We start from the raw sequence: 55,143 nt of genomic DNA on the forward strand, positions 1-55,143 counted from the left end.
CGCTATCGGCCGTGGCGGCGTACTTGATCGCGGCATTCACCAATGCTGCGATCGGGAAGCTGATGCCCCACCAGGCCGGGCCAAATGGTACCGAGCGGCGGAATACACGCGGGGCCAGCACCAGGAACATGAACAGGCCAAAGTAGAACAGCATGGCGGCGAACATGTCGACGTGCTGCGTGACGTTGACGTAGGCCAGGAAGCCGACTTCGAACGGTGCAATCATCACCATCAGCGAAGGCAGCATGCCGGTCGGCAGCGGGTCGCCATGCACCAGGCGGCTGAAGATCATCACATAAAACACGATGGCGATGGCCGTGCCGATGCCGAGGGCCAGCATATTCATTTCATGGCCCCAGGTGCCGCCGGTCACCGCGATATCAAGCGAGGCCACGCCGGGAATCAGCCAGGCCGGCACGACGTTGGCTGGCGTCATATTCCCTTGCAGGACGCGTGACACTACGACATAACCCAGCACCAGCGTGGCGACCGCGCCGGCCGTCCACACCAGTTTTTGCAAGGCGGCGCTCCACGGTGCGACGACGCTTGATAACAGCAGCACGGCGATGCTGATCGTGCCGAAGAAGTTGCCGGCAACAGGGTGCGAGAACTCGGCCTTCACAGCTTCAGGGAACGCGGCCCATTTCGACAGGTAGGCCACGGCCAGCACCGCAAACACCAGCAGCGACAGGAGCCCGACGCCATCGGCGATCAGCGTGCTGCTGCCGAACAGGTGGGCCGCGCCGCGCCAGGCCAGTGCCAGGCCGGCAATGCCCATGACGGAGCCAAACAGGTTGACGGGCAGGTTTTTGACCGAGGCGCTGCTGGTGGGCAGGGCAGTGGCAATGGTGGTTTGCATGATGTTTGTCCGATGGATTAGCGATGAAATCATTATCGGACGCCGAGCATTTGGCCGATAGTGCGCATATGCGTCAATTTCAGCCAACCCTGAGCCACCCTCGGCCAGTCAGGGCGCCAGCTCGGCCAGCTGGTTGTTATAGGCGACCGGGATCCAGCGGAAGGAATCGCCGTCCTTGCGCAGGTGCCCCACGCCGGGGAAGGAAAAATGCGGCGACGCTACCACCACGCCGCTGGCGGCCACTTCGTCGAACAGTTTGCGGCGCGCGGCGGCGGCTTGCGGCTGGCTGTCGTCGTAAGAGATGGTGATGCCGGGGTGCGCCAGCTGGACTTCCGCCACATGCACCGTATCGTCCCAGAACAGCATGCGGTGACCTTTGCTCTCCACCAGGTAGGCGCTATGGCCCGGCGTGTGCCCCGGCACGGCGCGCGCTGTGATGCCAGGCAGGACTTCGCCGCTCGCCGGCAGGTACTTGATGCGCCCCGCGTCGTAGTAGGGGCCGACGGTCGCTTTCGGCGCGGGCTCATTGATCCAGCGCGCCACTTCGCGCCGGTCCACATACACCTGGGCGTTCGGGAACAGCATCTTGCCGCCGTTGGAAAGCCCGCCGGAGTGGTCGCCATGGATGTGCGTCAGCAGGATGGCCTCGATCTGTTCGGGCTTGAATCCTGCCGCGGCGAGGTTGGCCAGCAGGTGGCCGCTGGTGGCGCCAAACAGTTCGCCCGCGCCGGTATCGATCAGCACGCGGTGTTTGCCGGTATCCACCAGGTAGACGTTGATCGACAAGGCCAGGGTGTCGTGCAGGTGGCTGGCGCGCAGTTCGGCGCGGGCGGTGGCCGCGTCGCTCAGGATCGTCGTGACATCGCGCGGGGCGACACCGTCCGATATGGCGGTGACCTCGAAATCACCCAGCAGGGCGCGGTAAAAACCTGGCGCCTGGTCGGCAGCCAAGGCCAGGGTGGGGGCTTGTGCGGCAAGGGCCATCAAGGCGGTGGCGATCATTCGTTTCATGGCAATCTCCGTTTGTCGGTTGGTGGATGATTGCCATTGTGGCTAGCCTTGACATATACTTGAAATCGATCGTTGATATTCGACCTATAATTCATATGGATATAAGGCCTTCCGACCTCGCCTTGCTGGTATCGCTCAACGCCCTGCTGGAGGAGAACAATGTGACGCGCGCCGCAGCGCGGCTGCATATCAGCCAGCCCGCCTTGTCGGCCCAGCTGGCGCGTCTGCGGGACCTGTTCGGCGATCCGCTGCTGGTCCCGTCCGAAAGCGGAAGGGGCATGGTGCCGACGGCGCGGGCGCTGGCGCTGCGTGACGGCTTGCGCGATTCGTTGCGCCTTCTTGAAGCCGCTGTGCGCGATCCGGAATCCTTCGATCCGGCGCGCGCCGAACGCACCTTCATGATTGCCGCCAACGACAATGTGGTGACGATGTTCGGCATTGAACTGGTGCGGCGCATTGCGGCGAGCGGCGGCGACGGCCTGCGCGCCGGTTTTGTTGAACCAAACGCGGATGGCATCGTGGCGCGCATGGAGCGCGGAGAGCTTGACCTGCTGCTTGGTGCAGCGCAGACCATTCCGCAGGCATTGAAAGCCGTGCCCTTATCGAGCGAGCGTTATGTCATGGCGCAGCGGAGTGGCCATCCGCGCGGCATGCGTGCGCCGTCGCTGAAGCAGTTTTGCGCGTTGAAACATGTGCTGGTGTCGGGCAGGGGAGAATTCCACAGCTTCCTGGACCAGCGGTTGAAAGACCTGGGCCAGCAGCGGCAGGTGGCTGTGGTTGTGCCGCATTACAGCCTGGTGCCGACGATCCTGGCCAATACCGATTATGTCTGCACCTTGCCGGTACGCTTCCTGCAGCGCTTCAGCGGCCAACTGGATATCTTCAAGCTGCCCTTCGACCTGCCGGAATTTGCGATTGCCATGGCCTGGCATCCGCGCAGCGAGCACGATGCCGGGCACCGCTGGCTGCGCGAGCAATTGAAGTCGGTCCAGCTTTAGGCTTCCTGCGCGCCGAAACTGGCCATGATGCGGTCTGCCTGCTCGCGCTGGGCGTCGTCGTCCACGTCCACCGACAGCAGGGCGGCGGGGCGATCCGGTTTGTCGGTGTTGTCGACATCGTCCGGCGTAAGGGAATCCATGATGTTTTTCACGGCAGACGCGGTGGTGCTCAGCGCGCGCGCTTCATGCAGGTTCAGTTGTACAGCCGAATTGGCAAAGCCTTCGGCCAGCAGGGCGCTGCGCGCGCCTTCGGCATCGGCGATCTGGCGGAAATTTCGGTAAATAGTGCTTGGCATGATAAGTCTCCTGTTTGGCGGGATTGTCGCGTAAGGCGCTGCAACGTGGCGCGCGCTTACTTGGCCTGGGCTTTGCGTGATGACCAGTGCAGGTGCACGATCTGCCAGCCGTCGCCAACCTTTTCCAGCACGGCAGTTTCGAGCCCGAACACGTGGACCTCGGCGTCCTTGTAGCTGCCAGTGGTTTCCGTTTCGCGCATCACGATTGCGGTCGCGCCATCGCGGCGTTCTTCGTGACGCAGCAGGTGCGACCTGGTCGTGCGCAGGAAGTCGATATCGCTGTCGAGATGGTGCGCGGCATATTCGTCGCGGCTATTCTCGGTATAGCCGGATTCGAATATCCTGACCTTGGGGCTCAGCAGGGCCAATGCCGCGTCGCGCTTGCCCTCGGCCAGCGCGCGCTGGAACGCGTCCATGGTTTCCGCCGGGGTGGCAGCAAAAGCAGGCAGGCTGGCCGCGGCCAGCAGCAGGCAGGCGAGGATTCGCATCAGAATCCGGCGACAACGTTGGTGGTGTGCTCGACGCGCGGGGTGTTGGCGAAGTATTGGCCAACCATGCCGCGCCATGTCTGGAAGTCTTCGCTGCCGCGGAAATCGACGGTGTGGTTTTCCAGCGTCTCCCACACGATGACCAGCATATAGGTATTGGCGCGCTCGATGACGCGCTCCAGCCGCATCGACTTGCAGCCCTTCGCGCGCTGGAACAACGGTACGGCTTTCTGCACCGCTGCTTCAAACTCGCCGCCCTGGCCATCCTTGATCTCAAATTCCGCCAGCTCATAAATCATCGGGACATTCCTTTCGCAAAGTAATGTCCCGATTGTGCCTCAGTTGGATCAGAAGCGGTAGCGGGCCGTTACGCGGAAATTGCGCGGCGCGCCCGGCAGGTTAAGCAGCTTGCTTGACCCGTGACCGGAAACAATGTAGTCGCGATCGAGCAGGTTGTTCACGTTCAGCTGAACGTCGAAGGACGCGGTGCGGTAGGCCAGCATGGCGTCGACCACGGTGTAGCCAGGCAGGGTGGCGGTGTTGCCCGGGTTGGCAAAGCGGTCGCCCTGGTAGTTCACGCCGGCGCCGGTGAACCAGCCGCCGCCCAGCGCCTTGTTCAGCCACAGGTTCGCGCTGCGCTTAGGCGTGAGCGTCGGTTGCTTGCCTTGTACATCCTGGCCGTCGTCGCGTGCGATGGATTTGATGATTTCCGCATCCATCAACGCCAAGCCGGAAGCTACTTGCCAGCCTTGGCCCAGTTCACCGGTGAAGGTCAGTTCCAGGCCGTCGGTGCGCTGGGTGCCGACTGGCATGACGATGCTGGTGATTGGATCGGTCGCCTTGATGCCGGTGCGCTGCAGGCGGAACAGCGATGCGCCAACGGTGGCCTGGCCGCCCAACAGGTCGATCTTCGCGCCCACTTCCTTGTTGGTGGTTTCCTCCGGCTCGATGGCGGCGTTGGTGGCGGCCAGCGCGAAAGTTTCACCCGAAGGCTGGAAGGATTTGCTGAACGAGGCGTAATAAGAAACGGTGCCGCTTGGCTGGTATACCAGGCCTGCGCGCGGGCTCCAGGCGCGGTCGGTGCGTTCCAGGTTTTTCTGGCCTACGCGGCGCTCGCGCGTCTCCTGGCTGAAGTCATCGTAGCGCACGCCGGCCAGCAGCTTCCACTGCGGCGTCAGCGTCGCCAGGTCCTGCACGTAGACGCTCTTGTTCTTCATGATGCCCAGGTTGTCGGTGCCTGGCGCGACGTTGGCCGCCAGTTGCAGCACCGGCAGCACTGGATTGAACAGGTTGACCGTCGCCACATTGGTCTTCGAGCGGTTGACCTGGTCCTTGTCCTGCTTGCCGATCTCCACGCCGTACAACAGCTGGTGCTGCATGCCGAAGAATTCTGCGCGCTGGGTCAACTCGGTCTGGTTGAAGTAGCCGTCTTCCTCGCGGCGTACATTGCCGTGGGTGAGGGACGCGGTTTGCGCCGTTTCGTTGACGCTGCCCACCAGGGTGTTGTTGCGGTTCAGCGAGTAGTCGTAGCGGCGGAAGGCGTTGCGCAGCGACCAGTTGGCGTTGATGCGGTGATCCAGCACCACGGCCAGCGATTTCACGCGCGCCTGGCTGAAGTCCACATCGCGCGCATTGGCGGCGCCGAAGTAGGTGCCTGGATCCACGTCGACCGGCGCGCCCTTATACGAAGGGATGCCGAAGTCGGTCAGGCGGCGGTCGGACAGGTATTCGCCCTGCACCAGCAGGGAGGTGTCGGCATTGATCTTCCACAGCACGGATGGCGACAGTGCCTCGCGCTTGAGGAATTGCTGGTCGCGGTAGCTGTCCGAATCTTCCTTGGCGCCGGTGACGCGGAAGGCTACGCCGCTATCCTTCAGGTTGCGCGCCAAGTCGAATTCGCCGCGCTTTTTGCTCCAGCTGCCGAAGGTCACGCTGGCTTCCGTGCGGTCGATGCCGGGCTTCTTGGTGATGCGGTTGATCATGCCGCCCGAAGAACCGCGGCCATACAGCACCGAGGCCGGGCCCTTGATGACTTCAATCTGTTCGATGTTGGACAGGTCGCGAAAATACAGCGCATCGTCGCGCATGCCATCGATGAACTGGTCGGCAATCGCGGTAAAGCCGCGGATGGTCACCTGGTCGCGCTGGCCGTCGCCGTGCGACAGGCCGACGCCTGGAATGCCCTTCATCACGTCTTCCATCGAGCTCGCGCCCTGGTCGCGCAGCAATTCCTGCGGCACCACGTTCACGGTCTGCGGGATGTCGCGCAGCGGCGCATCGATCTTGGTCGCGCTGGTGGCGGTGCTCGGGTTGTAAGCGGCTTCGCGGGCGGCGGAGACGGTAACGGAGGGGAGGGTAGCGTCTTCGGCGAAAACGGCGAAATGCGGCATTGCCAGCGCAACGGCAAGCGCCAGCGGGGACTTGTTCAACGACATGCTATTTCCTAAGTGGCTGCGTAATGAGAATTGTTATCATTCTCAATTATGCGCCACCCGGGAAATTTGTTCAACCGTAAATCTTGTACTGGGTTAAGAAACTAGCGTTCGCTGCGCCGCACGGTATCGGGGCCCGTTTCGTGCGATTCACCTTGGCGATATTGCGTGCCGGTCTGGAAACCATGCTCGCGTTTATCCTCATCGACGCAGCCGGACAGCAGGTCGTCGGTGCGGCCGGCAGAATCTTCCGATTGCTGGTTGCCTTCCTGGGAACGGGACAGGTTGCGGCGGCCAGTGCATCCGGCGCCCATGGTCGCGATGCTGCTGGTGCCATCGTGGGTTTGCTGCTCCAGGCTGCGTCCCTTGTTGAGTGTGGACATGATTGCCTCCTTGTAGCTACGGCCAATAGTCCATTCTAGGCCTGTAGGGAGGAATATCCTAGTTCTCGGTGTATTTGCGAAGCAGCAGGTTGAAGCGCTTGTTGCCATTGGTGCCGAGCCAGTTCCAGAGGGTATCGACTTGGTGGCGGTGCGCCTCGTAATAGGCGGTGCTGGTCGCGATCCAGTTATGGGATTTCAGCACAGGCTTTTCCAGCCGCACCAGTTGGCCCTTGTAGCGGTCAGCCACGTACTTGTCCAGGTCTGTAGCGGCGATCATCGGCACGACGAAGGCATCGATGCGGCCAAGCTGGAGCTTTTCGAAATTGCTCGGCACGGTAGGCGCGCCCTGGTCGAGGATGGCGCCGGACTTCTCCAGTTGCACGCCGTAGGATGAGCCATACATCACGCCAACCCGTTTTCCGCGCACCATTTCCCCCGGATCGAGGTCGCGCGGGTAGCCGTCCTTGGCGCGCACAAAAGCCATCACGACCAGGCTGGTGGCGCGCCTGGTGTCCGGTTTGCCTTGCGCATCGCGCGGGATCACGATGCCGGGCTGCCCATCGGCCGTGATGTCGACCGGGACAAAGTCCACCGCACCGCTGACCAGCGCACTGCGCAAGCGCATCACCGGCAGCCGCGCCAGTTCAATTGCGCAGCCACCGCTGGCGGCGAATTCGCGAATCCACTCCACGCTGGCGCCAGCAGGTTCGGGCACGGTCGCGCCATTGCCCATCCAATACGGCGGGCGGTGCTGGTCGGGGTAGGCGAAGCGGATCGTGCCGCAGGCGGCCAGCACATTGTTGGCAGCGAAAGCGAGGAGGATAGTCGCAGTGAAAGGTTTCCATTTCATTCTGTCGCTATTCTAAGTCAACAGTAATGCGCCTGGCTGCACGGTAGTAGAATCAAAGGACAGGAGGCGACTATGGAAAATACTATGCGCCCGATCCATCCGGGCGAAGTCTTGCTGGAAGAGTTCATGGACCCAATGGGGCTGACTGCGAACACGCTGGCCGGCGTGCTGCACCTCGAACCTGGATACCTGACTGGCATTGTGCGGCAGGAGCGCAGCATCTCGCCCGCCACCGCCCAGCAGCTCGCCAGCTATTTCGACACCACGCCGGAGTTCTGGCTCACCCTGCAGACCACCTACGACACCCGCCGGGCCTTGATGAAAAGACGGCGCGCGCTAAAACGCACGCTGCATTGAATCGCTGCGGCGGTCGCTGGAGTGCCAGGGCAGGGAAGCCACCGACCTGACTTGCGTCGGGAAACGTTCCGCGAAAGAGCGGATCAGCATGTGCTCCACACCGCAGATGGCGAGGTAGGAATAAGCCGCGCCCTGGTCGAAGGCCAGGGCGGTGCGCACTGCCATGTCGAAACGCTCGGCAGTACCGCTGTCGTGACGCCGTTCCTTGTGACTTCGTTGATCCACGCTGCCTCCTTGAGCCAGCGGATAGGCTACGTCGCGCGCGGGAGCGCGGTCTGTGCGTCAGTCCACATCGTGCATCCACATAGGCCCACGCAACAGTTCCGGATGCGAGCGTGATGCGATGGCGCTTGTACGCGGCCACCTCGTACCGGTCCGCCTGCTGCAGTTCCGCTGGCGTGACCAGAAGAACCGAGCCGGCTACGGCATCCATCGCACTGCTGCTCCGCGCGATGATCGGATGATGCGTCTTGCCGCTGGTCGCAACTACTTCGGGATCATCGATCTCCAGCAGCCCAAGCTTATAGCCATTCAACTGGTCTGCCATGCCTTCGAGCTTGCGCCCGAACGTCGCAAGCTGCACGCCTTGCTGTTGCAGCGTCCCATATGAAAACAGCTTTTCGAATTTCTCCATTTCGCCTCCCATGCGATCGATTAATTGTTTTAATGATAATGTGCTTCGGCTGTCTACCATTCAAACACCACTACCGGAGCAAAGAATGCGACAAAACATCCTGCCACGTTCCCGATCATTCCTGCGCCTGCTCAGCGGCCTGCTGCTGGTCGGCGCCGCAGGCTTTGCTGCAGCAGAGCCTTGCCGCAAAATCAGCACAGAAGCCGAGCTTTCCAGCTATACCAAAACTCAAGGAACCCAGGCCACGGTAGCCAGGGATATCTGCTATGCAGAGGGCACCGAGTGGAAGGAGAAGTCGCCGGCCGGCGCTTACGATGTGACGCTGGACCAGCGCTTCGACTTCTACCGCCCCGCCTCGCTGCCCGCATCGCAACGGCTGCCGCTGATCATCTGGGCACATCCGAATGGCGCCACCGATAACTTGCCCCAGCAGGGCGACTTGTATCCGAAACTCGTAACACCCGCGCTGGCGCTGGGCTTCGCCTTGATGTCGATCGAATTCCGCCACCCGGTCGCGAGCCAGGAGTATGGCAAGTCGCCTAATCTCGATATCCCAAACACGGACATCGCACGCGCCGTGCAGTGGGCACGCCACAGGTCCGGCATGCTCGGCATCGATGGCAGCAATATTTTCATCGTCGGCCAATCACGCGGCACGCTTGGCCTGATGAATGCGCTGTCGAAGAACCTGGCCGATGACCAAGCCCCGTTCCCTTACCAGACCAAGTCGTCGCGTGTCAGGGCGGTGTATGCGGTGCAAGCGCAAACCACGTATGAAAAGGAGCAGGTCAAGCAGACCTTCATTCATCCGGACAGTTGGCCTGCGTTTGAGGCGCTCTATGCGAACTTCCATCAGCCAGGCAGCTCGATCAACGAAATCACCACCGACGACCCACCCGTCGCGATGCGATATGAGCGGGCGCCGACTGATCAATCGCTGCAAACAGTCGTGCCGCTTCATTTGCCAGCGCAAAACGGCAACTGCGCCTATCCGGAGGGATGCTTCGACTTTCATCATCCGAACTTCGGCTTGAAACTGCATCTCGCGTTTAAGTCCCTCTCACCAACACAGCCGGCTTCGAAGTTCGACATTGCGTACAACGTGCCGACCGACTACCTCTACGTCGACCAGGTCACTAGCCGGCCCTATGCCTGCTTCTTCGCTAAGAACCTGACGCCGGAAGGGCGTGCGAATCTAAGTGCATACGCAGTTGAGGTTTGCGGGCTGTAATTCGAAAACTGCGAGGGAAAACGACCTTGGTGGTAAGTTGTCGTGATTCAGATCTGATCGCCCAGCAAGTTCTTGTCACGGGGGCGATCAAGTCTACCGGTGCGACAAACCAAATTCGTGCGTGTCATACTTCTAAGTAGCAAGGAGGTGACCATGTCCGAAAAACTCACCAACTATCGCCGATTGGATCGCGTAACTGCTGATCGAGTCCAATACGGCCTGTCCCTGCTATATCTTGCAGGTGCCGCAGAAGCCCGTCAGTTCATGGCTCTTAATGGAATTCCAGATCCGATTATTGAAAGAGTACTCTCTGCTCAATACGTTCGAGGAGCTAAAAGTCCTGTTCGTATCGTCGTTAATTCACGACGTGCAGCAAAATTGCGTGAGAGTTGATCGAGGTCCCACTGGCATCGATCAGTGCCAGGGACTACCGATCCCTTTTTCGACGGTCTTTGCGGACTGATAAGACCAAGCCAATCCGCGTTTGTGCGCTAGGGCGTCGGAAGACTGTTTGCAATGGTGCGAGACCAAATCCTGAGCGCGTCACGCAGACGCGAAATGACTGCGAACACTGCCGGGCTCTACCCATTGCCTGGCAAAGCGGTCGCCTGCCTATGTTGAATCGTGAAAGCAAAAAAAATAGCCGCAAAATGCGGCTATTTTAGGGTTGTCATTTTGTTGTCATTTCGGTGCCAAATCAGCCTCCAAATACCCCAATCAATGACAGCATTAAAATCATAACTTCATGATTTTAAATGAAATAGTGGTGGAGACGGCGGGAATCGAACCCGCGTCCGCAAGCACTCTACAGACAGTTCTACATACTTAGCACTATCATTTAATTTAACCTGTACGGCACGGATGTGCACGTTCCGGACAGGCGATTCACCTTAGATTTAGGACTTCTCGAAGTGAACCCTCGAAGTCCGATCCCTTATAAATGACCCAACACGACCTTGCGGTCACACCCTAAGGGCGAGGTGTTGTCGGGCAGGTCAGCGATTAAGCTGCCAGTGCGTACGAGTTATCGTTTGCAGTTAGTTTGTTTCTGGGTGTATTTACGAGGTAACCAGCCCTCGGTATGCCCTGTTCTGCTTTGCAACCCACGTCGAAACCAGGTCGTCCCCACAGAAGGAAGTTGTATTTTACCTGAATCTTTTCGAGAGCGTTACTCTTCGAGCGAAATCAGCGGGCGGGCGTCGTCGGGAAGTCGGTTGGCGCGGATTTCGCCGCCGGGGCCGAAGGTGAATTCGACCAGGTGGCGGCGCGAGACCGGGGCAGTGGCGGACTTGAGGTCGTGGAAGCTGTCGGCTTCCTTGAAGCCGAGGTCGATGGTCAGCCCCTGGAGCTGGTAAGTCTCGACCAGCTGCTCCACGCGGTTGCGCCGGGTGTTGGTTTCGATGGTGCCATGGTGGGCCGGCTTTTCGCCTTCGAAGTAGCGGATCAGTGCGCCTTCCATGACTTCCACATGCGAGCGGGTGGAGGCTTCACCGAGTGCGTCCTGCACTGCGGATTCAACTTTCACATCCATGCGCTTGACCAGCAGGAAGGTGTCGAGCGTGCCGTCGTTCTCTTCCATGATGCGGTTGACGGCAGGGAGGCGGCCTTTGGCCAGGCGGGATTGCGTGTCGCGCGTGATGCCGACGTACTCCACCATGCTTTCGTACTTCAGGTCGTTCGGGAATTTCTGCAGCAGGTCGTGCGCGGAATAGCACTCCGTCAGCGCGCCCCAGTTCAGCGTGATGTACTTGTCGTGCAGGGTGACGATCGGCTTCTTGAAAGTGGCTTCGAACGGCACTTCCAGTTCGAGCGTGATCGATTCCTTGCGGTTGTCGGTGCCGGCCAGCAGCGGCACGGTCAGCTTCAGGCCGAAGAAGCCCCAGCTGGTGCCTTTCTTGATGTCGAAGCGCAGGCGCTGGCGCGAGATGACGAAGAACAGCAGCTGCTTTTCCATGGTCGCGTCGAGCGCGAACTGCATGCGGCGCTGGTAGCGGCCGATCGGGTCGCGGAAGTCGGGCACCAGCGGGTCGTTCACCAGCAGGTCGTACCAGTAGAAGCGGCTCTCGGCAACGGAGGCATCCCAAACCTGCGGCGCACTGCTGCGTGGTGGGAGCGCCGCCTCGATGTTGTCGTCCCCGTCCATAAAGTCTCCAGGTGCCTTTTTCAGTATTCGCTACTGACTATAGTATAGAAACTTATTGCTGTTGGGCAAGTTATAACGCAGTTTCTACGCTGCCAACGGTGTCGGCGATGGTACGGTTGCGCGAATCAGGGCCAGCAGGTCGGCTGGCGAGGCCAGCAAGTGGTCGGCGCCCCAGGCGGCGGGTTCGACTGGTCCGCAATAGCCCCATTGGCAGGCTATGGTGCGCATGCCGGCGGCGTGGCCGGCCTGGATGTCGCGCAGGTCGTCGCCGACGTACCAGCATTCTTCCGGCGCCAGGCCAAGGCGGGCCGCGGCTTCCAGCAGCGGGGCAGGGTGGGGCTTGGCGTGCGCGGTGGTGTCGCCGGAGACGACGCAGCTCGCCAGTTCCAGGCCGATCTGCGTTACCAGCGGGTCGGTGAAGCGGGCTGGTTTGTTGGTGACGATGCCCCAGCGCAGGCCTGCTTCGGTAATGCCGGCCAGCAGTTCATGCACGCCGTCGAACAGGCTGCTGTGCACCGCCATGGCGGCTTCGTAGTTGGTGAAGAAGCCATCGCGCAATTCCTCAAAGCCTTCATCCTGCGGCTTGAGGCCGAAGGACACACCGATCATGCCGCGTGCGCCGTGCGATGCCTGCGGGCGCAGCACCTCGTATGGCGTCGGCTCCAGCCCGCGCACGGTGCGCAGCAGGTTGATGGCGGCGGCCAGGTCGGGGGCGGTGTCGGCCAGGGTGCCATCGAGGTCAAACAGGATGGCGCGCGGGGCTGGAAACAGGCTCATGATAGGGAAAGACTTTCGAAGCAGGCGGCGCGCGGGCCGCCTGGCTTTATGCTGGGCGGGTGCAAGCCACCAGGTAATTAACGCTGGTGTCGTTGTTCAGGGAGTAGACCTTGGTGAGCGGATTGTAGCCCATGCCCTTCAAGGCATCCACTTGCAGACCAGCAGTGCGGACATATTGCGACAGTTCGGCTGGAGTGATGAACTTTTCATAATCGTGCGTGCCCTTGGGCAGCATGCGCAGCAGGTATTCGGCGCCGATCACCGCGAACAGGTAAGCCTTGGGGTTGCGATTCAGGGTTGAGAAGAAGACATGGCCGCCCGGCTTTACCAGGGTGGCTGCCGCGCGCACGATGGCGCCTGGGTCGGGGACGTGTTCCAGCATTTCCATGCAGGTCACAACATCGTACTGGCCGGCCTCCTGGGCTGCCATTGCCTCGGCGGCGATCAGTTTGTAGCGCACCGGCACGCCGGATTCCAGGCTATGCAGGTCGGCAACTTTCAGGGCTTTTTCCGACAGGTCGATGCCGGTGACCTTGGCGCCTTTGCGGGCCATGGATTCGGACAGGATGCCCCCGCCGCAGCCGATATCGATCACGTTCTTGCCGGCCAGCGGGGCGCGGGCGTTGATCCATTCCAGGCGCAGCGGATTGATTTCGTGCAGGGGTTTGAATTCGGACGTGGGATCCCACCAGTGATGGGCCAGTTCGCTGAATTTTTGCAGTTCTAATGGGTCGGCGTTCATGCCGGGATGATACTGGAAAAATGTCCACCCTGGGGTGGACAAAAAAAGCCCCGCACAGGGCGGGGCTCCAATAGCGCTGAGGCGCCGGGAATTACTTCTTGGTGCCTACAACTTCGATTTCCACGCGGCGGTTCTGGGCGCGGCCTTCGGCGGTCTTGTTGTCCGCTACTGGCTGCTTCTCGCCCTTGCCTTCGGAGTACACGCGGTTGGCTTCCACGCCTTTGCTCTGCAGGTACGCTTTGACAGCATCAGCACGACGCAGCGACAGCTTGTCGTTGTACTGGTCGGTGCCCATGGAGTCGGTGTGGCCGACGCCGATGATTACTTCCAGGTTGATGCCGCTCAGCTTGCTGACCAGGTCGTCCAGCTTTTCTTTCGCTTCTGGCTTCAGCACGGCCTTGTCGTAGTCGAAGAATGCGTCGGATGCGAACGAAACCTTCTCAGCAGTCGGTGCCGCGGTCGGTGCTGCCGGGGTTGCTACTGGCGGTACGGCGACTGGCGGCTGCTCTGGCGCGACCGGTGGTGGAGGTGGCAGCACGCATTTGCCATCTTTCAGCTCTTCCGGTGGGGTGCAGATCGGCAGGTCGCAACCTGGCACGGCATCGGCCGGGGTCCAGTAGCCGGTGCGCCAGCACAGGCCGAATGGATTGCGGGCGATGACGCCACGGGCATCCTGCACATAGGCGCTCTTAGGCGTCGCGGCCTTGATGTCCTGGGTTACTGGTGCGAACGGAGGAGCGGTTGGCTTGTCTTGTGCTAGCACAGGGCCGGCCAGAACGGAAGACGCAGCAAACATGGTGGCGAGGATTTTCTTCATATTGGTCTTTTCCTTAAACGGGGGTAACGCTGTTAAAACTATCTTTTAAAACTATCTTTTTCATTAGTTTCTCGTCCATTTTGCCATATTTCGCAAAACTGCATCAAAAGTAGAGGAAAAAGCCAGTTTCGCGCATCTGACCAAAATGTTGTTTTGTTGCAACGCAGGGGCCATAATACGGTGCATTTGTGTCAACCCAATGACTTTCATCCGGCCGCCTTGGCGCCATGCTAAAATCGCAGGCTTGTACGCCTAGACAAAAGATCGACCCGCCAATGGATCAATTCGCAAAAGAAACAATCCCAATTTCCCTCGAAGAAGAGATGCGCAAGAGCTACCTCGATTACGCCATGAGCGTGATCGTAGGCCGAGCTCTGCCGGACGCTCGCGACGGCCTTAAGCCAGTACACCGCCGCGTCCTGTTCGGGATGCACGAACTGAACAACGTGTGGAACCGCCCTTACGTGAAGTGCGCCCGTGTTGTGGGCGAAGTCATGGGTAAGTACCACCCGCACGGCGACGCGTCGATTTACGACACGCTGGTGCGTATGGCGCAGGATTTCTCCCTGCGCTACATGCTGGTCGACGGCCAGGGTAACTTCGGTTCCATCGACGGCGACAACGCCGCGGCGATGCGTTACACCGAGTGCCGCCTGGACAAGATTTCGGCAGAGCTGCTGGCCGACATCGACAAGGAAACCGTCGATTTCGCGCCCAACTACGACGGCAAGGAGAAAGAGCCTACCGTCCTGCCGACCAAGATTCCTAACCTGCTGATCAACGGCTCGTCCGGTATTGCAGTGGGTATGGCCACCAACATCCCGCCGCACAACCTGACGGAAGTGATCAACGGCGCGCTGCACGTGCTGAACAACCCGGATTGCTCGATCGACGAACTGATCGAGATCATTCCGGCGCCGGACTTCCCGACCGGCGGCACCATTTATGGTGTGTCCGGCGTGCGCGATGGCTACCGCACCGGCCGTGGCCGCGTGGTGATGCGCGCCAAGACCCACTTCGAGGAATACGGCAAGGAAGGCGGCCGTACCGCGATCATCGTGGACGAGCTGCCATACCAGGTCAACAAGAAGTCCCTGCTGGAGCGCATCGCCGAGAACGTGCGCGACAAGAAGCTGGAAGGCATTTCCGACATCCGCGACGAGTCCGACAAGTCGGGCATGCGCGTGGTGATCGAGCTGAAACGCGGTGAAGTGCCGGAAGTGGTGCTGAACAACCTGTACAAGCAGACCCAGCTGCAGGACACCTTCGGCATGAACATGGTCGCCCTGGTGGACGGCCAGCCGAAGCTGATGAACCTGAAGGACCTGCTGGCGACCTTCCTGTCGCACCGCCGCGAAGTCGTCACGCGCCGTACCGTGTACGAACTGCGCAAGGCGCGCGAACGCGGCCACGTGCTGGAAGGCCTGGCGGTTGCACTGGCCAACATCGACGATTTCATCGCCATCATCAAGGCAGCGCCAACGCCGCCGATCGCGAAACAGGAACTGATGGCGCGCGGCTGGGATTCGTCCATCGTGCGCGAAATGCTGAAACGCACCGGCGAAGAAGGCCAGGGCGGTATCGAAGCCTTCCGTCCTGAGCACCTGCCGAAGCACTACGGCCTGCAGTCCGATGGCCTGTACAAGCTGTCCGACGAACAGGCAGGCGAGATCCTGCAAATGCGCCTGCAGCGCCTGACCGGCCTGGAACAGGACAAGATCGTCAACGAGTACAAGGACGTGATGTCCCTGATCGCCGACCTGCTGGACATCCTGTCCAAGCCGGCCCGCGTGACCGCCATCATTACCGAAGAACTGAATGCCTCGATGCTGGAATTCGGCGACAAGGATCCGCGCCGCTCGAATATCGAGAACAACGCGACCGACCTCGAAACCGAAGACCTGATCACGCCGCAGGACATGGTGGTGACCCTGTCGCACATGGGCTATATGAAGGCCCAGCCGCTGTCCGAATACCGCGCCCAGAAGCGCGGCGGCCGCGGCAAGCAGGCGGCAGCGACCAAGGATGAAGACTGGATCGACCAGCTGTTCATCGCCAACACCCACGATTACATCCTGTGCTTCTCCAACCGCGGCCGCCTGTACTGGCTGAAGGTGTGGGAAGTGCCGCAAGGCTCGCGCACTTCGCGCGGCAAGCCGATCGTGAACATGTTCCCGCTGCAGGACAACGAGAAGATCACCGTGGTGCTGCCGCTGTCGGGCGTAAACCGCACCTTCCCGGAAGACCATTACGTCTTCATGTCGACCAGCCTGGGTACCGTGAAAAAGACCCCGCTGAAGGACTTCTCCAATCCGCGTAAGGCCGGCATCATCGCGGTCGACCTGGACGAAGGCGACTTCCTGATCGGTGCCGCGCTGACCGACGGCAAGCACGACGTGATGCTGTTCTCCGACAACGGCAAGGCGGTGCGCTTCGATGAGAACGACGTGCGTCCGATGGGCCGTACCGCGCGCGGCGTGCGCGGCATGAACCTGGAAGAAGGCCAGAACGTGATCGCGCTGCTGGTGGCGGAAAACGAAGAGCAGTCGGTGCTGACCGCAACCGAGAACGGTTTCGGCAAGCGTACCCCGATCGCCGAGTACACCCGCCACGGCCGCGGCACCAAGGGCATGATCGCGATCCAGACCTCCGAGCGTAACGGCAAGGTGGTGGCGGCGACCCTGGTGACCAAGACCGACGAGATCATGCTGATCACGACCGGCGGTGTGCTGATCCGCACCCGCGTCTCGGAGATCCGTGAGATGGGCCGGGCCACCCAGGGCGTGACCCTGATTGCGGTGGAGGACGGCACCAAGCTCTCGGGCTTGCAGCGCATCGTCGAAGCAGACGCGGACGAGCCGGAGGCGGAAGCAGAAGGCGGCGAAGCAGCCGAATAAGGCTGACCCGCAACGGGCCCCGTCTGAGTGATCAGGCCGGGCCCGTTAGTTTTTATAGCTGCCAAATTCGAAAAACAAATAAGCAATGAAGAAAATAGTTGTGGAGCAGTCCCGTAAAAATTAAGGAGCCCGCATGAAAAAGTTCGCCTTTGCCGCCGCAATATTTGCTTTCGCCGCCGCCGCCCATGCAGCCCCGCCGAGCGAAGCATCGATCCGCGAGTTGATGGATACCACCGGAGCGCGCGCCAATATGGCTGCCTCGCTGCAGAACCTGGCGAAGGCGCTGCCGCAGATCCTGCGCATGCGCGCGGAAGCGGTGGTGCGCAATAACCCCAAGTTCAACGACGAGCAGCGCAAGGCCGAACTGGCGACTGTGGAGCGCCGCATGCCGGTCATCACCGCCGCCCTGCAAAAGGATTTGAACGATCCGAAAATGGTCGATGAGCTGTACAACCAGGTGGTGCCGCTGTATGCGAAGCATTTCACGCAGGAAGACGTCAAGGCCCTGACGGCTTTCTACCGCAGTCCGGTCGGCAAGAAGTCGCTGGAAGTGATGCCGGTGCTGATGGGCGAAAGCGCCCAGGCCGCACAAAAGCTGATGCAGGAGCGCGCGAAGCGCATTGTCGAACAAACGAAGTAAGGAGTCTCGAAGTGGCGAACATCTACAATTTCTCCGCCGGCCCGGCCGTGCTGCCAAAGGAAGTGCTGCAACAGGCGGCCGCTGAAATGCTGGATTGGCACGGCAGCGGGATGTCGGTCATGGAGATGAGCCACCGCGGTCCTGAATTCATTGCGATCTATAAGGCGGCCGAGCGCGACCTGCGCGAGCTGCTGGCTGTGCCGGACAATTACAAGATCCTGTTCATGCAGGGCGGCGGGCTGTCGCAGAATGCGGTGCTGCCGATGAACCTGTGCGGCGGCGCCGACAGCACCATCGATTTCGTGCAGACTGGTTCCTGGTCCGGCAAGTCGATCAAGGAAGCGGCGCGTTATGCCCGCGTCAACGTGGCCGCTTCGTCGCAAGCCACCGGCTTCGACCGCGTGCCGGACCAGGCGGAGTGGAAGCTGACTCCCGGCGCATCCTACCTGCATATCTGCACCAATGAAACCATCGACGGTGTCGAGTTCAATTTCGTGCCGACCGCGCAGGGCGAGACCGATATCGTGGCCGATATGTCGTCGCATATCCTGTCGCGCCCGGTGGACGTGAGCAAGTACGGCGTGATTTTCGGGGGCGCACAAAAGAATATCGGCCCGGCCGGCGTCACCGTGGTCATCGTGCGCGATGACCTGATCGGCAAGGCGCTGCCATTCTGCCCGTCCGCCTTCGACTTCAGGAACGTGGCGGAAAACGAATCGATGTACAACACGCCACCCACCTACGGCATCTATATTGCCGGCCTGGTGTTCCAGTGGCTGAAGAAGCAGGGCGGCGTGGCCGCCATGGAAAAGCGTAATATTGAGAAAGCCGAGCTGCTGTACCAGGCACTCGATGCCGACGACTTCTACCAGAACCGCGTCGCAAAAGAATACCGCTCGCGCATGAACATCCCGTTCTACCTGCGCGACGAATCGAAAAATGAAGCATTCCTGGCCGGTGCGAAAGCGCGCGGGCTATTGCAGCTGAAGGGCCACAAGTCCGTCGGTGGTATGCGGGCATCGATCTATAACGCGATGCCGATCGAGGGCGTGCAAACGCTGGTCGACTACCTCAACGAATTTGCAGGCAGATAATGAGCGATAAACTGAAACCCTTGCGCGAGAAGATCGATTCGATCGACGCGCAGATCCTGGCGTTGCTGAATGACCGCGCCAAAGTGGCGCAGGAAGTAGGGCACGTCAAGGCCGAAACCAACGCGCCCGTGTTCCGTCCCGAGCGCGAAGCCCAGGTGCTGCGCGGCGTGGCCGACCGCAATCCGGGCCCGCTGGGCGCGCGCGAAGTGCAAACCATCTTCCGCGAAATCATGTCGGCCTGCCGCGCGCTCGAGCGCCGCGTGACCGTGGCCTATCTTGGCCCGGCCGGCACCTTCAGCGAACAGGCGGTGTACGCCCAATTCGGCACCGCTGTGGATGGCATTCCTTGCGTCTCCATCGACGAGGTGTTCCGCGCCACTGAAGCCGGTACCGCCGATTTCGGCGTGGTGCCGGTCGAAAATTCCTCCGAAGGTGCGGTCAACCGCACGCTGGACCTGATGCTGGCCACGCCCTGCCTGATCTCGGGTGAGATCGCGATTGCCGTCCATCACAGCCTGATGACCAGGACCGGCACCATGGAAGGGGTACAGGTGATTTGCGCCCACTCGCAGGCGCTGGCCCAATGCCAGGTGTGGCTGAACCAGAACTACCCGCATATCGAGCGCCGCGCCGTGGCCTCGAATGCCGAAGCGGCACGCATGGCCGGCGACGACCCGACCATCGCCGCCATCGCCAGCGAGCACGCCGGCGCACAGTATGGCCTGGGCGTGGTCAATGCCCACATCCAGGACGATCCGCACAACCGCACCCGCTTCGTGGTGATCGGCAGCCTGCTCACCAACCCGTCCGGCCGCGACCACACTTCCGTGATCCTGGCAGTGCCGAACAAGGCTGGCGCCGTGTACCAGCTGCTGGCGCCCCTGGCCAAGCATGGCGTGTCGATGACGCGCTTCGAATCGCGCCCGGCCCGCATCGGCACCTGGGAATACTATTTCTATGTAGACGTTGAAGGGCACGTTCAAGACCCGTCCGTGACAAAGGCATTGGCTGAACTCAAGGACAATGCTGCCTTCTTCAAAGTGCTGGGCTCCTACCCGACCAGCCTCACCTGACCTTTATAAGTGATTAGATCCATGTCCAAGACTTACGGCCCTGAATACGTTCGCGCAATCGCCCCTTACCAGGCTGGCAAGCCTATCTCCGAAGTGGCACGTGAATTTGGCCTGAAGGAAGAATCCATCGTTAAACTGGCATCGAACGAAAACCCGTTCGGCGTGCCGGAATCGGCGCAGAAGGCGATGGCCGCTGCCGCCGCTGAACTGGGCCGCTACCCTGATGCCAATGCCTTCGACCTGAAAATGGCGCTGTCCAAGCGCTACGACGTGCCGATGGATTGGATCACCCTGGGCAACGGCTCCAACGACATCCTGGAAATCGCCGCCCACGCTTTCGTCGAGCGCGGCCAGTCCGTGGTGTACTCGCAGTACTCCTTCGCCGTGTACGCCCTGGCGACCCAGGGTATCGGCGCGCGCCATATCGTGGTGCCGGCCAGGAACCACGGCCACGACCTGGATGCGATGGCTGCCGCCATTGAAGCGGATACCAAATTGGTGTTCATCGCCAACCCGAACAACCCGACCGGCACGTTCGTCACCGGCGCCGAGATTGAAGCTTTCCTGCAGAAGGTGCCGGCGAACGTGGTGGTCGTGCTGGACGAGGCTTACAACGAATTCCTGAAGAAGGAAGACCAGTACGAGTCGGCAGCCTGGGTCAAGAAGTACCCCAACCTGCTGGTGTCGCGCACCTTCTCCAAGGCGTACGGCCTGGCCGGCCTGCGCGTAGGCTTCGCGCTGGCGCAGCCGGAAGTGACTGACCTGATGAACCGTATTCGCCAGCCGTTCAATGTGAATTCGCTGGCGCAGGCTGCTGCGATTGCGGCGCTGAACGACAAGGAATTCCTGTCCAAGTCGGCTGCCAACAATACCGCGGGCTACGAGCAGTTCGTGGAAGCGTTCAAGGATATGGGGCTGGAGTTTGTGCCGTCGTACGGCAACTTCGTCCTGGTGCGCGTTGGTTCGGATGACGCGGCCGGTGCGCGTATCAACCTGGCGCTGCTGAAGCAGGGCGTGATCGTGCGCCCGGTGGGCAACTACGGCCTGCCGCAGTGGCTGCGTATTTCCATCGGCCTGCCGCAGGAGAATGCGGTGCTGATTACTGCGCTGCGCAAGGCGCTGGCGGAGGATCGTGCTTAATAAGGTTGTTATCTTCGGCGTTGGCCTGATCGGCGGCTCGTTTGCGCGGGCGCTGAAGGCGGCTGGCGCTGTTAAGCATGTCGTTGGCGTTGATCGCTCGGAGGCGTTCCTGTCGCGGGCGCTCGAGTTGGGCATCATCGACTCGGCCGCCGAAACCGGTAAAGCGGTGTCTGACCCGCAGGGTCAGACACCGGCCGGCTACCGGTTTGAGGAAGCAATTGCCGGCGCGGACCTGATCCTGCTCGCCGCGCCAGTGGCGCAAACCGCCCGCATCCTGGCCTCGATCCTGCCCCACCTCGACGCCAGCACCATCGTCACCGACGCCGGCAGCACCAAATCCGACGTGGTGGCCGCCGCCCGCGCCGTCATGGGCGATAAAGTGCGCCAATTCATTCCCGGACACCCCATCGCCGGCCGCGAAACCAACGGCCCCGACGCCGCCATCATCGACCTGTACCAAGGCAAGAAAACCGTCCTCACGCCCCTGGCCGAGAACGACCCCGCCGCAGTCGAGCGCGTGGCCAGCGCCTGGAAAGCCTGCGGCGCCATCATCCATACCCTGACCCCGGAAGAGCACGACAAAGTGTTCGCCGCCGTCAGCCATCTTCCCCACCTGCTGGCCTACGCGCTGGTAGACGACATCGAACGCAAGCCCCACTCGGATTTGCTGTTCCAATATGCTGCCAGCGGATTCCGCGACTTCACCCGCATCGCCGGCAGCTCGCCTGAAATGTGGCGCGACATCAGCCTCGCCAACCAGGCCGCACTCCTGACTGAGCTGGATGCTTATCTGGCACAATTAACCCGCTTGCGCGCCAGCCTCGCCGCTGGCGACGCCGCCGCCCTGGAAGCCACCTACGTCAACGCGCAGCGCGCGCGCCGGCAATGGATCGAGACCATCGAGGCGGCTGAGCCGCCGCAGCCGAAAGATGCGGCGGCAGAATAAGGAACACGCATGACTGATTATCCGCATTACCTCGACCTGCTGCCGGTCGCGCGAGCCGAAGGCGCGGTGCGCCTGCCAGGCTCGAAATCCATCTCCAACCGCATCCTGCTGCTGGCCGCGTTGGCCGAAGGCGAGACGCGCGTTATCGACCTGCTGGCTTCCGACGATACCGCCGTGATGCTGGCTGCACTGCGCTCGCTGGGCGTCGAGTGGACCGAGCATCGCGAGGGCGAAAGCACGGTGCACGTAGTGCAGGGCGTGAAAGGCCGCTGGCCGCTGCGCACCGCCGACCTGTTCATGGGTAACGCCGGCACCGCGATCCGTCCGCTGACCGCGGCGCTGGCCGTGATCGGCGGCGACTACAAGGTGCACGGCGTGCCGCGCATGCACGAGCGCCCGATCGGCGACCTGGTCGACGCGCTGAATGCCGCCGGCGCCGACATCGAATATACGATGAACAAGGGTTACCCGCCGCTGCACATCCGCAGCGGCGAGTTCAAGTCGCAGCGCCTGTCGGTGCGCGGCGATGTGTCGAGCCAGTTCCTGACCGCGCTGCTGATGGTGGCGCCGCTGATGGCGCGCGAGCATGCCGTGACCATCGAGGTGGAAGGCGAGCTGATTTCCAAGCCTTATATTGAAATCACCCTGAACCTGATGCGCCGCTTTGGCGCCGTGGTGGAGCAGGATGGCTGGGCGTCGTTCACCATCCCTGCCGGGCAGACCTATAAGAGCCCGGGCGCCATCCACGTCGAAGGCGATGCCTCAAGCGCTTCCTATTTCCTGGCTGCCGGCGCGATTGGCCGCGGCCCGGTGCGGGTGCAGGGCGTGGGCAACAACTCGATCCAGGGCGACGTGCGCTTTGCGCAGGCGCTGGAGCAGATGGGGGCGACCATCGTGATGGGCGACAACTGGATTGAAGCCAGCGCAAATGGCCCGCTGAAGGCGGTGGATATGGACTTCAACCATATTCCGGATGCGGCGATGACGATTGCCGTGGCGGCGCTGTATGCGGAAGGTACTACGACTTTGCGCAATATCGCTTCCTGGCGCGTGAAGGAAACCGACCGCCTGTCGGCGATGGCGACCGAGTTGCGCAAGCTGGGCGCGAAGGTGGAGGAGGGGGCTGACTGGCTGTCCGTCACCCCGCCGGCGGTGCTGCTGCCGGCCGCGATTGATACCTATGACGACCACCGCATGGCGATGTGCTTCTCGCTGGCTTCGCTGGATGGGTTCATCCGCAAGGGCGCCAAGGTTCGCATCAATGATCCAAAATGCGTCGCCAAGACCTTCCCCGAGTATTTCACCGCGTTCGCGTCGATCGCGAAGCGTGGTAGCGTTTAACTTTTAGCCAAAACCGGTAAACCTGGGTCTGACCCAAGGGTCAGACTCCTCCGAAGCCGCAGACTGCGGATACGGCGGGTCCGACCCTTGGGTCGTACCCGGGTTTACCGGTTTAATAATTAACCATATGCCAACATCGAACATCCCAGTCATCACCATCGACGGCCCGACCGCTAGCGGCAAGGGCACCGTGGCCCACAAGGTCGCGGACAAGCTTGGCTTCCACCTCCTCGATTCCGGCGCCCTGTACCGCCTGACCGCGCTGCAGGCCCTGCGCCGCGAAACCAACCTGAACGACGAGCATGCCCTGGCCAAGCTGGCCGAGCACCTGAACATCCATTTCGCCGGCGACGCCGTCTACCTGTCGCAAGAAAACGTCACCGACGCCATCCGCGCCGAGGAAGTTGGCAATACGGCATCGAAAATCGCTGCCCTGCCGGCCGTGCGCCAGGCCCTGTACGGCCTGCAGCTGAGCTTTCGCAAGACCCCCGGCCTGGTCGCCGACGGCCGCGACATGGGCTCCGTCATCTTCCCGCACGCCCCCCTCAAGGTGTTTTTGACCGCCTCCGTCGAAGCGCGCGCCGATCGCCGCTATAAGCAATTGATCGGAAAGGGAATTTCTGCTAGTATGCAAGACCTGCTGATGGATTTGAAAGCGCGCGACGACCGGGATATGAACCGGGCCATTGCGCCGCTGGCGCCGGCAGAGGGTGCTTTCCTCCTCGATACGTCTGCCATGAACGCTGATGAAGCGACCGAGCAGGTGTTGAAATGGTGGACCGCCACCCATAAATAAATAGCTGTTCTTGTTCAACCCTCAACCCAGTTGAAGCCGCATCGTGCGGGTCTTACTGGCTAACCTGGAAATAAATAATGGAAAGTTTTGCAGCCCTCTTCGAAGAGTCCCTGTCGCGTCAAGACATGCGCTCTGGCGAAGTGATCTCCGCTGAAGTCGTGCGTCTGGACCACAATTTTGTGATCGTTAACGCCGGCCTGAAATCGGAAGCTTTCATTCCTGTTGAAGAATTCAAGAATGACCAAGGCGAACTGGAAGTCAAAGTAGGCGACTTCGTTTCCGTGGCCATCGAATCGCTGGAAAATGGTTTCGGCGATACCATCCTGTCGCGTGACAAGGCCAAGCGCCTGGCATCGTGGCTGGCACTGGAAAAAGCAATGGAATCCGGCGAGATCGTCGTTGGTACCGTCAATGGCAAAGTCAAGGGCGGCCTGACCGTTCTGACCAACGGCATCCGTGCTTTCCTGCCAGGTTCGCTGGTAGACACCCGTCCAGTTAAAGACACCACCCCGTTCGAAGGCAAGACCCTCGAATTCAAGGTTATCAAACTGGACCGCAAGCGTAACAACGTCGTTCTGTCCCGCCGCGCCGTCATCGAAGCTTCGATGGGCGAAGAGCGTCAGAAACTGATGGAAACCCTGAAAGAAGGCACCGTGGTTACCGGCGTCGTCAAGAACATCACCGACTACGGTGCGTTCGTTGACCTGGGCGGCATCGACGGCCTGCTGCACATCACCGACCTGGCATGGCGTCGTGTGCGTCACCCATCGGAAGTGCTGACCGTTGGTCAAGAGATCACCGCTAAGGTCCTGAAGTACGATCAAGAGAAGAACCGTGTGTCCCTGGGCGTGAAGCAACTGGGCGACGATCCTTGGACCGGCCTGTCCCGTCGTTACCCACAGAGCACCCGCCTGTTCGGTAAAGTCACCAACCTGACCGACTACGGTGCGTTCGTTGAAGTTGAACAAGGCATCGAAGGCCTGGTTCACGTGTCGGAAATGGACTGGACCAACAAGAACGTGGCTCCTAACAAAGTCGTGCAGCTGGGCGACGAAGTTGAAGTCATGGTCCTGGAAATCGACGAAGAGCGTCGTCGTATCTCGCTGGGCATGAAGCAGTGCAAGGCAAACCCTTGGGACGACTTCGGCGTGACCCACAAGAAGGGCGATAAGGTCAAGGGCGCAATCAAGTCGATCACCGACTTCGGCGTGTTCATCGGCCTGCCAGGCAACATCGACGGCCTGGTGCACCTGTCCGACCTGTCCTGGACCGAGTCCGGCGAAGAAGCCGTACGCAAGTTCAAGAAAGGTGACGAACTGGAAGCCGTTGTTCTGGCAATCGACGTTGAGCGCGAGCGCGTTTCCCTGGGCGTCAAGCAACTGGAAGGCGATCCATTCAACAACTACGCAGCCATGAACGACAAGGGCTCCCTGGTTACCGGTACCGTTAAGTCGGTTGAGCCAAAAGGCGCCGTGATCCAGCTGTCCGAAGAAGTTGAAGGCTACCTGCGCGCTTCCGAAATCTCCCGCGACCGCGTGGAAGATGCCGGCACCCACCTGAAGGTTGGTGATTCCGTGGAAGCCCTGGTGATCAACATCGATCGCAAGGCACGTTCGATCCAGCTGTCGATCAAAGCTAAAGACAGTGCGGACACCGCTGAAGTGATGTCGAAGATGGCTGCTGACTCCAGCGCCGCTTCCGGCACCACCAGCCTGGGCGCGCTGCTGAAAGCCAAGTTCGACAACAAGAACTAATCTACGAGCACTTAGATGACTAAGTCCGAATTGATCAACCGCCTGGCTGAGCGTTACTCTCAGCTGGTGGCCAAAGATGCGGAGTACGCCGTCAAGACCATTCTCGATGCGATGACCAACGCTTTGGCCGACGGCCAGCGCATCGAGATCCGTGGTTTTGGCAGCTTCGCCCTGAATTCGCGGCCGCCACGCATTGGACGCAATCCTAAGTCCGGCGACAAAGTGATGGTCCCTGAAAAACGGGTGCCGCATTTCAAGCCTGGCAAGCAGCTGCGCGAGCGGGTCGATGCGATGGTCGGGCAACCGATCATTGAGGACTGAGTCTCTGGCACAGTAGAATGAAGGGGCGGGCATTTGCCTGCCCCTTTTTAATTTGGAACTGACGATGAAATTCATCTCCACCGCCTTCGGCGTTGTCCTGTTTGTCCTGTTCTTTGGTTTTGCCCTGAAAAATACGCAGGAAGTCGACCTGCACCTGTTCCTGAACTACGAGCTGCGCGGCCCGCTGGTGCTGATGCTGCTGGCCTTTTTCGTGGCCGGCGCCGCCCTGTGCATCCTCGCGCTGACTCCTACCTTGTTCCGCCAGCGCCGCGAATCGAACAAGCAGAAATCCACTATCCAATCCCTGCAGAGCGCGGCCATGCAAGTGAACGAGCGCCCGCTGCCGGATAGCATCAACACCCAGCACTAAGAAAAAACATGGATTTTGAACTCTGGTGGCTGCTGGGCATCCCAGCTATGTTTGCCCTTGGCTGGATCGCCGCACGCGTCGACATCCGCGCCGTGGTGTCCGAATCGCGCACCCTGCCGCGCGGCTACTTCCGCGGCCTGAACCATCTGCTGAACGACCAGCCGGACAAGGCTATCGACTCCTTCATCGAGATCGTCAAGCTCGATCCGGAAACCGCCGACATGCACTTCGCGCTGGGCAACCTGTTCCGCCGCCGCGGCGAAACGGAACGCGCCATCCGCGTGCACCAGAACCTGTTGTCGCGTCCCGACCTGCCGGCCGAGCAGCGCGCCCACGCCGAATATGAGCTGGGCCAGGATTACCTGAAGGCCGGCCTGCTGGACCGCGCCGAAGAGACCTATACCCGCCTGCTCGACACTTCCTACGCAGTGCAGGGCCGCAAGGCGCTGCTGGAAATCTACCAGCGCGAGAAAGAGTGGAAGCGCGCCATCGAAGCCGCGCTCGCGCTGCAGGAAGCCGGCGCCGGCTCGCGCCAGAAAGAAATCTCGCAGTTCTACTGTGAACTGGCGCAGGACGCGCTGGTGCACATGAAGCCCGACGAAGCGGAAAGCCTGCTGGAACAGGCGCTGCAAGCGGACCGTTCGAGCGTACGCGCCACCATCCTGTGCGGCGACGCGCAGCTGGCCAAAGGCGATACCGAAGCCGCGCTGCTTACCTGGCGCCGCGTCGAACAGCAATCCGTACCGCACACCGCGCTGGTGGCAACCCGCCTGATGGACGGCTACCGCAAGGTGGGCCGCCCGCAGGAAGGCGTCAGCCTGCTGAAATCCTACCTGGAACAGGCGTCCTCGATCGACCTGCTGGAAGTGGTGTTCAAGACCGTCATCGAACTCGATGGCGTGGACGCCGCCAAGCAGGTGGTGCTCGATGAACTGCGCCGCACCCCGACCCTGCTCGGCCTCGACAAGCTGCTGGAAGCGCGCATGATGGATGCGCCGGCCTCGGTGCTGTCCGAACTGTCGATGGTGAAAAACCTGGTGCACGGCTACACGCAAAAATTGGCCCGCTACCAGTGCAGCCACTGCGGCTTCAAAGCCCGCCAGTTCTACTGGCACTGCCCGGGATGCAGCCGCTGGGATTCCTACCCGCCGCGCCGCACCGAAGAACTCAACGTGATGAACTGAATATGAGCAAAGCGCCCGCACTCGACAAAGTACGCATCCTGGTCGCCGGCGACGTCATGCTGGACCGTTACTGGTTCGGCGACGTCAGCCGGATTTCGCCGGAAGCCCCGGTTCCCGTGGTGCGCATCGAACGCCGCGAAGCCCGCCTGGGCGGCGCCGCCAACGTCGCACGCAATGCCGCGGCATTGGGCGCGCATGCCGGCCTGCTGGGCATCGTCGGCGCCGACGAAGCAGGCACGGAAGTGGAGCAGCTGCTGCAAAGCGGCGCCATTCACAGCTACCTGAAGCACGACAGCGCCATCTCCACCATCATCAAGCTGCGCGTGATCGGCCGCCAGCAGCAGATGGTGCGGATCGACTTCGAAGAACCGCCAAGCGACGCTGTGCTGCGCAACAAGCTGGTGCAATTCAAGACCCTGCTGCCGGAATACGACGTGATTGTGCTGTCCGACTACAACAAGGGCGGCCTGGTCGATGTGGCCGAAATGATCGCCACCGCGCGCGCGGCCGGCAAGATCGTGATGGTCGACCCGAAAGGCGACGACTTCTCGCCTTACAGAGGCGCCACCGTACTGACTCCCAACAAATCAGAACTGAAACGCATCGTCGGCTCCTGGAACAGCGAAGAGCAACTGGTGACCAAGGCGCAGAACCTGCGCGCCGAACTGTCGCTGGACGCGCTGCTGCTGACCCGGTCGGAAGAGGGCATGACCTTGTTCACCGACGACGGCATCTTCAACGTACATGCCAGCGCCCGCGAAGTGTTCGACGTCTCCGGCGCAGGCGACACCGTGATTGCCACGATGGCCGCCATGCTCGGCTCCGGCGCCGGCTGGCAAGACGCCGTCGACACCGCCAACCGCGCAGGCGGCATCGTGGTTGGCAAGCTCGGCACCGCCACCGTCACCCGCGACGAACTATTCGCCTAAATTGAGCTTTGGCGCGAGACTTCGTGGCGGTGCTTGTACATGCCCAGCGCTTGCTTGAGCTCATCGCGCTGGGGCTTCACTCCTGGCAACTTCACCTTTTTCGATTTGCTCTTGCCGCTGTCCGGATCGGCCAGGGTCAGCGTCAGGACGTCGCCGCCAAAGCCGTCCTCGTAGTTCATGTTCGTGACCTGCTCCCAGCCGAAAATGCTTTGGTCGGCGTTCACGGTGATGCCTTCATACGCCACCACGATCGGGCCGAAATCGCGCGGCGGGAAATACTTCAGCACGATCGCGCGCTCCGCGTCATCGGATGGGCGGTAGCGGTACGCCAGGGTGTGCTCGTGCGCCTTGGCGAAACGAGATTCGTAGGCATTCCATAAGCGGCCTTCGATGGCGTCCGCCGTCAGGATCTCGCTGTGCCAGCTGTTCGTTACCGCCGTTGCGACCACAGCGCCAAACAGGGTGCCTGGAATCGGGCTGCCGACATTTTCCATGCGTTCGCTGAGCTTGGGGTGCGAGTCGAATGGGTGCGGTACGTTCGCGCCCTGCATCGCATCCTGGAACTGCTCGGAACAGGCGAAAGGCTTCAGGCCCTGCGCCACGTAAGTGGCGATGCCGATTTCGCCTTCGTGGCGGTCGTTGCGCTGGAACAGGTCTTCCTCGATGTGGCCGCGGTAATTGCCATAGGCGGAGATCTTGATCAGCGCCGAAATCAGCGGACGTCCCGATACCGCCTGCGCCGCTGCGCGGTCGGCGAGGAATTCGCGCTCGCGGCTTTCGCGCATCAAGCCCAGTTCCAGCGCCGTGCGGTACAGCGCCAATGGGTAGTAGGCGATCAGCGTCATCAAGTTGCCGCGCATGGCGCCAAGGTAGCCGTCGAATTGCGACAGGGCGGGTCCGAGCTTTGCGCTGCGCTCGGTGTCGCCGCCGCTGAAGTGCGCCAGTTCGTGCGCCAGCACGGCGTCGGCTTCGCGCTGGTCCAGCACGCGCAGCAACGGCAGGCTGACGAACAGCGTGCGGCCGTCGATCGTTTCGTTGCCCAGCACGATGGGGCTTTCGGTGACAAAGAAGTTGGTGTCGATGCCGCCGATGATCTGGCGTGGCGGGGCGGTACCCAGCATCCCAGCCAGGCCGCGCACACGCTGCCACAGTGCCGGTGCATCCTGTTCACGCACCAGTTCACCTTCCACTTCGAACTTCCATTTGGGTCGCGCAAAGATCTGCGTGACGGCCAGCAGCGCGGCGGCTGCGGCGGCAATGCCGGTAATGGCCACCAGCTTGATCGAATACATATGGAAGAACCAGGCGGTCAGCCAGAACGAAAGCCAGGCCAGCATGGCGTTTTGCGCCACCACTTCAAAGGAGCCCGACCAGGACAGCAGGCGTTGTCCCAGCAACAGGCTGCGGTACTGGGCGTCGCGGCCGCGCTGCGCCGCCAGGCAAAGCAGGGCGACCAGGGCTGCCAGCAGCACGCCGCCAACCAGCATGATCAGCGAGATGTTGTGCGCCCAGTAGAATTGCCATTGATGGCCCCATGATTCGCAGGCGCGGGAGCGGTACTCGGCCATCGCCGGGTCGCTGTTGCCGCAAACCGTGGAGGGTGGATCGGCACGGAAGCGCGCCAGCACCTGCTCGCGTTCCGCCAGGGCGACGTTGGCTTTGCGCATGTCGCCTTCGATCGATTCAAGGAATTCCCCGTCCCACGTTTTGAGGACGTGGCCGCTGAACACAAAGGTAATGCCTGGAACCAGTGCCAGCGACAGCACCGCATACAGCGCGATGCGCATCAGGTCGGATTTCAGGGCAGCTAATGATCGCATGCTGATCTCGGTTGCAAAAAATATAAGTATGGCACCGCAGGTTTCGTTGCGTCATTGCAATCTCGAATTTGCGCGCCAATTGTCGCGTTTTTGTTATATTGGCAATCCCTCCAAACGGATGCCGATACCATGCGAACCATTCTTTTTGCCGCCCTGGCAGCGCTTTCCTTCCAGGCCTACGCCCAGCCGAACTTCAGCAAGGACATTGCCGGCGGCAGCGACCACCCGTTGCTGCACCGCTATGAGGGTTCGATGCTCTATATGTACGGCGGTGAGAACCTGGGCCAGGCCCGGGTTGTCGATGCCGAGGCAGGCAAGCCGGTGCTGCACAAGGTGGAAGGCAAGACGGCCAACCGCTATTACTGGGGGCCGAAAGGGCGCAGTGCGCTGGAAATCCACCGCAACTACCAGCAGGCGCTGAGCGCTGCCGGTTTCAAGATCCTGTACGCCTGCGAGACCGACCAATGCGAGAAGGCCAAGGTTCAGCACCTGGTGCAGGAGCTGCCGCGCGAAGTGCATTGGAAGTCGTTCGACGCGTATGTCAGCAGTACCTTCAATAGCGCCAACCAGCCGCGCTTCCACCTGGTCAGCGCAGCCAAGGCTGGACCTGGCGGCAATACCTATGTAATGGTCGCGCTGTCCGAATACACGGACTACCAGCGCGTGCGCCAGTTCGTGCAGATCGTCGAACCGACGGTGATGGAAGGCGGCAAGGTCACTGTCGATACGCGCGCCATCCAGGAGGGCTTGCAGCGCGATGGCAAGGTGGCGCTGTATGGCGTGACCTTCGACACCAACAAGGCCGTGATCCGCGAGCAATCGAGCGAGCAGCTGGAACAGATGGCCAAGGCCCTGCAGGCGCAGCCCAAGATGAAAGTCTTCATCGTCGGCCACACCGACGACCAGGGCGAGTTCGATGCCAACCTGGCGCTGTCGCAAAAGCGCGCGCAGGCCGTGGCTGATGCGCTGGCCTCGAAGTACGGCATTCCCGCCAACCGCATGATGCCGCGTGGTGTCGCCAATATGGCGCCGGTGGCCAGCAACGCCAGCGACGAAGGCCGGGCCAAGAACCGTCGTGTGGAATTAGTTGTGCGTTGATTGATCTGCCTCAAATAGCGCGCGGCCCGTGTCAGCCGGATGGCGCGGGCCGCGTTGTGGCTGAACGAGGTCTTCTCGTGTCCACTTATGGAGGCAATCATGATCAGGAAATTAGTGCTCGCCGTCGCCACGCTGGTCGCTTGCATGGGCATGGCATTCGCCCAGGTTGACGTCAACAAAGCCGACCAGGCCGCACTCGATAGCGTCAAGGGTATCGGTCCGGCCAAGTCCAAAGCCATCATGGCGGAACGCGCGAAAGGGGAGTTCAAGGATTGGGCCGACCTGGAACAGCGCGTCAAAGGCATAGGAGAGAAGAACGCCATGAAGTTGTCGGAGGCCGGGCTGATGGTCAATGGCAAGTCGCGCGAAGGCGCCGCTCCGCGCAAGGAAGCCGCTCGAAAATAGCCGGAACCTTGCTGCATTAATCCGCAGGCGGCGCCATTTATCGGCAAGGTGAAGCGTTCATCGCATGCTTCCCCCGACGCCTGCGGCCTGGGGCAGAGTTATGGACATGACAATGTCGTCATGCCATGAGAAACTACCGCCCCATGAAACCCCATGTTGTTTTCCTCGCCGCTGTCGCTTCAGTTTCCTTGCTGGCATTGGCCCAGCCAACCGCAAGCCTGGACAAGAGCTGGTACCTCGCCGGTGAAAACCCGGACCTCTATGAAATAGGCGCCGACCCCAATGGCTTCCGGCGCGGCAGCTTCGCGAAATTCCTGCGCGCGAAAACAGATGATCGCAAGGCATGGGCTACGCTGATGCAGACCGTTGCTGCCGACAAGTACCGCGGCAAGCGCGTGCGCTTCTCGGCACAGGTCCGCACCGACAGCATCGGTGCCTGGAGTGGCTTGTGGATGCGGGTGGATCTGGAAAACGGCGAGATGGATGGTTTTTACAATAGCCAGGACAAGCCGATCAAGGGCACTACCGATTGGCAATTGCGCAGCGTTACGCTGGATGTTGCGGAGCACGCGGACTTCGTTTTGTTTGGCGTGAATGGCGCAGGCGGCGGCACTGTCTGGATCGATGACCTCAAAATGGAAGTGGTCGACAAAAACGTACCCGTCGACAAAATGCCGCCGCGCGAGTACTGGCGCGCGCAGCACACCAATCCGAGCCTGTAAGATGCAGAATGGACCTCATGCCGCATTGCGCCAACTCTTGTCCGTGAACCTGCGGGAAGGCGCTTCCAGTGCGGGAATGTTCTTGCTGGTGGCTGGATTGGCCGTCTTTGCCGGCTCTTATGACCGGCTTGCCTTGTTCGGCGCGCTCCTGCTCGACGCAGCCATCGTGCTGGCCGGCGCGCACGCACTGCGTTGGATGCTGCCGCCAAAGGCTGGCTGGACCTGGTGCTGGGCAGCCCAGCCACTGCTGCAGCTGATCGCTGCTGTCGTTGCGATGCAGGCCTACATCAAGGGGACAGGCTATTTCCTGCTGCTGGCGCTGTCGCCGGCGCAAATGCTGGGCAGTGCGCTGGCTTTCGGAACCGTTGTACTGGCAGTTCCGCTGATGTATGCCCATCGCCAGGCGCGCGCCCTCGAAATTTCGGAACTGCAGCGCGCCGCTTTGCAGGCGGAATTGAAGTCGCTGCAGGCGCAGGTGGAACCGCATTTCCTCTATAACACGCTGGCCAATACGCGCTACCTGGCGCGCCATGCGCCGGAGCGCGCGGTGGAAATGCTGGATCACCTGATTGCCTACCTGCGCACCGCTTTGCCCGACATGCGCACATCGTCATCCACGCTGGCTCGCGAGTGCGAGCTGGCGGGCCATTACCTGGCCCTGATGGAAATCCGCTTCGGCGCGCGGCTTGCGACCAGGCTCGATTGCCCTGGGGACCTGGGCAGCCTGCCGGTCCCGCCGATGATGTTGATGTCGCTGGTGGAAAACGCGGTGCAGCACGGTGTCGAACCGAAACCGGGCGCCGTATGCGTAAGCGTCGCGGCGGCGCTGCGCGGCGACGGCAGGCTGGGCATCATCGTGCGCGACGACGGTGGGGGGCTGCAGCGCGGGCAGGGCACGACGCTGCTGGGCAGCGGAGTCGGGCTGCGCAATGTACGGGAACGGCTGCAGGCGCTGTACGGCGGCCGGGCCGCTTTCGAACTGCGGCAGGCAGCCGACGGCGCCACTGAGGCGGAATTGCTGTTGCCGGTCGAGGGGCGCGCATGAAACCACGCATCCTGATCGCCGATGACGAACCGCTGCTGCGCGCGGAGCTGCGCGAGCTGCTGGCCGCGCTGTGGCCGGAGGCGGAGCTTTTACCCGATGCTGCGGACGGCTTCGAGGCGCTGCGGCTGGCACGCGAACTGGCGCCGGACGTGGCCTTCCTTGATATCCGCATGCCTGGACTGGATGGGCTGCAGCTCGCGGCCACATTCGGCTCGCGCACGCACGTGGTGTTTGTCACCGCATACAACGAGCATGCGCTGGCCGCATTCGAGCAGGGCGCGCATGACTATTTGCTGAAACCGGTCGATGCTGCGCGATTGGCGCGCACAGTCGGGCGGCTGCGCGAGCGGGTGCTGCTGCCGCCGCCGGATTTGCGCCGAATCACTGCCGACGTGCGCGCGGCAAGCGCGCTGTCCGCGACCGCCGGGACGCAGGCGCCTTCATGGATCCAGGCGTCGGTAGGGCAGGCGGTGCACTTCATCGACCTGTCCGACATCCTGTACTTTGTCGCTGAGGACAAGTACACGCGCGTGGTGGCGCAGGGACTGGAGGCGCACATCCGCACGCCGCTCAAGGAGCTCGCTGGAACGCTGGAAGGAGCGGGATTCTGGCAGGTCCACCGCAGCTACGTGGTAGCGGTGAAGCGCATTGCCGCCGCCGTGCGCGACGGCGACAACGCGATGTGGCTTACTTTACGCGGGCATGGAGCGCGGCTGCCGGTCAGCCAGCGCTTCCAGCACCGTTTCAAGGGGATGTGACAGGCAGGTTGGCCAGGAAGGCGTGAATCTGCGACACCACGGCCGCGCCTTCGCCGACACCTGCGGCGACGCGCTTGGTGGAGCCCGAGCGCACGTCGCCGATGGCAAATACGCCCGGCACGCTGGTTTCCAGCGGAGCGCGCTGCGGCGCATCGGCCAGCGTCATCTTGGCGCGGCACTGGTCCTTGATGGCGTCGAAGCCGGTGCGGATGAACCCTTGCGCGTCAACCTCCACGCCGCAATCGGCCAGCCAGGCCGTATTCGGGTCGGCGCCGATGAACAGGAACAGGCGGCATACGTCGCAGCTATCGACTGCACCGGTCTCCTTGCACAGGAAGCTGACCTTGGACAGGCCGTCATCATTGCCTTCCAGCGCAGTGATCTCGGTATGCGTGTGCAGCTCGATATTCGGCGTCGCCTTGATGCGGTCGATCAGGTAAGTCGACATGGTGGCCTTCAGGCCGGAGCCGCGAATCACCATATGCACCTTGGAGGCAAAGCCGGAGAGGAAAACCGCCGCCTGGCCGGCGGAGTTGCCGCCGCCAACCAGCACCACTTCTTCCGACTTGCACAGCTTGGCCTCGATCGGCGAAGCCCAGAAGTATATGCCGCGCCCTTCGAATTCGCCGATATTGTCGAGGGCAGGGCGCTTGTAGCGCGCGCCGCTGGCCAGCACCACGGTCTTGGCGCGCACCACCTGTCCGCCGGCGATTTCCACGCGCAGCGGCCAGCTGTCGCACAGCAGGCGCGTGGCCGGGGCGGGGATCGCGACCTCCACGCCGAACTTCTGCGCCTGTACGAAGGCGCGGCCGGCCAGGGCCCGGCCGGAAATGCCGGTCGGGAAGCCAAGATAGTTTTCAATGCGCGCACTGGCGGCAGCCTGGCCGCCGTAGGCGCGCTGTTCCAGTGCCAGCACGGACAAGCCTTCCGATCCGGCGTACACCGACGTCGCGAGGCCGGCAGGTCCGGCGCCGACCACCACTACATCCCACAGCTTTTCGGTGTCGATTTCAGGCAGCAGGCCGATGCAATAGCCGACTTCCGCGTTGCTTGGGTTTTTTTTCACCACGCCGTCCGGGCATACCACCAGCGGCCAGTCTTCCGGACCCGGTTCGTAGTATTCGCATAGCGCGCGCGCCTGTTCGTCGTCTTTCGGATCAAGGATGCGGTAGGGGTAGCCGTTGCTGCTCAAGAAGCTGCGCAAGTGGAACAGGGCCGCATTTCCGGGCGGGGAAACCAGCACCAGGCCGCCGCCTTCGGTCTCCAGCAGGCCGACGCGGCGCAGGATCAGGGCGCGCACGATGCGCTCGCCCAGCTCCGCTTCCGCAATCACCAGTGCGCGCAGGTTCTCCGGCGACACTTCCAGCACCTCGACATCGTCCTTGGCGGTGGCGTTGACCAGGGAAGGGCGCCCGGAAAGCTGCGATACCTCGGCAGTGAATTCGCCGGGACCGTGCTCGGTCAGGAATTCGGAGTTGCCAAGGCCGTCATATTTGCAGATCGTGATCGAACCTTTCAGCCCGATGATCAGGCCAAAGCAGGTGTGACCGGCTTCGAGAATGCGCACGCCGCGCGCATACTGGCGCACCGTGCCGAAGCGGTGCAGGCGCTTGATTTCCTGCTCGGTCAGCACCGGGTTGACCTGGTGCCTGCGGCTCTCCAGCGTGGACGGCATGGAGATGACTTCGGTGTCGCTCATGGGGAAAGGCTCCTCTATTAATGCATGTAGTTTAATGCAATTACCCCGGCCTGCTATGATTTACCATGACCTTTACCATCCGGCCGCTGCAAGCAGAAGAATTGGCCGCCTTCTTCCATTATCTGAACGACCACCTGCTCGATAACGGGCGTGATGGCGCCCCGTTGTTCCAGCCCATGTCGCGCACCAGCGCCGGCTTCCCGCCGGAGAAGATCAACGGCTTCAGTACCGGTCTGCTGGCCAGCTTTGGCCAGCAAGGCTGGCGCCGGGTCTGGGGCGCGCTGCGCGAAGGGGAAATCATGGGACACATCGACCTGCGTTCGCGGCCCGAAGCAGCGGCACGCCATCGCTGCCTGCTGGGCATGGGCGTGCACCGCGCCGCGCGCCGCAACGGGCTTGGCGCCGCGATGGTGAAAACGGCAGCCGAATGGGCGCGCGGGCAGGGCCTGGAATGGGTCGACCTGGAGGTCCTGACGGGCAACGCCCCGGCCCGCGCGCTATACCGCAAGTGCGGGTTCGTGCAGACGGGCGAGATTCCCGACCTGTTCCGGATCGATGGCGAAAGCCAGGGCTATGTCTTCATGTCCCTGCACCTCGCCGCCGAAGCGGATAAAATGGTCGTTTGACAGAACATTACACAGCAGGAACCATGGGATACAAAACAATCGCCGATACCATCGGTAACACGCCGCTGGTGCAGCTGGTACGCATCCCCGGCGCGGAAGCGGCCGCGCGCGGCAACATCATCCTCGGCAAGCTGGAAGGCGACAACCCGGCCGGTTCGGTCAAGGACCGCGCCGCCATGTCGATGCTGCGCCGGGCCGAAGAGCGCGGCCAGATCAAGCCGGGCGACACCCTGATTGAGGCGACCAGCGGCAATACCGGCATCGCACTGGCCATGGCCGCTGCCATCCGCGGTTACAAAATGATCCTGCTGATGCCGGAAAACCTGAGCGAAGAGCGGCGCATGAGCATGGCCGCCTACGGCGCCAACATCATCCTGACGCCGAAAACCGGCGGCATGGAATACGCGCGCGACCTGGCCGAGCAGATGCAGAAGGATGGCAAGGGCATCATCCTCGACCAGTTTGCCAACGGCGACAACCCGCGCGCCCACTACGAAGCCACCGGTCCGGAAATCTGGCGCGATACCGAAGGCCGCGTGACGCACTTCGTATCGGCCATGGGCACCACCGGCACCATCATGGGGGTGTCGCAATACCTCAAGGAGCAGAACGGGAATGTGCGCATCATCGGCGCGCAGCCGGAAGAAGGTTCGTCGATCCCGGGTATCCGCAAATGGCCGGAGGCCTACCTGCCAAAGATTTACGACAAGGCGCGCGTGGACCAGGTGGAATACGTGTCGCAGGCGGCGGCGGAACGCATGGCGCGCCGGCTGGCTGCTGAAGAGGGTATCTTCTGCGGGATTTCGGCAGCGGGTGCCTGTGAGATTGCACTGCGCATTTCGCAGCAAGTGGAAAACGCGACGATCGTGTTCATCGTCTGCGATCGCGGCGACCGCTATTTATCGACCGGGGTGTTCCCGGCATAAGCGAAGCCACGCTTCCCCTCCCCGGGCGGGGAGGGGAAACCAAGGACTGGCATCAGCCCTTGTTTTCGGAGCCGACGCCTTCTTTCGGCTTGAACTGCTTGTCGCTGATGCGGAACTTATTGCGGCGGTCGCCCATCAGGTAGCGCAGGTCACGGATGCTCAGGTCGGAAACCTCGTGCATGCGGATCAGCAGCGATGCGCCAACCGGCAGGCGGTGGTGGCGGATCTTGGAGATCACAGGCGGTGCGACTTCCAGAGCGCGCGACAGGGCCGCATCGTTCTTCAGTCGGAGGTTTTCGATCAGGGTGTCGAGCAGACGGTTCGGGTTGTACTGCAGCAGATCATCGCCTTCCGACTCGCTGTTCATATCATTACCGACTTGGTTGGTCATGTCTTCTGTTCCTTCTCTAAAGTTGTCCTGCTAACGACCCAAATCCTGAGACGGATTCCTGTTTAACAAGTTTCATAATATATACACAATTGTACAACAGAGCGGTCAGCAGTACTTGCGTGCAACAAAAAATAGTATATTGCTCTCGAAACGCGTTGTCCTATCGCAACATTCTGAGAGAATTCTACCTGAATTTTTGTGTTAGGGTAATTCTACACTCTTGTATATCACACAAGTTACACGCAGTTACAAAGTTTCCTTCATTGAAAGCTTTACTGCACGGCCGAGTTCGATTACGGACATGGCATAGAAATAACTTCGGTTGTACTTTGTGATTGAAAAGAAATTATTGCTTCCGACCCAGTATTCGGTAGGGTCGGAACCATTCTGCAGATCAACCAGGCCGTACAGGCCCGGCGGCAGGTCCGCGTCCGGGTGCACGCCCGCGGCCAGCAGGTCGGCGCCGCTGTATTGGGCTTCCAGCCCGCCGCCAAGATATTTTTCCCAGCCGCGCTCAGGTGATACGGTTGCCGGATAAGCCAGCCGCGGCGGATCGTCGCGCTTCCAGCCGTGCGCAACCAGGAAATTGGCGACGCTGCCGATCGCATCGGCCGGCGAATTGCGCAGGTCGACCTTGCCGTCGCCGTCGAAGTCGACGCCCAGCTTATAGATATTGCCCGGCATGAATTGCGGCATGCCCACGGCGCCCGCATACGAGCCAGTCAGCGACAAGGGATCGATCCCGGCCTGGCGCGACGACACGATGGCCGCTTCCAGTTCGCTGCGGAAGAATTCCATGCGCACTTCGCGGTTCGGCGCCAGCGGATAAGAGAAGGCCAGGGTGGCCAGCACGTCGAGCACGCGGAACCTGCCCATGTCGCGGCCGTAGATGGTTTCTACGCCAATGATGCCGACAATGATTTCCGCCGGCACGCCATACTGAGCCTCGGCCCGCGCCAGGGTGCTGCGGTTGGCGTTCCAGAACTCGGCGCCGGCATTGATGCGCCTGGGCTCGATGAAGCGGCTGCTGTAGGCTTGCCAGTTCTTCGGCTTGCCCGGCGGCGCCGGCTTGACCAGCTGCACCGCCGCGTCGATATAGCGCAGTTCGAGGAACAGCTTTTCCGATTCTGCAATCGGCACGCCGTGCTTCAGTTCCAGCTCGCCCATGAACTGCTGCACCTCTTTCCATTGGCCGAAGTTGACGAATTCGCCGCTGTAATCGAGGGCCGGTTTCTTCGCTGCTTTTTTAACCTTGGCCGGTTTGTGGACGGCGGCGCCGGCGGCCGGCGCCAAGGCCAGGCCGAGGCAGGCCACGGCCAGCGCGGTGGTGGGGAATTTTTTTGAAAATCTCATCGGGATTGCTTCAGCAAACTATGCAGTCGTGCGACCGGGTTATCCTTTTGCGCCGCTGGTACGCCGTATTTGAGCGCGCCATACAGCTCCAGGAATGCTGTCATGGCCGCTATTTTCTCGCGCGGCAGGTTCGACTGCCGCACGCGATGGGCCAGGCCCAGTGGGCCTTCGTCCGGCGCCTTGTCCAAGCCATGCCGCGCCAGTTGGCGGCAGAAGGCGCGGTAGGCCGCATCGACCGGATCGCGCGTGCGTTCGGTGCGGCGGTATTTCATCAACAGCACTAGTGCTGCGCACAGGGCCAGTCCGGCCAGCAAGCGCCAGTCGGCAAAGGCTGCGGCCAGTTCTCTAAGGAAATCTTGCTGCCTCATTGGATTGTAATCGAGGATCCATTGATTCCAAGCATTATTCATCGCACTGAGGCCAAAACGCATCTGCGCCAGCCACGAGCTCTTGTCGCGCGCCAGGTCGGCCAAGCCTTGCAATCCGAAAGGCGCTGCGCGCGGCAAGGCCTGCGCCAGGCTGCTGCGGATGCGCTCCGGGGCCACGGCGGCGGTCGGGTCGATGCGGGTCCAGCCGCGCTGGGGACCGAGCCAGACTTCGCTCCAGGCATGGGCGTCGGACTGGCGCACCGTGTAATAACCGTCGACCGGATTCTGTTCGCCGCCCTGGTAGCCGTTCACCACGCGTGCCGGCAGGCCGGCTGCGCGCATCAGGTAGACGAAGGAGCCGGAAAAGTGTTCGCAGAATCCCTTGCGCGAATCGAACAGGAATTCGTCGATTTCATCGCGGCCCAGCCGGCCCGGTTCCAGCGTGTATTCGAAGCCTTTACGGAACATGTCCAGCACGGCGGCGATGGCGGCATCGTCGCCGCGTTCGGCGCGCAGCGCCTGGATCTGGGCCGCATAGCGCAAGGTGCGCGGGTTGTAGCCTTGCGGCAGCTGCAGCCAGGTCTCCAGCGCCGGCGGTTCAAGAGCCGGCTGTGCGAGGTAAGCCGGGTGCGCCACGGAACTGTAGCGCAGGCGCTTGTCGCTGCTGGCCTCCACCAGTTGTTCCAGTTCGGCGGTGTAAGCGGCGCCCGCGCCATCGATGTTGGGGCCAGGCTCGCTCAGTTCCAGCATGAACAGGAACTGGCGGCGGCCCGGTTCCAGTGTCACCTCGTAAGGATAGGCCGGCCCTTTCCAGCTCAGTTGCCGCGCCAGCCGCACCTGGGCCACCGGATGCAGCGGCCGGCCGATGCGGGTCCAGGCGCGCCCGTCGTAGTTGCTCAGCACCGGACCGCGCCAGTAAAGCTGTTCCGGCGGCGGTGCGGCGCCAAAGAACTGCGCGCGGAATGCCACTTCTTCCGATAACGCCAGGTTGGTCATGGAGCCGGGCGACATGCTGTCGGACATGCCGCTCTTGCCGCCGGCGGCATCGCCCGGCAGGCCCCACAGCGGCCCCTGGATGCGCGGGAAGCCGACAAACAGCAGCACGCCCAGCGGCGCGGCAATCAGGAAAATGCGGCCGGCCAGCTTCAGCCGCGCGGCCAGCGGCGGCACGGCGCCGCTAAGCTGGAAGGTAATCTGCGCCGACAGCAGTACGATGATGGTGGCGATCATCACCAGCGCCGTGAGGATTGATTGCGAGTAGAAGAAATTCGTCAGCAGCAGGAAGAAGCTGAGGAAGATCACCACGAACAGGTCGCGCCGCGCGTGCATTTCCAGCAGCTTGAAGGTGAGCAGCAGGGTCAGCATGGTGACGCCCGGTTCGCGCCCGAGCAGGGTGCGGAAGGTCAGGTAGACGCCGCCCATGGCCAGCAGCGATACCGGCAGCAGCAGCCACATTGGCGGCAGGCGGCTGCCGCGCAGGGTAATGGCGGCGCGCCAGGCCAGGGTGAGGCAGACCGTGGCCGAAGTCCACAGCGGCAGGTGGCCGAAGTGGGGCGCCAGCACCATCACCGCCGCCAGCAGGAGCAGCAAGGTATCGGCTTTGTCGCGCGTCAGGCGGCCGGCCATGTTCGACAGGCCGGCAATCATGCGCCCTCCTTGCCGTACAGCGCCAGCGCCCGCAGGCATTCGGCGCAATGCGCTTCGCCCAGGCCTTGTGCAATCTCGCGGCCGCCGATGGTGAGGGCATAAGGCAGGGTGCGCCGCTCCGCTTCCAGCACCCAGGCGGTCAGGCGCGATAGGCGTACTTCGATATCGAGCTGCTGCGGCAGTGCGCCCAGGTCCAGCAGCAGGTCGGATACTGCGCCGCCTTCGAAATGCTTGCTCACCAGGTTGCCGCCGTCGGCCGGGTGCAGGCGCGCGATCTGGCGCCAGGCAAGGTGGCGCATCGGGTCGCCCGGCTGGTAGCTGCGGATGCCGGAGAAATTATCCAGGCCCACGGTGCCGTAGCCGTCTTCGCGCGCCGCACCGGTGGTCGGCAGCGGCGGCGGCGCCGTTTCCGGCTGCGGATAGGCCAGCACTTTCAAATCCGGCTGCCAATATGACCAGGCGCCGAACAGGCCAAGCGGGAAACGGGTGAACAGGCGCACGCGCGGCGCGGCCAGCCAGCCGCGTTGCGTCGTCGGGCGCGACAGCACCACGGCCGCGCTGCCCTTGGCGGCGACGTCGATCGCCTGGCGCGGCTCACCTTCGTCCTGGAAACCGAGCCAGAGCGCATAGCGGTCGCGCGGCGTGGCATTGCGCACCAGCAGTTCGAACTGGGCTTCGTCGCCGGCGAACACCGGTTGGGCACGGCCCGGCGCCAGGTGCAGGAAGGCCAGGTTCTTGGCCGTCATGTACATGTCGACGATGGCGCACGAGCCGGTGAAGAAGGTCAGCACGAAGCCAAGGCCCAGGTTGTAGTTGATGGAGCCGACCAGCATGATCAACAGCAGGCCGACAAAGGCGATCCCCGGCTTGGTCGGCAGGATGAAGACGCGGCGCATCACCAGCTGCACTTCGCCGGCTTCCTTTTCCTTCAGCTGGAACAGCCAGCGGTCAAGCATTCTCCTCGCTGGAGCAAGCATGGCTTATACCGCTACCGATTTCTGCAGTTGCAGCACCAGGTCGCGGCTGGCCAGCGCGGTGCCGTGCGAAGACTTGAGCGGCCGCAAACGGTGGGCGCAGACCGGCACCAGCACGGCCTGCACGTCTTCCGGCATGACGTGGTCGCGGCCTTCCAGCGCAGCCCAGGCGCGCGCCGCCTGCAGCAGGGCCAGCGCGGCGCGCGGGCTCAGGCCTTCGGCAAAGAAACCGTTCTGGCGCGAAGCCTGCGCCAGCGCCTGCACATAATCGATCAGGGCCGGCGCGGCGTGGATCTGGCGCAGCGCCTGCTGGGCGGCGAACAATTCGGCCGGCGTCATGGACGGCGCCAGGTGCTTGAGCATCTGGCGCCGGTCTTCGCCCATCAGCAGCGCGCGTTCGGCGGCAGCGTCGGGGTAGCCGAGCGAGATGCACATCAGGAAGCGGTCGAGCTGCGATTCCGGCAGCGGGAAGGTGCCGACCTGGTGGGTCGGGTTCTGCGTCGCGATCACGAAGAACGGTTCGGGCAGCGGGCGGGTGACGCCATCGGCCGAGACCTGGCGTTCCTCCATCGCTTCCAGCAGGCCGGATTGGGTCTTCGGCGTGGCGCGGTTGATTTCGTCGGCCAGCAGCACTTGCGTGAAGATCGGGCCGGGATGGAAGCTGAAGGCATTCAGCTCGCGTTCATAGATCGAAACGCCGGCCACGTCGGCCGGCAGCAGGTCGCTGGTGAACTGGATACGGTTGAACTGCAGGCCCAGCGACAGCGCCAGGGCGTGCGACAGCGTGGTCTTGCCGACGCCCGGCAAGTCCTCCAGCAACAGGTGGCCGCCAGCCAGCAGGCAGGTCAGCGACTGCCGTATTTGCAGCTCCTTGCCGACGATGACCTGTCCGACCTGGCGCGCTACGGCGTGTAATTTGGTATACATGGTTTTGGTACGTGGTTTGGTGGAGCTGGCGCCGCATGGTAGATTACTCGCATTCTATGCGAGAACGCGATTCATGAGCACAGCAATTTACAGCCATCCCGACTGCCAGCGCCACGAAATGGGCGACTGGCATCCCGAATGTCCGGCGCGCCTGCAAGCCATTGCCGACCAGTTGATCAATGCCCACATCGACGACCTGCTGCAGCACCGCGACGCACCGCTGGCGGATGAGACTTCGATTGCGCGCAACCATAGCGCCAACGCCATCGCCATCGTGCGCGATCACCTGCCTTCGGCTGGCCAGTACTACCCGATCGACGGCGACACTTCGCTCAATGCCCATAGCTGGCAAGCCGCGCGCCGCGCCGCCGGCGCCGCGGTGGCCGCAACCGATGCCGTGATCGACGGTGAAATCGATAATGCCTTCTGCGCCGTGCGCCCGCCGGGCCACCATGCGCGACCGACCGAGCCGATGGGCTTCTGCCTGTTCAATAATGTGGCGATCGCCGTCAAGCATGCGCTCGAGGTGCGCGGCCTGGAGCGCGTAGCGGTGGTGGACTTCGACGTCCACCATGGCAACGGCACCGAGGAAGCGCTGCTCGACGAGCCGCGCGCGCTGATGGTGAGCTTTTTCCAGCATCCCTTCTATCCCTATTGCGAAGTGCTGCCGGAGACGCCCAACCGCGTCAACGTGCCGGTGCCGGCTGGATCCAAGGGCGACACGGTGCGCGCGCTGGTGCAGGAGAAGTGGCTGCCTGCGCTGCATGCCTTCAAGCCGCAGATGATCTTCATCTCGGCCGGTTTCGATGCCCACCGCGAGGACGACCTGGGCGGCATGGGCCTGGTGGAAGCCGATTACGCGTGGATGACGCAGCAGGTGATGGAGGTCGCGCGCCAGCATGCGCATGGCCGCATCGTGAGCTGCCTGGAAGGCGGCTACAACCTGTCGGCCCTGGGCCGCAGCGTGGTCGCCCATGTAAAGGCCCTGGCCGAGATCTGAGATGCTGTCGCTGTTGCTTGCGCTGGCCGCTGCCAGCGCCTTTCCCTATGAATCGCTGGCCACGCCGGCCAGCTGCACCCTGCCTGAGTGGCCGCGCGAAGCCGTGCGCTATGAAGTCGAGGGCACGACCACGCTGCAATTCCAGCTTGGCGCCGACGGCGCCGTGCGCAATGCGCAGGTGAGGCAGGGCAGCGGCTGGGGCATCCTGGACCAGGCGGCGCTGGCCGGCCTGGCGCGCTGCCGCTTCAAACCGGGCCTGGCCGCGGCACGCGAGGACACGGTTTTCCCGCTGCAGTACGCCTGGACGCTGGAAGGCCCGGCGCCGCTGCGGCCCATGCTGCTGCCCGGCAGCTGCGGCCCGTCGCAGCGCTTCCTGCGCTACGATAACCTCGACCAGCGGCCCGATGGCCGCGCCTCCATCAAGCTGCGGTTCCTGGTCGACGCCGAGGGCAAGGCCCGGCGTATCGTGCCGGAGGCGGCGCATTTCGATGCCGCGGTGGTGCGCGATGCGGTAAGCTGGCTGCAAACTTGTCGTTTCGGCATCTCGCCCAAGGCCAGCGGCGCCCGGACCGACACCTCGTTCGGCAGGGTGGTCTTGAGGTAAAATGGCGGATTGTTCATTCGATTCGTAAGGCAAGAGCATGTCTATCCAATGGTTCCCCGGGCATATGAACGCCGCCAAGAAAAAGGCGGCGGAACAGATGGCCGACGTCGATGTCGTCATCGAAGTGGTTGACGCGCGCCTGCCTGCGGCCAGCTGCAATCCGCTGGTGGAGGAGCTGCGCAAGTTCCGCCAGCGTCCCTGCCTGAAGATCCTGAACAAGATCGACCTGGCCGACCCCGACGCCACCGCGGCCTGGATCCGCCATTTCGAGCAGGACAAGACCGTCACCGCCTACGCCATGACGACCAAGAAGCCGTCCGACGTGGCCAAGGTGATTGCCAAGGCGCGCAAGCTGGCGCCGCACCGCAACGAAGCGATCAAGCCGCTGCGCATGATGATCATGGGGATTCCCAACGTCGGGAAGTCGACCCTGATGAACGCGCTGCTCAAGCGCCGCGTGGCGAAAGTGGGCGACGAGCCGGCAGTGACCAAGCAGCAGCAGAAGATCTACCTGGACCTGGAGACGGTGCTGATCGATACGCCGGGCCTGCTGTGGCCGAAGATCGAAATGCCCTCCGACGGCCTGGCGCTGGCGGCTTCGCACGCGATCGGCGCCAATGCGCTGATCGAGGAAGAAGTGGCGGTATGGCTGGCGGAAGAACTGCTGAAGCGCTATCCGGAACTGCTGAAGGCGCGCTACAAGGCCGATGTCTCGGCCATGGATGGCGTGGCCCTGATCGAGCGCGTGGCGCAGCTGCGCAGCTATCGCCTGAGGGGCGGCGACTGGGACTTCGAGAAAGCCTCGCACATGCTGCTGCTGGATTACCGCAGCGGTGCGCTGGGCCGGATTTCGCTGGAAACGCCGGCTTCCCGCGCTGAAGCGCTGGCAATCCATGTCGAGGCGGAGCGCGTCAAGGCGGAGGAGGCGGAGCGCAAGGCAGCAGAGAAGGAAGCCGAGCGCATGAAGGGCAAGCGCGGCGCTTGATCCTTAGCCGAGCTTGAAGCTGCTGACCGCCAGCGCCCCCATGAAGCGGTCTTCGTGATACACCACCTCGGCGGCCGCATCCTCGGCCGCACCCACCACCACCATCAAAGGCAGCAAATGTTCCTCGCGCGGATGCGCCATCCGCGCTGCCGGAGCACGCTCCCACTCCAGCAAGCGCGCCGTGCGTTCGGCCGGCGCCGCCGCCATGGTTTCGCGCAGCCAGGCGTCGAATACGCGTGAGGCCTCGGCGCCGGCGGCGTTGAAGGCGCGCAGGTTGTGGTAACTCAGGCCGCTGCCGACGACCAGGATGCCTTCATCGCGCAGGGGCCGCAGCAGGCGCCCGACAGCCAGGTGCTCGGCCGGATCGAGACCATGGCGCAGCGAGAGCTGCACGATCGGCACGTCCGCTTGCGGGAAGGCGGGGTACATGGCGCTGAACGTGCCGTGGTCGAAGCCGCGCTCCGCGTCAAGCCGGGCACGCTCGCCAAGCAGCTCGATCACGCGCGCAGCCAGTGCCGGCGAACCCGGCGCGGGGTACTGGATCTGGTAGGTATGCGGCGGAAAACCGCCGTAGTCGTAGATCATCGACGGCTTGGCCGATGACGACACCAGGAAGTGGCGTCCTTCCCAATGCGCGGTAACAACCAGCAGACCTTTCGGCTTGCCGCCGGCCTGGCGCGGCAGGTCGCGCAGCGACGCGTCCAGCTGGTCGTAGGCGTTGCCGAACTGGTCGCGCAGCCAGGGCCATGGGCCGCCGCCGTGGGACAGGAAGAAGGTGGGCAAGGTTGTCATGCCCACCAATATACTCCGGTCAGCGATTCGTTGCAGACAGCGTCATCAGCGCAAGCAGCCGCGCTGCACGCATCCACGCCATCGCCAGCACCACCAGCTGCGCCAGCAGGAAGCCGGCCAGCAGCAGCAAGCCGTTGCTGCCTGCCAGGTTGAAGCGCGCCAGCACGAACAGGCCCGCGAGCAGCAGGCCCGCCACGGTCAGCAAGGCATAGCTGCCCAGCATGGCGCCTGGGCGGCGCAGCAGCAGCTTGAGGCCCGACCACCAGGCCTTGACCGCAGACGTGCGGCGGCGGTCGATGGCCAACTGGGCGCGCCCGGCATCGAGCGTCAGGTTGGCCAGGGCGAGCAGCAGGACGCCGAGCACATTGGCGAACAGCACCCACCTGTCGGCATCCGATTCAAGGCTTGCCTTCTCGGCAAAGTCCTGCGCGCTGTCGGCCACTGCAGCGCCGATGGCCAGCGCCAGTCCAAGCGGAATGACGGCCCACAGCAGCGTGCGGAACATGCGCGGGTACTCGCCCACGCCGCCTGCGAACAGCTGGCGGAAAGTCGCCGTTTCCGGCGCCCGGCCCGCAGTGACGATGACCCCGGTCAGGAGCGGCGAGAGCAGCAGCGTCAGCACCAGCGCGGCGATCCCGCCGGCCTGCAGCGACAGGCTATTGCGTTTGAGTTCAGCCATGATGTCGGCCAGGCTTAGCACGTCGAGCGATTTGGCCAGTTCCGGCGCGTGCACCGACTGGTCGAGGATGCCGGACAGGGAACTCCACATCGGCGCCGCGAGCAGCAGGGTAGGCAGCAGCGCGGCCACGATCCAGGTCGCCAGCAGCCGCCATTGCAGGGCGGCGCGGCTTGCGTTTTTCAGGTTGGCGGTCAGTTTCATAAGGTCGCAATGAAGGAGAGCAGGGTCTGGACGATAGCGGCGAAGTCGAAGCTCCAGCGGCGCGCGGCGCGGCCATCGGACTTGAGCGTGCGGCTGTCATCGAGCTTGTTGGCGTCGAGGTAGTGCTGGCGGCCCGGGTCGAGTTCCGCCGACACGGCCTTGGACGGCCTGGTCCATTCGAAGGTTCGCCAGCGCTCTGCGCCGTCCCACAGCACGATTTCCGTGGTGCCGTCGGCGAACGTGACGACCAGGGTTTGCAGTACGTCGGCGCCGCGGCGGCGTACCGTCACGATCGTGTGGTAGGGATAGGGGCCCTGGTTTTCCTTGGCATCCGGGTATTGCTCCTTCCAACCCTTGCGCTGCTTGCCGATCCGTTTCTCAACTTCCTCCTCTGTCAATTCGACGTGCTTGCCGTTCTCGACATGCACTCCTGGCAGCGGCAGCACTTCAGCGCTGGTGAATTTGGAGATGCGGTCGTCAACCCGGTTCACGCTGTACACCTGCTGCGCAAATACCTGCTCCACCAGCCTGCGGTTGCCGCTTACTTCGCTCAAGACCTCGCGGAAATCGGCCAGGCTCGGATGGCGGAATTTCCAGCGGCGGTAGTATTCCTTGAAAGCGCGCTCGATGACGTCCCTGCCCAGTTGCGCTTCGAGATCGTGCATGGTGGTCGCAGTGCGGGAATACACCGGGCCGACGCCCTGCAGGCGATGGAAGGCGCTGGCGCCCAGCGGGTCGGACGGTTCTTCGCGCGGGGTCATGGCGCGCTCTACGTCCCAGACGTTGAAGCGCGGCGCAAAACCGAGCTTGCCGAGCAGGGGCGTGGTGGCATCGACCGTGCGGCGCAGGTCGGACAGCATGCGCGTGTTCCAGTACTGGTTCAACCCCTCGTCCAGCATCGGCTCTTCGAACTCGTTGCTGGCGAGGATGCCGTAGAAGTAGCCATGGCCGAATTCGTGGATGGTGACGAAATCCAGTTCGAAGGCGCTGAGCGTGCCCGGGGTGACGTCCTTGTAAGCATCGGCGGTGAAGAAGGTCGGGTATTCCATGCCGGCCGCTTCGCGCGCGTTGTACGGCGGGATCACCACGGTCACCGTCCTGTAAGGGTAGGGGCCGAGCGTCTTCGAGAAGTAATCGAGCGAATCCCTGGTGGCTTTCAGCGCGGGCGCTGCGTTCGATGCATATTCCGGCGGAAACAGCACGGTGATCTTCACCGGCGGGCTGCCGGCGCCAATCCAGGTGTCGGTCAGCGGCTTGGCGCTGCGGCTGTCGGCGGTCCAGGCGAAATCGTGCACGTCGCCTTGCACGAAGTGGTGGGTCAGCTTGCCTTCTTTTTCGACAGGCTGGCCTTGCAGTTCGCCGGTAGCGCCCACGGTATAGCCTTTGGGTACGGTCAGCTTGACGTCGTAGTTGCCGAAGTCGGCGTAGAACTCGGATTCGGCGTGGAATTCGTGGGCGTTCCAGCGCGGCGCCGTGGCACCGCGTTCACCGGGCAATTCCAGCACGGCGATCTTGGGGAACCACTGCCCGACCAGGTGGAAAGTGCCGAAGTAGCCGGTGCGCGATACCACGCGCGGCAACTGGTCGAAGAAGCCGATATCGAGCGTGGTGCTGGCGCCCGGCGCGACTGCTTGCGGCAGGTCCATGCGCACCACGGTGCGGTCGGTAACGGGGCCGCCATCGGGCTGCACGAATTTCCACGGCACGCTGGCGCCGTTCTGCTGCACGCTGCGCAAGTCGATATAGCCCCATTCGCCGTCCTTGGTATCGACGCCGGAGCGGAAGCTGTTGCCGCTCTTGCGCTGCTCGGTGAAATAGGTGCTGCCCGGATTCTGGAAGGCGTTCAGGTACAGGTGCAGGTAGACGCTGCGCACCGGTTCGCTGCTGCGGTTGCGCCAGGTCAGGCGCTGCCTGCCTTCGACCGTATGCTTGACCGGGTCGAGGCTGGCCTCGATCTTGTAATCCACCACGCGCTCCGACAGCGTGGCTTCCTGCCCGGTGCGCATGCCACCCCAGGCATTGGGCGCGCTGGGCACGGAAACCGCGGCGGCATTGCGCGGCGCAGTCGGTATCTCGGCTTGCGGTGCTGCGGCGCCGGCCAGCAGGGCGACGGCGGCGAGCGCGATGAAAGTACGCATGGATCTCCCGTAACAATTTGGCAACGCGTCACTATAGCCTAAGCAGCGTATAATGTGGCCGCCTTGGTGCCCGCCCCCTGTTCGTGGGGGCAGTTAAACGGGAAACGCAATGTGCTGCCCCCGCAACGGTACGCAAGCGCCGTCGTCATGACGGCAGGCCGCGCCAAACAACCACTGCATCAATGAACACGCAGGAAGGTGGAACGGTCAGTCTTGCCAGCCCGGATACCGGCCAGGGAGGTGGAAGCGCACCCGTACAGGGCTCGACTTCTGTGGATTCCGACTGCGGGGAGGCAGGCGGAAAATACTCATTCAAACAGTCATGACCATCATCTCCTCGCGCTGCGCGCTTGCCGTAGCTGTTGCCGTATGCTTCGCCGCACCGGCCCAGGCTCAATCCCAAACCGACACCGTTGTCATTTCCGGTTCCCGCTTCGCCAGCGACCCATCGCTGTTGCCGATCGGCGCCACCACCATTAGCGCAGCCGATATCCGCCGCGCCGGCGTATCGGACGTCAACCAGGCGATCCGCAAGATCGGCGGCGTGTATGGCCGCCAAAGCCTGACCGGCAGCCCTGACTTCGGCCTCGACCTGCGCGGCTTCGGCACCTTCAGCGACCAGAACGTCGTGATCGTGCTGGACGGCGTGCGCCTGAACGAGAACGAGCAGCTGGCAGCGACCCTGTCCACCATCCCGATCGACCGCGTGCAAAGCATCGACATCATGCGCGGCGGCGCCAGCGTGCTGTACGGCGAAGGCGCGACCGGCGGCGTGATCCGCATCACCACCAAGCGCCCGCAAGCCGGTGAGCGCAGCGGTAACGTATTTACCGAAGCGGGCCAGTTCAACAGCAGCGAAGTGCGCGCCAGCCTGGCACAGGGCTTCGACTCTTACGCATTCGACCTGTCGGCCGGCCACCAGCGCACCGACAACTACCGCGACAACAATGATTTCAAGCAGTCGCGCATCAACGGCGGAGTGCAGTTCAACACCGGCGTTGGCCGCTTCTCGCTGCGCGCCGATATCGCGCGCCAGGACCAGCGCTTTGCCGGTGGCCTGAGCGAGGGCCAGTTCCTGCTCGAACCGCGCCAGACCCTGACCCCGAATGATTTCGGCAAGCTCGATAGCGACCGTTACACCGCCGCCTGGGAGCACAAGGTCGGCGCCTTCGACCTGGCGGCCGAACTGTCGCACCGCCAGAAAGAATCGGAAGGCGTTTACAGCGGCTTCAAATCGGCCTACGACAGCAAGCAGACCCAGTTCTCGCCGCGCGTGCGCCACCTGGGCCAGTTCGACGGCCTGCTGAACGAGCTGGTGGCAGGCTTCGACTTCAGCCGCTGGAACCGCGTGACCCATGCTTTCTTCTCGGCCGCCGACGTCGAACAGCGCAGCAAGGCTTTCTACCTGCGCGACGAAATGAAGTTCTCCGGCCCGCAGCAATTCCGCCTGGCCGCCGGCGTGCGCCGCGAACTGTTCGACAAGGATTCCGCCGATTCGGTTCCATTCGGCGCCAACTACAGCCAGAAACAGGCGCATAACGCCTGGGAAGCGCAGGGCAGCATGCTGGCCGCGCCAGGCCTGACCGCCTGGGCCAAAGTTGGCCAGAGCTACCGCGTCGCCAACGTCGACGACAATGCCTTCACCCCGGTTCCAGGCAAACCGCTGGAAACCCAGGTGTCGCACGACGCCGAGATCGGCCTGGGCTACGCGGCTGGCGATGCCAAGCTCGACGCGCGCGTCTTCCGCCATAAGCTGGACAACGAGATCTATTTCGACCCGACCATCTTCGTCAACACCAACCTGGCGCCGACCCAGCGCAAGGGCTTCGAGCTCGATGGCAGCTACCGCCTCGCGCCGGAATGGCAAGTGCAGGGCCACTTCCAGCAAGTGGAAGCCGAATTCCGCTCCGGCCCTAACGCCGGGCGCGAGCTGGCGCTGGTGCCGAAGAACATCCTGACCGTGCGCCTGGCATGGCTGCCGGCGGACGGCCAGAGCGCCGACATCGGCGTGCAGCGCGTAGGCAAGCAGCGTTACGGTAGCGACTTTGATAACAGCTGCGATGCCCGCATGCCGGCCTACACCGTGGTCGATGGCCGCTACGCGCGCAAGTTCGGCCAATGGGAGCTGGCGCTGAGCGCGCTGAACCTGTTCGACAAAGACCACTACAGCCAGGCGTTCAGCTGCCGCGGCGGCATCTACCCGAACAGTGGCCGCCAACTGAAAGTTTCGGCGCGCTACGACTTCTAGTGGCCTGAAACGGGAGAATCGGGAGCGAAGGACGTGCGGGCGGCGTGCAGGGCAAGGCGCAAAGCGCAGCAATAGCGAGCTATTGCGAGCATTTGCAACGCGGCCATGCGCGTCGAACCGCGCGGCAAGCGTTCTCGATTCGAGCGTGGCAGGTCACCAGGCACTTAAATCAGGCTTAAAAATGCCCCGCCGGCGCCAATTTGGCCCGCGGGGCTGATCACAGCGCGCAAAAAATGGTAATCTCGCGGCGTTTACCATTTACCTGTAAGGATGACCATGCGCTTGCTGCGACTGCTGATTGCTTCTGCCGCCCTGATGTTCACCGCTGCCGGCGCCTATGCCGCCGAGCCGAAAGAGGGCGTTGACTGGAAGGTCCTCGATACCCCGGTACGCACTGAAGCCCAGGGCAAAAAGGTCGAGGTTGTCGAGTTCTTCATGTACACCTGCCCACACTGCTTCGCGCTCGAACCGCGCATGTCGGCCTGGGTCAAGCAGAACGCCGACAAGATCCACTTCCGCCGCATCCACTTCGCCCGCGGTGAAAAAGACGTGCTGGCACGCGCCTACGTGACCCTGGAAACCATGGGCAGCACGGAAGCCGGCCAGAAGCTGTTCGACGCCATCCACAAAGAGCACAAGCGCCTGATGCGCGAGCAGGACGTCACCGCCGTGCTGGTCAGCGCCGGCGTCGACAAGGCCAAATACGAAAGCGTCTACAAATCCTTCAGCGTCGAGTCTAAAATGAAGCGTATGGAGAGCATCATCGCCCAGTACAAGGTGGACAGCGCGCCAACCCTGGTGATTGATGGCCGTTTCGTCACCTCCCCATCGATGGCCGGCCGTCCGAACCAGCCGGAAGACCAGTCCCAGGCCGCCGCCCTGGCAGTTGCGGACTACCTGATAGCCAAAGCTGCAGCAAGCAAGAAGTAAGACATGGAACAACGTGAAGAAGGCGTGATGCGTGCATTCCGGGAGTCGGCCCCTGACGAGGCCGGCCTGGTGCAGCGCAGCTGGGTCAACCACTTTGCCTGGACGCTGGTGGTCCTGCTGTCGGGGCTGGTGTTCTGGCTCGTCGTCGCGGTAGTGAATGCCGAGAACCAGCGCAATGCGCTGGCCAGCAAGCAATGCCGCGACCAGGTCTTCAAGGAAGAGATCGACCGCCAGTGCATGCAGAGCGTGCAATCACGCGAGCACTGGTGGCAGCACCTCTACTACGCAATGAAGCACACCAAGCCCCAGAAATGAAGCAAGCCCGCCGTAGCGGGCTTTTTTTATGAAAGTCGGGGTCAGCTCCGGCAATCGGACATTCGCTGCGCGAATGTCCGATTGCCGGAGCTGACCCCGACTTTCATTTATGCGCTGACGTCGAGGTTGGCAAGCTGGCGCTTGAAGAGCTGCTCCTGCACGCGGATGTCGTCGCCGTTGTAGCCGTCGTAGGCGCGGGTGGTGCGCGTCCAGACTTCCGGCATGACCTGTTCGATCAGGTTGCGGCCTGCGTCGGTCAGGGTAATCATCACGCAACGGCGGTCGCCAGGGCGGTTGCCGCGGGTGATCAGGCCTTGCGCTTCCAGGTCGTTGCAAACCCGCGTCAGGTTGGCCGGCTTTTCCATGCAGGCTTCGCCCAGGTTGGACGCGGTCGAAGTTTCACTCTCCGATCCATACAGCACCGCCAGCACCATATAGCTGGCATCGACCAGGTCATACTTGCGCAACACCGAATTCGCCAGATCCTTCATGCGTTTCTGGACGTGATAGGTCATGCGCAGCAGGCGTACCAGGTCTTCCGGGAACTCCGGGATGCGAGTATGAATATTTTTCAGGCGCTTATTGGTTGCGTCAAAACTACTCATTCTGCAGGCACTCCTGTGCAATTTGTTCAAGCCTGAATTGTACTAGTGTTGACCTAAGGTAAATGCCTTTTTGATCTGCATCAAACCCCGAACGCAAGACCCGGACAAGGATGAGTTCCGTCTTTTTTGAAAGCTACGTCTTGGGAAAACCTTATACTTAAAGGGGAAATTTGGTACAAATGCCATACAGCCGAAGATGTTTCAGAATTATTGCTTATGTAACACAGTGTTGGCATCTTCCAACACTGCGCCGCCTTGGGCCCGAAATCGTTAGATTATTGGAAACAGGAGGACATCATGTCAGGAACCAGTACCCTCGACCCGGACAATATGCCAGCCCAGCCTGACCGCGAAGTCAACAAGGGTCACGGCACCGGGGCACTCGGCCCCAGCGACTCGTCCGATTCCGGCAGCGACCTGCAGGGCGCCCGCCCGCCAGGCCCCGGCGACACCGAACTCGACAGCGATACCGATGCCCAGGGCACCGGCGAACGCGCCAGCGTCGGCCGTGATACGCCGGCCCCGGATGGCGGCGATATCGATGTCGACCATGTCGAATCGATGCCCGACGCCAAACGCCAGGAACGCGACGACGTCGAACGCGGCAGCTGAAAAGCTGTTGCGGCAAGGCTACAAGGCGCCCCGGCCCGGGGTGCCGCGGGGCACGCACGAGCGCGCTTTCTCCCTAGGGCAGCCGTTCGCTTGATATCAAAACCGGTATTAAAGTCGGAAAAGAATTAATTGGATTGCATTCCGCCAGTTCCCTACAGTCGGTTCCACAAAAACCAACTCATGGAGACCGCAAATGCAGCACCAGTTAAATCTGAAAACCACCGTCGCCTGCATGCTGGCCACTGGCCTGCTGAGCAGCGCCTCGGTCTGGGCGCAGGAAGCCGCCGAAAAGGCGGAGCCGACCGACACTTCAACCGTCGTCGTCACCGGGGTCAAGGCATCGCTGATCAAGAGCCTGGCGATCAAGCGCACCAATGACCAGGTGGTGGAATCGATCGTTGCCGAAGACATCGGCAAGCTGCCCGATAACAATGTCGTCGAAGCGCTGCAGCGCGTAACGGGGATCCAGGTCACCAATCGCGCCGGCGGCGAAGTCGGCACCCTGTCCATCCGCGGCCTGCCCGACCTCCAGACCACCTGGAACGGCCGCTCCATTTTTACCGCTTCCGGCACGCAGGTCGCGCTGCAGGACATCCCCTCGACCCTGGTGCGCCAGATCGACGTCTACAAGACGCGCGATGCCAGCCAGTTGGAAACCGGCATTGCTGGCCAGGTTGACGTCAAGTCGCTGCGGCCGTTTGATTTCAAGGGTCCGAAATTTTCGCTTTCGGCGCGTGAAACCTACCTCGATCCCGCGAAAAAAGCGAACCCG

At 62.4% G+C, this 55,143-nt stretch carries 56 protein-coding genes, 1 other RNA gene, 1 pseudogene and 1 riboswitch (2 of these 59 only partly in view); of the genes and pseudogenes, 32 read left to right on the plus strand and 26 right to left on the minus strand.

What is annotated here, in order from left to right; genetic code table 11:
* Positions 1-859 carry the 5' portion of an SLAC1 anion channel family protein gene (locus ASD07_RS25430; RefSeq protein WP_055937014.1) on the minus strand. 113 nt of this gene lie to the left of the window's left edge, so only the first 859 of its 972 coding nucleotides appear in the window; it begins with the start codon at positions 857-859; its stop codon lies beyond the left edge, outside the window.
* Between the two features lie 108 nt (positions 860-967).
* Complete coding sequence (locus tag ASD07_RS25435; RefSeq protein ID WP_200953857.1) at positions 968-1,870, minus strand: MBL fold metallo-hydrolase; 903 nt, start codon at positions 1,868-1,870, stop codon at positions 968-970.
* A 95-nt stretch (positions 1,871-1,965) separates the two neighbouring features.
* Between ASD07_RS25435 and ASD07_RS25440 the strand changes: the two genes are divergently transcribed.
* Positions 1,966-2,868: a LysR family transcriptional regulator gene (locus ASD07_RS25440; protein WP_055937018.1), complete on the plus strand. Its 903-nt coding sequence runs from the start codon at positions 1,966-1,968 to the stop codon at positions 2,866-2,868.
* Here the strand turns inward: ASD07_RS25440 and ASD07_RS25445 are convergent.
* The 6 genes from ASD07_RS25445 to ASD07_RS25470 all read right to left on the minus strand — a co-directional run bounded on the left by ASD07_RS25445 (position 2,865) and on the right by ASD07_RS25470 (position 7,317).
* Positions 2,865-3,164, minus strand: a complete 300-nt coding sequence (locus ASD07_RS25445; protein WP_055937021.1) for a hypothetical protein — start codon at positions 3,162-3,164, stop codon at positions 2,865-2,867. The genes ASD07_RS25440 and ASD07_RS25445 overlap by 4 nt on opposite strands.
* Positions 3,165-3,220: 56 nt before the next feature.
* Positions 3,221-3,652 carry a nuclear transport factor 2 family protein gene (locus tag ASD07_RS25450; protein ID WP_055937024.1) on the minus strand — a complete coding sequence of 144 codons (432 nt, stop codon included), beginning with the start codon at positions 3,650-3,652 and terminating at the stop codon, positions 3,221-3,223.
* On the minus strand, positions 3,652-3,951 hold the full coding sequence (locus ASD07_RS25455; protein ID WP_055937027.1) for an antibiotic biosynthesis monooxygenase: 300 nt from the start codon (positions 3,949-3,951) through the stop codon (positions 3,652-3,654). Before ASD07_RS25455 ends, ASD07_RS25450 begins: the two co-directional genes overlap by 1 nt.
* A gap of 48 nt (positions 3,952-3,999) precedes the next feature.
* Complete coding sequence (locus tag ASD07_RS25460; RefSeq protein WP_055937029.1) at positions 4,000-6,087, minus strand: TonB-dependent siderophore receptor; 2,088 nt, start codon at positions 6,085-6,087, stop codon at positions 4,000-4,002.
* 101 nt (positions 6,088-6,188) lie between these two features.
* A complete protein-coding gene (locus tag ASD07_RS25465) occupies positions 6,189-6,467 on the minus strand; it encodes a hypothetical protein (protein WP_055937032.1) in 279 nt (92 codons plus the stop codon).
* Positions 6,468-6,525: 58 nt separating this feature from the next.
* A complete protein-coding gene (locus ASD07_RS25470; protein ID WP_055937033.1) occupies positions 6,526-7,317 on the minus strand; it encodes a hypothetical protein in 792 nt (263 codons plus the stop codon).
* 72 nt (positions 7,318-7,389) lie between these two features.
* Between ASD07_RS25470 and ASD07_RS25475 the strand changes: the two genes are divergently transcribed.
* Positions 7,390-7,674 (plus strand): HigA family addiction module antitoxin, encoded by a 285-nt coding sequence (locus tag ASD07_RS25475; protein ID WP_055937035.1) that lies wholly within the window; start codon positions 7,390-7,392, stop codon positions 7,672-7,674.
* Here the strand turns inward: ASD07_RS25475 and ASD07_RS31905 are convergent.
* Positions 7,654-7,899 carry a hypothetical protein gene (locus ASD07_RS31905; protein WP_229207299.1) on the minus strand — a complete coding sequence of 82 codons (246 nt, stop codon included), beginning with the start codon at positions 7,897-7,899 and terminating at the stop codon, positions 7,654-7,656. The genes ASD07_RS25475 and ASD07_RS31905 overlap by 21 nt on opposite strands.
* A gap of 130 nt (positions 7,900-8,029) precedes the next feature.
* Positions 8,030-8,368 (minus strand): annotated as a pseudogene (locus tag ASD07_RS31910) (gamma-glutamylcyclotransferase family protein); the annotation flags it as partial.
* 25 nt (positions 8,369-8,393) lie between these two features.
* Here ASD07_RS31910 and ASD07_RS25490 point away from each other — a divergent pair.
* Positions 8,394-9,539 carry a S9 family peptidase gene (locus tag ASD07_RS25490; protein ID WP_055937047.1) on the plus strand — a complete coding sequence of 382 codons (1,146 nt, stop codon included), beginning with the start codon at positions 8,394-8,396 and terminating at the stop codon, positions 9,537-9,539.
* Positions 9,540-9,692: 153 nt separating this feature from the next.
* A complete protein-coding gene (locus ASD07_RS31170) occupies positions 9,693-9,932 on the plus strand; it encodes a hypothetical protein (RefSeq protein ID WP_156398182.1) in 240 nt (79 codons plus the stop codon).
* A gap of 371 nt (positions 9,933-10,303) precedes the next feature.
* On the opposite strand, the gene ssrA is transcribed toward ASD07_RS31170, so the two are convergent.
* From ssrA to ompA, 5 genes are all read right to left on the minus strand, one after another.
* Positions 10,304-10,666: a transfer-messenger RNA gene (gene ssrA / locus ASD07_RS30455) on the minus strand.
* A 41-nt stretch (positions 10,667-10,707) separates the two neighbouring features.
* Positions 10,708-11,682: a hypothetical protein gene (locus ASD07_RS25500; RefSeq protein ID WP_055937058.1), complete on the minus strand. Its 975-nt coding sequence runs from the start codon at positions 11,680-11,682 to the stop codon at positions 10,708-10,710.
* Between the two features lie 84 nt (positions 11,683-11,766).
* Positions 11,767-12,459 (minus strand): HAD family hydrolase, encoded by a 693-nt coding sequence (locus ASD07_RS25505; RefSeq protein ID WP_055937060.1) that lies wholly within the window; start codon positions 12,457-12,459, stop codon positions 11,767-11,769.
* Positions 12,460-12,505: 46 nt separating this feature from the next.
* Positions 12,506-13,201, minus strand: coding sequence for a bifunctional 2-polyprenyl-6-hydroxyphenol methylase/3-demethylubiquinol 3-O-methyltransferase UbiG (gene ubiG / locus ASD07_RS25510; RefSeq protein WP_055937063.1), 696 nt, complete (start codon positions 13,199-13,201; stop codon positions 12,506-12,508).
* A 91-nt stretch (positions 13,202-13,292) separates the two neighbouring features.
* The gene (gene ompA, locus ASD07_RS25515; protein ID WP_055937065.1) at positions 13,293-14,018 is read right to left on the minus strand and encodes an outer membrane protein OmpA; all 726 of its coding nucleotides are present in this window, start codon (positions 14,016-14,018) and stop codon (positions 13,293-13,295) included.
* Positions 14,019-14,293: 275 nt separating this feature from the next.
* Between ompA and gyrA the strand changes: the two genes are divergently transcribed.
* The 13 genes from gyrA to rfaE1 all read left to right on the plus strand — a co-directional run bounded on the left by gyrA (position 14,294) and on the right by rfaE1 (position 28,503).
* Positions 14,294-16,915, plus strand: a complete 2,622-nt coding sequence (gene gyrA / locus ASD07_RS25520) for a DNA gyrase subunit A (protein WP_055937068.1) — start codon at positions 14,294-14,296, stop codon at positions 16,913-16,915.
* Positions 16,916-17,048: 133 nt separating this feature from the next.
* Positions 17,049-17,555 (plus strand): DUF2059 domain-containing protein, encoded by a 507-nt coding sequence (locus tag ASD07_RS25525; protein WP_055937073.1) that lies wholly within the window; start codon positions 17,049-17,051, stop codon positions 17,553-17,555.
* 11 nt (positions 17,556-17,566) lie between these two features.
* Positions 17,567-18,649 carry a 3-phosphoserine/phosphohydroxythreonine transaminase gene (gene serC, locus ASD07_RS25530; RefSeq protein ID WP_055937077.1) on the plus strand — a complete coding sequence of 361 codons (1,083 nt, stop codon included), beginning with the start codon at positions 17,567-17,569 and terminating at the stop codon, positions 18,647-18,649.
* Entirely contained in the window at positions 18,649-19,722 is a 1,074-nt protein-coding gene (gene pheA / locus ASD07_RS25535) for a prephenate dehydratase (protein WP_055937080.1), read from the plus strand. The genes serC and pheA overlap by 1 nt, the downstream gene beginning before the upstream one ends.
* Positions 19,723-19,743: 21 nt before the next feature.
* Complete coding sequence (hisC, locus tag ASD07_RS25540) at positions 19,744-20,862, plus strand: histidinol-phosphate transaminase (protein ID WP_055937083.1); 1,119 nt, start codon at positions 19,744-19,746, stop codon at positions 20,860-20,862.
* Positions 20,855-21,808: a prephenate dehydrogenase/arogenate dehydrogenase family protein gene (locus ASD07_RS25545; RefSeq protein WP_055937086.1), complete on the plus strand. Its 954-nt coding sequence runs from the start codon at positions 20,855-20,857 to the stop codon at positions 21,806-21,808. The genes hisC and ASD07_RS25545 overlap by 8 nt, the downstream gene beginning before the upstream one ends.
* Before the next feature lie 9 nt (positions 21,809-21,817).
* The gene (gene aroA / locus ASD07_RS25550) at positions 21,818-23,149 is read left to right on the plus strand and encodes a 3-phosphoshikimate 1-carboxyvinyltransferase (protein WP_055937090.1); all 1,332 of its coding nucleotides are present in this window, start codon (positions 21,818-21,820) and stop codon (positions 23,147-23,149) included.
* Between the two features lie 127 nt (positions 23,150-23,276).
* On the plus strand, positions 23,277-23,945 hold the full coding sequence (cmk, locus tag ASD07_RS25555) for a (d)CMP kinase (RefSeq protein ID WP_055937093.1): 669 nt from the start codon (positions 23,277-23,279) through the stop codon (positions 23,943-23,945).
* A 77-nt stretch (positions 23,946-24,022) separates the two neighbouring features.
* On the plus strand, positions 24,023-25,699 hold the full coding sequence (gene rpsA, locus ASD07_RS25560; RefSeq protein WP_055937096.1) for a 30S ribosomal protein S1: 1,677 nt from the start codon (positions 24,023-24,025) through the stop codon (positions 25,697-25,699).
* Between the two features lie 15 nt (positions 25,700-25,714).
* A complete protein-coding gene (locus ASD07_RS25565; RefSeq protein WP_028100433.1) occupies positions 25,715-26,020 on the plus strand; it encodes an integration host factor subunit beta in 306 nt (101 codons plus the stop codon).
* A gap of 64 nt (positions 26,021-26,084) precedes the next feature.
* A complete protein-coding gene (locus tag ASD07_RS25570; protein ID WP_055937100.1) occupies positions 26,085-26,390 on the plus strand; it encodes a lipopolysaccharide assembly LapA domain-containing protein in 306 nt (101 codons plus the stop codon).
* A gap of 8 nt (positions 26,391-26,398) precedes the next feature.
* A complete protein-coding gene (gene lapB, locus ASD07_RS25575) occupies positions 26,399-27,574 on the plus strand; it encodes a lipopolysaccharide assembly protein LapB (protein WP_055937103.1) in 1,176 nt (391 codons plus the stop codon).
* 2 nt (positions 27,575-27,576) lie between these two features.
* The gene (gene rfaE1, locus ASD07_RS25580) at positions 27,577-28,503 is read left to right on the plus strand and encodes a D-glycero-beta-D-manno-heptose-7-phosphate kinase (protein WP_055937107.1); all 927 of its coding nucleotides are present in this window, start codon (positions 27,577-27,579) and stop codon (positions 28,501-28,503) included.
* On the opposite strand, the gene ASD07_RS25585 is transcribed toward rfaE1, so the two are convergent.
* Complete coding sequence (locus ASD07_RS25585; RefSeq protein ID WP_082507562.1) at positions 28,500-30,323, minus strand: M48 family metallopeptidase; 1,824 nt, start codon at positions 30,321-30,323, stop codon at positions 28,500-28,502. The genes rfaE1 and ASD07_RS25585 overlap by 4 nt on opposite strands.
* A gap of 129 nt (positions 30,324-30,452) precedes the next feature.
* Between ASD07_RS25585 and ASD07_RS25590 the strand changes: the two genes are divergently transcribed.
* From ASD07_RS25590 to ASD07_RS25610, 5 genes are all read left to right on the plus strand, one after another.
* Positions 30,453-31,421, plus strand: a complete 969-nt coding sequence (locus tag ASD07_RS25590) for an OmpA family protein (RefSeq protein WP_055937113.1) — start codon at positions 30,453-30,455, stop codon at positions 31,419-31,421.
* A gap of 99 nt (positions 31,422-31,520) precedes the next feature.
* The gene (locus ASD07_RS25595) at positions 31,521-31,826 is read left to right on the plus strand and encodes a helix-hairpin-helix domain-containing protein (protein WP_055937549.1); all 306 of its coding nucleotides are present in this window, start codon (positions 31,521-31,523) and stop codon (positions 31,824-31,826) included.
* Between the two features lie 143 nt (positions 31,827-31,969).
* On the plus strand, positions 31,970-32,548 hold the full coding sequence (locus ASD07_RS25600) for a hypothetical protein (RefSeq protein WP_055937116.1): 579 nt from the start codon (positions 31,970-31,972) through the stop codon (positions 32,546-32,548).
* A 1-nt stretch (position 32,549) separates the two neighbouring features.
* Positions 32,550-33,593 (plus strand): sensor histidine kinase, encoded by a 1,044-nt coding sequence (locus ASD07_RS25605; RefSeq protein WP_055937119.1) that lies wholly within the window; start codon positions 32,550-32,552, stop codon positions 33,591-33,593.
* Positions 33,590-34,351 (plus strand): LytTR family DNA-binding domain-containing protein, encoded by a 762-nt coding sequence (locus ASD07_RS25610; protein WP_055937122.1) that lies wholly within the window; start codon positions 33,590-33,592, stop codon positions 34,349-34,351. The genes ASD07_RS25605 and ASD07_RS25610 overlap by 4 nt, the downstream gene beginning before the upstream one ends.
* On the opposite strand, the gene ASD07_RS25615 is transcribed toward ASD07_RS25610, so the two are convergent.
* Entirely contained in the window at positions 34,338-36,050 is a 1,713-nt protein-coding gene (locus ASD07_RS25615; protein ID WP_055937125.1) for an FAD-dependent oxidoreductase, read from the minus strand. The genes ASD07_RS25610 and ASD07_RS25615 overlap by 14 nt on opposite strands.
* A gap of 65 nt (positions 36,051-36,115) precedes the next feature.
* Here ASD07_RS25615 and ASD07_RS25620 point away from each other — a divergent pair, with 65 nt between their 5' ends.
* Positions 36,116-36,676, plus strand: a complete 561-nt coding sequence (locus ASD07_RS25620) for a GNAT family N-acetyltransferase (protein WP_055937128.1) — start codon at positions 36,116-36,118, stop codon at positions 36,674-36,676.
* 23 nt (positions 36,677-36,699) lie between these two features.
* The gene (gene cysM / locus ASD07_RS25625; protein WP_055937131.1) at positions 36,700-37,602 is read left to right on the plus strand and encodes a cysteine synthase CysM; all 903 of its coding nucleotides are present in this window, start codon (positions 36,700-36,702) and stop codon (positions 37,600-37,602) included.
* 52 nt (positions 37,603-37,654) lie between these two features.
* Here the strand turns inward: cysM and ASD07_RS25630 are convergent, their stop codons facing one another.
* The 5 genes from ASD07_RS25630 to ASD07_RS25650 all read right to left on the minus strand — a co-directional run bounded on the left by ASD07_RS25630 (position 37,655) and on the right by ASD07_RS25650 (position 43,262).
* On the minus strand, positions 37,655-37,993 hold the full coding sequence (locus ASD07_RS25630; RefSeq protein ID WP_055937134.1) for a hypothetical protein: 339 nt from the start codon (positions 37,991-37,993) through the stop codon (positions 37,655-37,657).
* Positions 37,994-38,239: 246 nt separating this feature from the next.
* The gene (gene mltB, locus ASD07_RS25635) at positions 38,240-39,346 is read right to left on the minus strand and encodes a lytic murein transglycosylase B (RefSeq protein ID WP_055937137.1); all 1,107 of its coding nucleotides are present in this window, start codon (positions 39,344-39,346) and stop codon (positions 38,240-38,242) included.
* Positions 39,343-41,361, minus strand: a complete 2,019-nt coding sequence (locus tag ASD07_RS25640; protein ID WP_055937140.1) for a DUF3488 and DUF4129 domain-containing transglutaminase family protein — start codon at positions 41,359-41,361, stop codon at positions 39,343-39,345. Before ASD07_RS25640 ends, mltB begins: the two co-directional genes overlap by 4 nt.
* Positions 41,358-42,317: a DUF58 domain-containing protein gene (locus ASD07_RS25645; RefSeq protein WP_229207286.1), complete on the minus strand. Its 960-nt coding sequence runs from the start codon at positions 42,315-42,317 to the stop codon at positions 41,358-41,360. Before ASD07_RS25645 ends, ASD07_RS25640 begins: the two co-directional genes overlap by 4 nt.
* A gap of 24 nt (positions 42,318-42,341) precedes the next feature.
* Positions 42,342-43,262, minus strand: a complete 921-nt coding sequence (locus ASD07_RS25650) for a MoxR family ATPase (RefSeq protein WP_055937146.1) — start codon at positions 43,260-43,262, stop codon at positions 42,342-42,344.
* Between the two features lie 73 nt (positions 43,263-43,335).
* On the opposite strand from ASD07_RS25650, the gene ASD07_RS25655 reads away from it, so the two are divergent.
* The 3 genes from ASD07_RS25655 to ylqF are packed head-to-tail and all read left to right on the plus strand — an operon-like array spanning position 43,336 to position 45,851.
* The gene (locus tag ASD07_RS25655; protein WP_055937149.1) at positions 43,336-44,262 is read left to right on the plus strand and encodes a histone deacetylase family protein; all 927 of its coding nucleotides are present in this window, start codon (positions 43,336-43,338) and stop codon (positions 44,260-44,262) included.
* A 1-nt stretch (position 44,263) separates the two neighbouring features.
* Positions 44,264-44,866 (plus strand): energy transducer TonB, encoded by a 603-nt coding sequence (locus tag ASD07_RS25660; RefSeq protein WP_055937152.1) that lies wholly within the window; start codon positions 44,264-44,266, stop codon positions 44,864-44,866.
* Between the two features lie 37 nt (positions 44,867-44,903).
* Positions 44,904-45,851 (plus strand): ribosome biogenesis GTPase YlqF, encoded by a 948-nt coding sequence (gene ylqF / locus ASD07_RS25665; RefSeq protein WP_082507564.1) that lies wholly within the window; start codon positions 44,904-44,906, stop codon positions 45,849-45,851.
* Between the two features lie 3 nt (positions 45,852-45,854).
* Here ylqF and ASD07_RS25670 read toward each other — a convergent pair whose 3' ends face one another.
* Genes ASD07_RS25670 through ASD07_RS25680 form a run of 3 tightly spaced genes read right to left on the minus strand, consistent with a single transcriptional unit; the run spans position 45,855 to position 49,661 of the window.
* On the minus strand, positions 45,855-46,643 hold the full coding sequence (locus ASD07_RS25670; RefSeq protein WP_055937158.1) for a class III extradiol ring-cleavage dioxygenase: 789 nt from the start codon (positions 46,641-46,643) through the stop codon (positions 45,855-45,857).
* A gap of 19 nt (positions 46,644-46,662) precedes the next feature.
* A complete protein-coding gene (locus tag ASD07_RS25675; protein ID WP_055937161.1) occupies positions 46,663-47,523 on the minus strand; it encodes a hypothetical protein in 861 nt (286 codons plus the stop codon).
* Entirely contained in the window at positions 47,520-49,661 is a 2,142-nt protein-coding gene (locus ASD07_RS25680) for a M1 family metallopeptidase (RefSeq protein WP_055937164.1), read from the minus strand. Before ASD07_RS25680 ends, ASD07_RS25675 begins: the two co-directional genes overlap by 4 nt.
* A gap of 47 nt (positions 49,662-49,708) precedes the next feature.
* Positions 49,709-49,913: riboswitch (cobalamin riboswitch) on the plus strand.
* A gap of 70 nt (positions 49,914-49,983) precedes the next feature.
* Between ASD07_RS25680 and ASD07_RS25685 the strand changes: the two genes are divergently transcribed.
* From ASD07_RS25685 to ASD07_RS25695, 3 genes are all read left to right on the plus strand, one after another.
* Entirely contained in the window at positions 49,984-51,909 is a 1,926-nt protein-coding gene (locus tag ASD07_RS25685) for a TonB-dependent receptor (protein WP_055937167.1), read from the plus strand.
* A gap of 276 nt (positions 51,910-52,185) precedes the next feature.
* Entirely contained in the window at positions 52,186-52,839 is a 654-nt protein-coding gene (locus ASD07_RS25690) for a thiol:disulfide interchange protein DsbA/DsbL (RefSeq protein ID WP_229207287.1), read from the plus strand.
* Between the two features lie 3 nt (positions 52,840-52,842).
* Positions 52,843-53,154 carry a hypothetical protein gene (locus tag ASD07_RS25695; protein WP_055937174.1) on the plus strand — a complete coding sequence of 104 codons (312 nt, stop codon included), beginning with the start codon at positions 52,843-52,845 and terminating at the stop codon, positions 53,152-53,154.
* Between the two features lie 107 nt (positions 53,155-53,261).
* On the opposite strand, the gene ASD07_RS25700 is transcribed toward ASD07_RS25695, so the two are convergent.
* Positions 53,262-53,759, minus strand: coding sequence for a MarR family winged helix-turn-helix transcriptional regulator (locus tag ASD07_RS25700; RefSeq protein ID WP_055937177.1), 498 nt, complete (start codon positions 53,757-53,759; stop codon positions 53,262-53,264).
* 297 nt (positions 53,760-54,056) lie between these two features.
* On the opposite strand from ASD07_RS25700, the gene ASD07_RS25705 reads away from it, so the two are divergent.
* The gene (locus tag ASD07_RS25705; RefSeq protein WP_055937179.1) at positions 54,057-54,371 is read left to right on the plus strand and encodes a hypothetical protein; all 315 of its coding nucleotides are present in this window, start codon (positions 54,057-54,059) and stop codon (positions 54,369-54,371) included.
* A 193-nt stretch (positions 54,372-54,564) separates the two neighbouring features.
* Positions 54,565-55,143: the beginning of a TonB-dependent receptor gene (locus tag ASD07_RS25710; protein ID WP_055937182.1), read on the plus strand. Its footprint extends 2,271 nt past the window's final position; 579 of the gene's 2,850 nt are visible here — the first part of the coding sequence; it begins with the start codon at positions 54,565-54,567; its stop codon lies beyond the right edge, outside the window.

The sequence above is a fragment of the Duganella sp. Root336D2 genome (genome assembly GCF_001425005.1).
GTDB lineage: Bacteria > Pseudomonadota > Gammaproteobacteria > Burkholderiales > Burkholderiaceae_D > Rugamonas.

What these genes read in the sequence shown, in the direction of transcription:
- ASD07_RS25670 (WP_055937158.1), bottom strand. Translation starts at nt 46,643, where the DNA reads ATGACAACCTTGCCCACCTTCTTCCTGTCCCACGGCGGCGGCCCATGG.
- mltB (WP_055937137.1), bottom strand. Translation starts at nt 39,346, where the DNA reads ATGAGATTTTCAAAAAAATTCCCCACCACCGCGCTGGCCGTGGCCTGC.
- ASD07_RS25570 (WP_055937100.1), top strand. Translation starts at nt 26,085, where the DNA reads ATGAAATTCATCTCCACCGCCTTCGGCGTTGTCCTGTTTGTCCTGTTC.
- ASD07_RS25650 (WP_055937146.1), bottom strand. Translation starts at nt 43,262, where the DNA reads ATGTATACCAAATTACACGCCGTAGCGCGCCAGGTCGGACAGGTCATC.
- ASD07_RS25440 (WP_055937018.1), top strand. Translation starts at nt 1,966, where the DNA reads ATGGATATAAGGCCTTCCGACCTCGCCTTGCTGGTATCGCTCAACGCC.
- ASD07_RS25605 (WP_055937119.1), top strand. Translation starts at nt 32,550, where the DNA reads ATGCAGAATGGACCTCATGCCGCATTGCGCCAACTCTTGTCCGTGAAC.
- ASD07_RS25490 (WP_055937047.1), top strand. Translation starts at nt 8,394, where the DNA reads ATGCGACAAAACATCCTGCCACGTTCCCGATCATTCCTGCGCCTGCTC.
- ASD07_RS25640 (WP_055937140.1), bottom strand. Translation starts at nt 41,361, where the DNA reads ATGATTGCCGGCCTGTCGAACATGGCCGGCCGCCTGACGCGCGACAAA.
- hisC (WP_055937083.1), top strand. Translation starts at nt 19,744, where the DNA reads ATGTCCAAGACTTACGGCCCTGAATACGTTCGCGCAATCGCCCCTTAC.
- ASD07_RS25620 (WP_055937128.1), top strand. Translation starts at nt 36,116, where the DNA reads ATGACCTTTACCATCCGGCCGCTGCAAGCAGAAGAATTGGCCGCCTTC.
- rpsA (WP_055937096.1), top strand. Translation starts at nt 24,023, where the DNA reads ATGGAAAGTTTTGCAGCCCTCTTCGAAGAGTCCCTGTCGCGTCAAGAC.
- cysM (WP_055937131.1), top strand. Translation starts at nt 36,700, where the DNA reads ATGGGATACAAAACAATCGCCGATACCATCGGTAACACGCCGCTGGTG.
- ASD07_RS25505 (WP_055937060.1), bottom strand. Translation starts at nt 12,459, where the DNA reads ATGAGCCTGTTTCCAGCCCCGCGCGCCATCCTGTTTGACCTCGATGGC.
- ubiG (WP_055937063.1), bottom strand. Translation starts at nt 13,201, where the DNA reads ATGAACGCCGACCCATTAGAACTGCAAAAATTCAGCGAACTGGCCCAT.
- ASD07_RS25435 (WP_200953857.1), bottom strand. Translation starts at nt 1,870, where the DNA reads ATGAAACGAATGATCGCCACCGCCTTGATGGCCCTTGCCGCACAAGCC.
- ASD07_RS31170 (WP_156398182.1), top strand. Translation starts at nt 9,693, where the DNA reads ATGTCCGAAAAACTCACCAACTATCGCCGATTGGATCGCGTAACTGCT.
- ASD07_RS25610 (WP_055937122.1), top strand. Translation starts at nt 33,590, where the DNA reads ATGAAACCACGCATCCTGATCGCCGATGACGAACCGCTGCTGCGCGCG.
- cmk (WP_055937093.1), top strand. Translation starts at nt 23,277, where the DNA reads ATGCCAACATCGAACATCCCAGTCATCACCATCGACGGCCCGACCGCT.
- ASD07_RS25680 (WP_055937164.1), bottom strand. Translation starts at nt 49,661, where the DNA reads ATGCGTACTTTCATCGCGCTCGCCGCCGTCGCCCTGCTGGCCGGCGCC.
- rfaE1 (WP_055937107.1), top strand. Translation starts at nt 27,577, where the DNA reads ATGAGCAAAGCGCCCGCACTCGACAAAGTACGCATCCTGGTCGCCGGC.
- ASD07_RS25675 (WP_055937161.1), bottom strand. Translation starts at nt 47,523, where the DNA reads ATGAAACTGACCGCCAACCTGAAAAACGCAAGCCGCGCCGCCCTGCAA.
- ASD07_RS25445 (WP_055937021.1), bottom strand. Translation starts at nt 3,164, where the DNA reads ATGCCAAGCACTATTTACCGAAATTTCCGCCAGATCGCCGATGCCGAA.
- ASD07_RS25705 (WP_055937179.1), top strand. Translation starts at nt 54,057, where the DNA reads ATGTCAGGAACCAGTACCCTCGACCCGGACAATATGCCAGCCCAGCCT.
- ASD07_RS25645 (WP_229207286.1), bottom strand. Translation starts at nt 42,317, where the DNA reads ATGCTTGACCGCTGGCTGTTCCAGCTGAAGGAAAAGGAAGCCGGCGAA.
- ASD07_RS25615 (WP_055937125.1), bottom strand. Translation starts at nt 36,050, where the DNA reads ATGAGCGACACCGAAGTCATCTCCATGCCGTCCACGCTGGAGAGCCGC.
- ASD07_RS25465 (WP_055937032.1), bottom strand. Translation starts at nt 6,467, where the DNA reads ATGTCCACACTCAACAAGGGACGCAGCCTGGAGCAGCAAACCCACGAT.
- gyrA (WP_055937068.1), top strand. Translation starts at nt 14,294, where the DNA reads ATGGATCAATTCGCAAAAGAAACAATCCCAATTTCCCTCGAAGAAGAG.
- ASD07_RS25565 (WP_028100433.1), top strand. Translation starts at nt 25,715, where the DNA reads ATGACTAAGTCCGAATTGATCAACCGCCTGGCTGAGCGTTACTCTCAG.
- ASD07_RS25455 (WP_055937027.1), bottom strand. Translation starts at nt 3,951, where the DNA reads ATGATTTATGAGCTGGCGGAATTTGAGATCAAGGATGGCCAGGGCGGC.
- ASD07_RS25630 (WP_055937134.1), bottom strand. Translation starts at nt 37,993, where the DNA reads ATGACCAACCAAGTCGGTAATGATATGAACAGCGAGTCGGAAGGCGAT.
- ASD07_RS25590 (WP_055937113.1), top strand. Translation starts at nt 30,453, where the DNA reads ATGCGAACCATTCTTTTTGCCGCCCTGGCAGCGCTTTCCTTCCAGGCC.
- ylqF (WP_082507564.1), top strand. Translation starts at nt 44,904, where the DNA reads ATGTCTATCCAATGGTTCCCCGGGCATATGAACGCCGCCAAGAAAAAG.
- aroA (WP_055937090.1), top strand. Translation starts at nt 21,818, where the DNA reads ATGACTGATTATCCGCATTACCTCGACCTGCTGCCGGTCGCGCGAGCC.
- ASD07_RS25700 (WP_055937177.1), bottom strand. Translation starts at nt 53,759, where the DNA reads ATGAGTAGTTTTGACGCAACCAATAAGCGCCTGAAAAATATTCATACT.
- pheA (WP_055937080.1), top strand. Translation starts at nt 18,649, where the DNA reads ATGAGCGATAAACTGAAACCCTTGCGCGAGAAGATCGATTCGATCGAC.
- ASD07_RS25695 (WP_055937174.1), top strand. Translation starts at nt 52,843, where the DNA reads ATGGAACAACGTGAAGAAGGCGTGATGCGTGCATTCCGGGAGTCGGCC.
- ASD07_RS25525 (WP_055937073.1), top strand. Translation starts at nt 17,049, where the DNA reads ATGAAAAAGTTCGCCTTTGCCGCCGCAATATTTGCTTTCGCCGCCGCC.
- lapB (WP_055937103.1), top strand. Translation starts at nt 26,399, where the DNA reads ATGGATTTTGAACTCTGGTGGCTGCTGGGCATCCCAGCTATGTTTGCC.
- ASD07_RS25585 (WP_082507562.1), bottom strand. Translation starts at nt 30,323, where the DNA reads ATGCGATCATTAGCTGCCCTGAAATCCGACCTGATGCGCATCGCGCTG.
- ASD07_RS25595 (WP_055937549.1), top strand. Translation starts at nt 31,521, where the DNA reads ATGATCAGGAAATTAGTGCTCGCCGTCGCCACGCTGGTCGCTTGCATG.
- ASD07_RS25500 (WP_055937058.1), bottom strand. Translation starts at nt 11,682, where the DNA reads ATGGACGGGGACGACAACATCGAGGCGGCGCTCCCACCACGCAGCAGT.
- ASD07_RS25475 (WP_055937035.1), top strand. Translation starts at nt 7,390, where the DNA reads ATGGAAAATACTATGCGCCCGATCCATCCGGGCGAAGTCTTGCTGGAA.
- ASD07_RS25660 (WP_055937152.1), top strand. Translation starts at nt 44,264, where the DNA reads ATGCTGTCGCTGTTGCTTGCGCTGGCCGCTGCCAGCGCCTTTCCCTAT.
- ASD07_RS25685 (WP_055937167.1), top strand. Translation starts at nt 49,984, where the DNA reads ATGACCATCATCTCCTCGCGCTGCGCGCTTGCCGTAGCTGTTGCCGTA.
- ASD07_RS25470 (WP_055937033.1), bottom strand. Translation starts at nt 7,317, where the DNA reads ATGAAATGGAAACCTTTCACTGCGACTATCCTCCTCGCTTTCGCTGCC.
- ompA (WP_055937065.1), bottom strand. Translation starts at nt 14,018, where the DNA reads ATGAAGAAAATCCTCGCCACCATGTTTGCTGCGTCTTCCGTTCTGGCC.
- ASD07_RS25460 (WP_055937029.1), bottom strand. Translation starts at nt 6,087, where the DNA reads ATGTCGTTGAACAAGTCCCCGCTGGCGCTTGCCGTTGCGCTGGCAATG.
- ASD07_RS25450 (WP_055937024.1), bottom strand. Translation starts at nt 3,652, where the DNA reads ATGCGAATCCTCGCCTGCCTGCTGCTGGCCGCGGCCAGCCTGCCTGCT.
- ASD07_RS25690 (WP_229207287.1), top strand. Translation starts at nt 52,186, where the DNA reads ATGCGCTTGCTGCGACTGCTGATTGCTTCTGCCGCCCTGATGTTCACC.
- ASD07_RS25600 (WP_055937116.1), top strand. Translation starts at nt 31,970, where the DNA reads ATGAAACCCCATGTTGTTTTCCTCGCCGCTGTCGCTTCAGTTTCCTTG.
- ASD07_RS25655 (WP_055937149.1), top strand. Translation starts at nt 43,336, where the DNA reads ATGAGCACAGCAATTTACAGCCATCCCGACTGCCAGCGCCACGAAATG.